General features: G+C 62.0%; 54 protein-coding genes and 8 pseudogenes (2 of these 62 running past the window's edge). 26 read left to right on the top strand and 36 right to left on the bottom strand.

Annotated features, from left to right (window positions below):
- The 9 genes and pseudogenes from AC0L7P_RS10820 to yajC all read right to left on the bottom strand — a co-directional run.
- A protein-coding gene (locus AC0L7P_RS10820) for a DsbE family thiol:disulfide interchange protein (protein ID WP_473432803.1) crosses the window boundary here: on the bottom strand, positions 1 to 394 show its 5' portion. It extends 149 nt beyond the left edge of the window; the window shows 394 of its 543 coding nt (coding positions 1–394); it begins with the start codon at positions 392 to 394; its stop codon lies beyond the left edge, outside the window.
- Positions 387 to 539: a heme exporter protein CcmD gene (gene ccmD, locus AC0L7P_RS10815; protein ID WP_473435440.1), complete on the bottom strand. Its 153-nt coding sequence runs from the start codon at positions 537 to 539 to the stop codon at positions 387 to 389. The genes AC0L7P_RS10820 and ccmD overlap by 8 nt, the downstream gene beginning before the upstream one ends.
- Positions 539 to 1,268, bottom strand: a pseudogene (locus AC0L7P_RS10810) (heme ABC transporter permease). The gene ccmD and the pseudogene AC0L7P_RS10810 overlap by 1 nt, the downstream one beginning before the upstream one ends.
- Positions 1,269 to 1,400: 132 nt before the next feature.
- Positions 1,401 to 2,057, bottom strand: coding sequence for a heme exporter protein CcmB (gene ccmB / locus AC0L7P_RS10805; RefSeq protein WP_473432802.1), 657 nt, complete (start codon positions 2,055 to 2,057; stop codon positions 1,401 to 1,403).
- Positions 2,054 to 2,662 (bottom strand): heme ABC exporter ATP-binding protein CcmA, encoded by a 609-nt coding sequence (ccmA, locus tag AC0L7P_RS10800; protein ID WP_473435439.1) that lies wholly within the window; start codon positions 2,660 to 2,662, stop codon positions 2,054 to 2,056. Before ccmA ends, ccmB begins: the two co-directional genes overlap by 4 nt.
- 7 nt (positions 2,663 to 2,669) lie before the next feature.
- Positions 2,670 to 3,023, bottom strand: coding sequence for an Mth938-like domain-containing protein (locus tag AC0L7P_RS10795; protein ID WP_473432801.1), 354 nt, complete (start codon positions 3,021 to 3,023; stop codon positions 2,670 to 2,672).
- Positions 3,024 to 3,049: 26 nt separating this feature from the next.
- A complete protein-coding gene (secF, locus tag AC0L7P_RS10790; protein ID WP_473432800.1) occupies positions 3,050 to 4,012 on the bottom strand; it encodes a protein translocase subunit SecF in 963 nt (320 codons plus the stop codon).
- Position 4,013: 1 nt separating this feature from the next.
- Positions 4,014 to 5,675, bottom strand: a complete 1,662-nt coding sequence (gene secD / locus AC0L7P_RS10785; RefSeq protein ID WP_473432799.1) for a protein translocase subunit SecD — start codon at positions 5,673 to 5,675, stop codon at positions 4,014 to 4,016.
- A 23-nt stretch (positions 5,676 to 5,698) separates the two neighbouring features.
- Positions 5,699 to 6,022, bottom strand: a complete 324-nt coding sequence (gene yajC / locus AC0L7P_RS10780; RefSeq protein ID WP_473432798.1) for a preprotein translocase subunit YajC — start codon at positions 6,020 to 6,022, stop codon at positions 5,699 to 5,701.
- Between the two features lie 195 nt (positions 6,023 to 6,217).
- Between yajC and serS the strand changes: the two genes are divergently transcribed.
- Entirely contained in the window at positions 6,218 to 7,504 is a 1,287-nt protein-coding gene (serS, locus tag AC0L7P_RS10775) for a serine--tRNA ligase (protein WP_473432797.1), read from the top strand.
- Between the two features lie 111 nt (positions 7,505 to 7,615).
- The gene (gene uvrB, locus AC0L7P_RS10770; RefSeq protein WP_473432796.1) at positions 7,616 to 9,796 is read left to right on the top strand and encodes an excinuclease ABC subunit UvrB; all 2,181 of its coding nucleotides are present in this window, start codon (positions 7,616 to 7,618) and stop codon (positions 9,794 to 9,796) included.
- 4 nt (positions 9,797 to 9,800) lie between these two features.
- On the opposite strand, the gene AC0L7P_RS10765 is transcribed toward uvrB, so the two are convergent.
- The 7 genes and pseudogenes from AC0L7P_RS10765 to AC0L7P_RS10735 form a co-directional block, all read right to left on the bottom strand.
- A complete protein-coding gene (locus AC0L7P_RS10765) occupies positions 9,801 to 10,799 on the bottom strand; it encodes a LacI family DNA-binding transcriptional regulator (protein WP_473432795.1) in 999 nt (332 codons plus the stop codon).
- A 41-nt stretch (positions 10,800 to 10,840) separates the two neighbouring features.
- On the bottom strand, positions 10,841 to 10,966 hold the full coding sequence (locus AC0L7P_RS10760) for a hypothetical protein (RefSeq protein ID WP_473432794.1): 126 nt from the start codon (positions 10,964 to 10,966) through the stop codon (positions 10,841 to 10,843).
- Complete coding sequence (locus AC0L7P_RS10755; RefSeq protein ID WP_473432793.1) at positions 10,941 to 11,339, bottom strand: gluconokinase; 399 nt, start codon at positions 11,337 to 11,339, stop codon at positions 10,941 to 10,943. The genes AC0L7P_RS10760 and AC0L7P_RS10755 overlap by 26 nt, the downstream gene beginning before the upstream one ends.
- Before the next feature lie 64 nt (positions 11,340 to 11,403).
- A pseudogene (locus AC0L7P_RS10750) lies at positions 11,404 to 12,205 on the bottom strand (metal ABC transporter permease).
- A pseudogene (locus AC0L7P_RS10745) lies at positions 12,205 to 12,947 on the bottom strand (ATP-binding cassette domain-containing protein). Before AC0L7P_RS10745 ends, AC0L7P_RS10750 begins: the two co-directional pseudogenes overlap by 1 nt.
- Positions 12,898 to 13,152 (bottom strand): hypothetical protein, encoded by a 255-nt coding sequence (locus tag AC0L7P_RS10740; protein ID WP_473432792.1) that lies wholly within the window; start codon positions 13,150 to 13,152, stop codon positions 12,898 to 12,900. The pseudogene AC0L7P_RS10745 and the gene AC0L7P_RS10740 overlap by 50 nt, the downstream one beginning before the upstream one ends.
- Positions 13,149 to 13,421: a hypothetical protein gene (locus tag AC0L7P_RS10735; protein WP_473432791.1), complete on the bottom strand. Its 273-nt coding sequence runs from the start codon at positions 13,419 to 13,421 to the stop codon at positions 13,149 to 13,151. Before AC0L7P_RS10735 ends, AC0L7P_RS10740 begins: the two co-directional genes overlap by 4 nt.
- 85 nt (positions 13,422 to 13,506) lie before the next feature.
- Between AC0L7P_RS10735 and AC0L7P_RS10730 the strand changes: the two genes are divergently transcribed.
- Positions 13,507 to 14,427, top strand: coding sequence for a zinc ABC transporter substrate-binding protein (locus AC0L7P_RS10730; protein ID WP_473432790.1), 921 nt, complete (start codon positions 13,507 to 13,509; stop codon positions 14,425 to 14,427).
- Positions 14,428 to 14,447: 20 nt separating this feature from the next.
- Here the strand turns inward: AC0L7P_RS10730 and denD are convergent, their stop codons facing one another.
- Positions 14,448 to 15,449 (bottom strand): D-erythronate dehydrogenase, encoded by a 1,002-nt coding sequence (gene denD, locus AC0L7P_RS10725; RefSeq protein ID WP_473432789.1) that lies wholly within the window; start codon positions 15,447 to 15,449, stop codon positions 14,448 to 14,450.
- A 56-nt stretch (positions 15,450 to 15,505) separates the two neighbouring features.
- The gene (locus AC0L7P_RS10720; protein WP_473432788.1) at positions 15,506 to 16,345 is read right to left on the bottom strand and encodes a tryptophan 2,3-dioxygenase; all 840 of its coding nucleotides are present in this window, start codon (positions 16,343 to 16,345) and stop codon (positions 15,506 to 15,508) included.
- A 169-nt stretch (positions 16,346 to 16,514) separates the two neighbouring features.
- Here AC0L7P_RS10720 and AC0L7P_RS10715 point away from each other — a divergent pair, with 169 nt between their 5' ends.
- Positions 16,515 to 17,186, top strand: coding sequence for a hypothetical protein (locus tag AC0L7P_RS10715; protein WP_473432787.1), 672 nt, complete (start codon positions 16,515 to 16,517; stop codon positions 17,184 to 17,186).
- A 42-nt stretch (positions 17,187 to 17,228) separates the two neighbouring features.
- Here the strand turns inward: AC0L7P_RS10715 and AC0L7P_RS10710 are convergent, their stop codons facing one another.
- The 3 genes from AC0L7P_RS10710 to AC0L7P_RS10700 form a co-directional block, all read right to left on the bottom strand.
- Positions 17,229 to 19,520, bottom strand: a complete 2,292-nt coding sequence (locus tag AC0L7P_RS10710) for a glycosyl hydrolase family 28-related protein (RefSeq protein ID WP_473432786.1) — start codon at positions 19,518 to 19,520, stop codon at positions 17,229 to 17,231.
- 161 nt (positions 19,521 to 19,681) lie between these two features.
- A complete protein-coding gene (locus tag AC0L7P_RS10705) occupies positions 19,682 to 20,101 on the bottom strand; it encodes a DUF4864 domain-containing protein (RefSeq protein ID WP_473432785.1) in 420 nt (139 codons plus the stop codon).
- Between the two features lie 104 nt (positions 20,102 to 20,205).
- Positions 20,206 to 21,786: a lysine--tRNA ligase gene (locus AC0L7P_RS10700; protein ID WP_473432784.1), complete on the bottom strand. Its 1,581-nt coding sequence runs from the start codon at positions 21,784 to 21,786 to the stop codon at positions 20,206 to 20,208.
- Positions 21,787 to 21,943: 157 nt separating this feature from the next.
- On the opposite strand from AC0L7P_RS10700, the gene AC0L7P_RS10695 reads away from it, so the two are divergent.
- Positions 21,944 to 22,315 (top strand): tellurite resistance TerB family protein, encoded by a 372-nt coding sequence (locus AC0L7P_RS10695; RefSeq protein ID WP_473435438.1) that lies wholly within the window; start codon positions 21,944 to 21,946, stop codon positions 22,313 to 22,315.
- 101 nt (positions 22,316 to 22,416) lie between these two features.
- Here AC0L7P_RS10695 and dacB read toward each other — a convergent pair.
- From dacB to mgrA, 3 genes and pseudogenes are all read right to left on the bottom strand, one after another.
- A pseudogene (gene dacB / locus AC0L7P_RS10690) lies at positions 22,417 to 23,873 on the bottom strand (D-alanyl-D-alanine carboxypeptidase/D-alanyl-D-alanine endopeptidase).
- A 104-nt stretch (positions 23,874 to 23,977) separates the two neighbouring features.
- Entirely contained in the window at positions 23,978 to 24,580 is a 603-nt protein-coding gene (locus AC0L7P_RS10685; RefSeq protein ID WP_473432783.1) for a nicotinate-nucleotide adenylyltransferase, read from the bottom strand.
- 24 nt (positions 24,581 to 24,604) lie between these two features.
- Complete coding sequence (gene mgrA, locus AC0L7P_RS10680) at positions 24,605 to 25,636, bottom strand: L-glyceraldehyde 3-phosphate reductase (protein ID WP_473432782.1); 1,032 nt, start codon at positions 25,634 to 25,636, stop codon at positions 24,605 to 24,607.
- 105 nt (positions 25,637 to 25,741) lie between these two features.
- Between mgrA and ggt the strand changes: the two genes are divergently transcribed.
- The 3 genes and pseudogenes from ggt to AC0L7P_RS10665 all read left to right on the top strand — a co-directional run bounded on the left by ggt (position 25,742) and on the right by AC0L7P_RS10665 (position 29,573).
- Entirely contained in the window at positions 25,742 to 27,535 is a 1,794-nt protein-coding gene (gene ggt / locus AC0L7P_RS10675; protein WP_473432781.1) for a gamma-glutamyltransferase, read from the top strand.
- Between the two features lie 99 nt (positions 27,536 to 27,634).
- Complete coding sequence (gene rimK, locus AC0L7P_RS10670) at positions 27,635 to 28,540, top strand: 30S ribosomal protein S6--L-glutamate ligase (protein ID WP_473432780.1); 906 nt, start codon at positions 27,635 to 27,637, stop codon at positions 28,538 to 28,540.
- Positions 28,537 to 29,573: pseudogene (locus tag AC0L7P_RS10665) on the top strand (succinylglutamate desuccinylase/aspartoacylase family protein). Before rimK ends, AC0L7P_RS10665 begins: the two are co-directional and overlap by 4 nt.
- On the opposite strand, the pseudogene cueR reads toward AC0L7P_RS10665, so the two are convergent.
- Together cueR and AC0L7P_RS10655 are read right to left on the bottom strand one after the other, a co-directional pair.
- Positions 29,568 to 29,962, bottom strand: a pseudogene (gene cueR / locus AC0L7P_RS10660) (Cu(I)-responsive transcriptional regulator). The pseudogenes AC0L7P_RS10665 and cueR overlap by 6 nt on opposite strands.
- A 14-nt stretch (positions 29,963 to 29,976) precedes the next feature.
- Positions 29,977 to 32,469, bottom strand: coding sequence for a heavy metal translocating P-type ATPase (locus AC0L7P_RS10655; RefSeq protein ID WP_473432779.1), 2,493 nt, complete (start codon positions 32,467 to 32,469; stop codon positions 29,977 to 29,979).
- A 129-nt stretch (positions 32,470 to 32,598) separates the two neighbouring features.
- On the opposite strand from AC0L7P_RS10655, the gene AC0L7P_RS10650 reads away from it, so the two are divergent.
- From AC0L7P_RS10650 to AC0L7P_RS10575, 16 genes are all read left to right on the top strand, one after another.
- On the top strand, positions 32,599 to 33,459 hold the full coding sequence (locus tag AC0L7P_RS10650; RefSeq protein WP_473432778.1) for a branched-chain amino acid aminotransferase: 861 nt from the start codon (positions 32,599 to 32,601) through the stop codon (positions 33,457 to 33,459).
- A gap of 138 nt (positions 33,460 to 33,597) precedes the next feature.
- Positions 33,598 to 34,434 (top strand): hypothetical protein, encoded by an 837-nt coding sequence (locus AC0L7P_RS10645; protein ID WP_473432777.1) that lies wholly within the window; start codon positions 33,598 to 33,600, stop codon positions 34,432 to 34,434.
- A 146-nt stretch (positions 34,435 to 34,580) separates the two neighbouring features.
- The gene (locus AC0L7P_RS10640) at positions 34,581 to 35,036 is read left to right on the top strand and encodes a universal stress protein (protein WP_473432776.1); all 456 of its coding nucleotides are present in this window, start codon (positions 34,581 to 34,583) and stop codon (positions 35,034 to 35,036) included.
- Entirely contained in the window at positions 35,033 to 35,887 is an 855-nt protein-coding gene (locus AC0L7P_RS10635; RefSeq protein WP_473432775.1) for a hypothetical protein, read from the top strand. Before AC0L7P_RS10640 ends, AC0L7P_RS10635 begins: the two co-directional genes overlap by 4 nt.
- Positions 35,830 to 36,471: a S1C family serine protease gene (locus AC0L7P_RS10630; RefSeq protein WP_473432774.1), complete on the top strand. Its 642-nt coding sequence runs from the start codon at positions 35,830 to 35,832 to the stop codon at positions 36,469 to 36,471. Before AC0L7P_RS10635 ends, AC0L7P_RS10630 begins: the two co-directional genes overlap by 58 nt.
- Positions 36,472 to 36,552: 81 nt before the next feature.
- A complete protein-coding gene (locus AC0L7P_RS10625) occupies positions 36,553 to 37,116 on the top strand; it encodes a NifU family protein (RefSeq protein ID WP_473432773.1) in 564 nt (187 codons plus the stop codon).
- A 14-nt stretch (positions 37,117 to 37,130) separates the two neighbouring features.
- The gene (gene tsaB / locus AC0L7P_RS10620) at positions 37,131 to 37,772 is read left to right on the top strand and encodes a tRNA (adenosine(37)-N6)-threonylcarbamoyltransferase complex dimerization subunit type 1 TsaB (protein ID WP_473432772.1); all 642 of its coding nucleotides are present in this window, start codon (positions 37,131 to 37,133) and stop codon (positions 37,770 to 37,772) included.
- Positions 37,769 to 38,200, top strand: coding sequence for a GNAT family N-acetyltransferase (locus AC0L7P_RS10615; RefSeq protein ID WP_473432771.1), 432 nt, complete (start codon positions 37,769 to 37,771; stop codon positions 38,198 to 38,200). Before tsaB ends, AC0L7P_RS10615 begins: the two co-directional genes overlap by 4 nt.
- 160 nt (positions 38,201 to 38,360) lie before the next feature.
- A complete protein-coding gene (locus AC0L7P_RS10610) occupies positions 38,361 to 39,353 on the top strand; it encodes a BMP family lipoprotein (protein WP_473432770.1) in 993 nt (330 codons plus the stop codon).
- Between the two features lie 5 nt (positions 39,354 to 39,358).
- The gene (locus AC0L7P_RS10605; RefSeq protein ID WP_473432769.1) at positions 39,359 to 39,709 is read left to right on the top strand and encodes a hypothetical protein; all 351 of its coding nucleotides are present in this window, start codon (positions 39,359 to 39,361) and stop codon (positions 39,707 to 39,709) included.
- A gap of 1 nt (position 39,710) precedes the next feature.
- Positions 39,711 to 41,309: an ABC transporter ATP-binding protein gene (locus AC0L7P_RS10600; RefSeq protein WP_473432768.1), complete on the top strand. Its 1,599-nt coding sequence runs from the start codon at positions 39,711 to 39,713 to the stop codon at positions 41,307 to 41,309.
- The gene (locus AC0L7P_RS10595) at positions 41,306 to 42,412 is read left to right on the top strand and encodes an ABC transporter permease (RefSeq protein WP_473432767.1); all 1,107 of its coding nucleotides are present in this window, start codon (positions 41,306 to 41,308) and stop codon (positions 42,410 to 42,412) included. Before AC0L7P_RS10600 ends, AC0L7P_RS10595 begins: the two co-directional genes overlap by 4 nt.
- Before the next feature lie 2 nt (positions 42,413 to 42,414).
- Positions 42,415 to 43,380, top strand: coding sequence for an ABC transporter permease (locus AC0L7P_RS10590; protein WP_473432766.1), 966 nt, complete (start codon positions 42,415 to 42,417; stop codon positions 43,378 to 43,380).
- Positions 43,364 to 44,170 (top strand): purine-nucleoside phosphorylase, encoded by an 807-nt coding sequence (locus AC0L7P_RS10585; protein WP_473432765.1) that lies wholly within the window; start codon positions 43,364 to 43,366, stop codon positions 44,168 to 44,170. Before AC0L7P_RS10590 ends, AC0L7P_RS10585 begins: the two co-directional genes overlap by 17 nt.
- Before the next feature lie 87 nt (positions 44,171 to 44,257).
- Positions 44,258 to 45,169, top strand: a complete 912-nt coding sequence (locus AC0L7P_RS10580; protein ID WP_473432764.1) for a sulfite exporter TauE/SafE family protein — start codon at positions 44,258 to 44,260, stop codon at positions 45,167 to 45,169.
- Positions 45,166 to 45,924, top strand: coding sequence for a TIGR02186 family protein (locus AC0L7P_RS10575; protein ID WP_473432763.1), 759 nt, complete (start codon positions 45,166 to 45,168; stop codon positions 45,922 to 45,924). Before AC0L7P_RS10580 ends, AC0L7P_RS10575 begins: the two co-directional genes overlap by 4 nt.
- Here AC0L7P_RS10575 and AC0L7P_RS10570 read toward each other — a convergent pair.
- The 7 genes and pseudogenes from AC0L7P_RS10570 to AC0L7P_RS10540 all read right to left on the bottom strand — a co-directional run bounded on the left by AC0L7P_RS10570 (position 45,921) and on the right by AC0L7P_RS10540 (position 52,065).
- Entirely contained in the window at positions 45,921 to 47,465 is a 1,545-nt protein-coding gene (locus AC0L7P_RS10570; RefSeq protein ID WP_473432762.1) for an ATP-dependent DNA helicase, read from the bottom strand. The genes AC0L7P_RS10575 and AC0L7P_RS10570 overlap by 4 nt on opposite strands.
- 42 nt (positions 47,466 to 47,507) lie before the next feature.
- On the bottom strand, positions 47,508 to 48,137 hold the full coding sequence (locus AC0L7P_RS10565) for an acyl-homoserine-lactone synthase (protein ID WP_473432761.1): 630 nt from the start codon (positions 48,135 to 48,137) through the stop codon (positions 47,508 to 47,510).
- Positions 48,138 to 48,235: 98 nt separating this feature from the next.
- Complete coding sequence (locus AC0L7P_RS10560) at positions 48,236 to 48,382, bottom strand: LuxR C-terminal-related transcriptional regulator (protein ID WP_473435437.1); 147 nt, start codon at positions 48,380 to 48,382, stop codon at positions 48,236 to 48,238.
- A 17-nt stretch (positions 48,383 to 48,399) separates the two neighbouring features.
- Positions 48,400 to 48,948, bottom strand: a complete 549-nt coding sequence (locus AC0L7P_RS10555) for an autoinducer binding domain-containing protein (protein WP_473432760.1) — start codon at positions 48,946 to 48,948, stop codon at positions 48,400 to 48,402.
- Positions 48,893 to 49,108: a hypothetical protein gene (locus tag AC0L7P_RS10550; protein WP_473432759.1), complete on the bottom strand. Its 216-nt coding sequence runs from the start codon at positions 49,106 to 49,108 to the stop codon at positions 48,893 to 48,895. Before AC0L7P_RS10550 ends, AC0L7P_RS10555 begins: the two co-directional genes overlap by 56 nt.
- A 209-nt stretch (positions 49,109 to 49,317) precedes the next feature.
- Positions 49,318 to 50,609 (bottom strand): annotated as a pseudogene (ccrA, locus tag AC0L7P_RS10545) (crotonyl-CoA carboxylase/reductase).
- A gap of 112 nt (positions 50,610 to 50,721) precedes the next feature.
- Positions 50,722 to 52,065, bottom strand: a complete 1,344-nt coding sequence (locus tag AC0L7P_RS10540) for a 1-acyl-sn-glycerol-3-phosphate acyltransferase (RefSeq protein WP_473432758.1) — start codon at positions 52,063 to 52,065, stop codon at positions 50,722 to 50,724.
- Positions 52,066 to 52,272: 207 nt separating this feature from the next.
- Here AC0L7P_RS10540 and AC0L7P_RS10535 point away from each other — a divergent pair.
- Both AC0L7P_RS10535 and AC0L7P_RS10530 read left to right on the top strand, forming a co-directional pair.
- A pseudogene (locus AC0L7P_RS10535) lies at positions 52,273 to 54,244 on the top strand (methylmalonyl-CoA mutase family protein).
- A gap of 124 nt (positions 54,245 to 54,368) precedes the next feature.
- The gene (locus AC0L7P_RS10530) at positions 54,369 to 54,686 is read left to right on the top strand and encodes an H-NS histone family protein (RefSeq protein WP_473432757.1); all 318 of its coding nucleotides are present in this window, start codon (positions 54,369 to 54,371) and stop codon (positions 54,684 to 54,686) included.
- Between the two features lie 374 nt (positions 54,687 to 55,060).
- Here the strand turns inward: AC0L7P_RS10530 and AC0L7P_RS10525 are convergent, their stop codons facing one another.
- The 3 genes in view from AC0L7P_RS10525 to AC0L7P_RS10515 are tightly spaced (at most 10 nt apart) and all read right to left on the bottom strand, a layout consistent with a single transcriptional unit that may run on beyond the window.
- Positions 55,061 to 55,840 carry a succinate dehydrogenase iron-sulfur subunit gene (locus AC0L7P_RS10525; RefSeq protein WP_473432756.1) on the bottom strand — a complete coding sequence of 260 codons (780 nt, stop codon included), beginning with the start codon at positions 55,838 to 55,840 and terminating at the stop codon, positions 55,061 to 55,063.
- Positions 55,841 to 55,850: 10 nt separating this feature from the next.
- Positions 55,851 to 56,162: a hypothetical protein gene (locus tag AC0L7P_RS10520; RefSeq protein WP_473432755.1), complete on the bottom strand. Its 312-nt coding sequence runs from the start codon at positions 56,160 to 56,162 to the stop codon at positions 55,851 to 55,853.
- Positions 56,162 to 56,272, bottom strand: partial view of a hypothetical protein gene (locus AC0L7P_RS10515; protein WP_473432754.1) — the 3' portion only. Its footprint extends 168 nt past the window's final position; 111 of the gene's 279 nt are visible here — the last part of the coding sequence; its start codon lies off the right edge, out of view — the gene reads right to left on this strand; the stop codon is at positions 56,162 to 56,164. Before AC0L7P_RS10515 ends, AC0L7P_RS10520 begins: the two co-directional genes overlap by 1 nt.

Below are 56,272 nucleotides of genomic sequence, written 5' to 3'. Positions count from 1 at the left end.
CCGTGCGCCCCTTGGTGTCAGCGCCCAGCGTGGCGTATGGGTTACCCAGTTCCGCCAGAAATGCCTGTGCCTTTTCAGGATCATCCTTATAGTTGATCCCGTGTATCACGATACCCTCATCGGCCAATTGGTCAAGGTTGGGGTGTTCCACCCGGCAGGGCGCGCACCAACTGGCCCAGAAATTCACCAGCTTGACGCCCGGCTGGCGCAGAACATCTGCCGTCACCAGCGGTGTATCGCCCAAGGCATCAACCTGCAAAGGTGGCGCCTGCTGCCCCTCGCGGGCCGACGGCAGGCTGTCAGGGTCGCTGCGCATCATCCCGAACATGAACACCAGCGCCAGACCGGCAAAAACCAGCGGCGGTGCGACCATCAGAGGTGAAACCCTAGCCATCCCGCATCTCCTGTTCCGCCTCGTCCAACTGCCGTTTCACCCGCGCCCCGCGCCACAGGCTGATCAGGATCAACCCGCCCACCAGCAAGATCGACGCGCCATAAGCCGCCAGAACCGCGACCGCATATTTCCCCAGATCCGGCATCATCCCATCCGCCCCCGCATCCGCAAGGCATGCAGCCGCCGGGCGCGAGATCTCGGTCCGGGTGCGCAGCAAAACCAGCGCCAGAAACATCAGAACAAACCCGGCAATACACACCACCAGCGGCAGCCAGAACACATCCGACACGTTCTCTTTCTTGTCCAACGACAGGGACGCCCCCTGATGCAACCCCTGATTCCAGAAATTCACCGCATAACGTGACAGGATCGCAAAAACCGACCCGACCAGACACAGTACGCTGGTCAGATCGGCGGCGGTGTCCGGGTCTTCGATCGCAGCCCAGAGGGCGATATAACCGAGATAGAACAAAAACAGGATCAGAAACGAGGTCAGCCGCGGATCCCAGGCCCACCAGGTGCCCCACATGGGTTGCCCCCAGATGGCGCCCGTGGCCAGCGCGATCATCGTCATCACCATCCCCACCGGCGCCGCCGCCCGCGCGGCCAGCGCGCTGACGTGGTGACGACGGATCAACCAGATCAACGACGCCACCAGCATCATCGCCCAGGCGTTGATCGCCATCATCGCCGATGGCACATGCAGATAGATGATCTTGACCGTCGATCCCTGCCGGAAATCATCGGGGGTAAAGAAAAACCCCCAGATCAGCCCGACCAGAAGGCACAGCGCCGACAGCCCCGCAACCACGGGCAGCGCCCGCGCGCTCAGGGCCATGAACCGGGCCGGATTGGAATATTTCCACAATGACATGCCTTGCTCTACCCCGCGCACACCCGGCCCTCAAGCCAACTTGTTCCTGTTTGATCTATCGCCACCGAAAGCACTGAAAAGCCACCTTATCTATTGAATTCAATGCACTGCACCCCATTGCTCATCTAACTTTCACCGCAAGTTGATGCGCAGGGCCGCCGCTGCGGCAAAGGGCAGCAGGGCGATCGCCCCTGCCGTAACCCCGGCCAGCAACAAAAGCGGCCCCTGCACCGCCATGCCTTCGGCGCCGCGCCGCGCCACCTCGGCCCCGAAAATCAGGGTCGGCACATAAAGCGGCAGTACCAGCAGCGACAGCAAAAGCCCGCCGCGCCGCAACCCCACGGTCAGCGCCGCGCCAAAGGCGCCGATCACGCTCAGCGCCGGGGTGCCAAGGGCAAGCGAGGCGACCAGCCAGCCAAACCCCGGCGCCGGCAGGTTCAACACCAACCCCAACAGCGGCGCCGCAAGGGTCAGCGGCAACCCGGTGGTCAGCCAATGGGCCAGCGCCTTGGCCGCCGCGACGCCCTCCAGCGGGACGGGGGCACAAGCCAGCAGATCAAGAGTGCCATCCTCAAAATCCAGTGCAAAAATCCGGTCGAGGGACAGCAGGCAGGCCAAAAGCGCACCCAGCCACAGCACCCCGGGCGCAATCACCGTCAGGCGCGCGGTGTCCGGCCCCACGGCGAAAGGCACCAGAACCACGACAATCAGGAAAAACGCCAGCGCCAGGCCAAACCCGCCCCCTGCCCGCACGGCCAGCGCCAGATCGCGCAGCACCAGCCGGATCACAGAAAGGCCTCGTCAAAATCGGATGTGGGGGCGGCAACCGCGCGAAACCCCGACACATCCACCACCCGCGCCGCAAAGCCCAGATCAATATGGGTCGCGATTATCGCAGCGCCACCATCGGCCAGATGATCGCGCAGCACGGCGGCAAACAATCCCACGCTGCCAGAATCCAGTGACACTGTGGGTTCGTCCAGCGCCCAGACCGCGCGCCCCGTCACCAACAACCGCGCCAGCCCCAGCCGCCGCTTTTGCCCCGCCGACAAATGCTGTGCCGCCCGGCCCCGCAATGCCCAGAGATCAAAGGCGCGCAGGGCGGAATCTATGGTGCGTGTGCCAAACATATCGGCCCAGAACCGCAGGTTTTCCGCCACGCTCAGGGCGGTCTTGATACCATCGGCGTGGCCCGCATAGGCGATGTCATCCACCGCGCCGCGCACATCGCCGGCCAAGGGCGGTTGCAACCCGGCGATGGTGCGCAACAGCGTTGTCTTGCCCGATCCGTTCGGCCCGCGCAGGACCACCGCCTCACCTTTTGCCAGGGTGAAATTCACCCCCGACAGCACCGGCACCCCGCCCCGTGTGCAGGCCAGATCGACCAGCGACAGAAGCGGCTCAGACGGCAATCAGGGCCACGCCCACCCGGCGCCCCTCGCTTAGCAAAACGTTGTAGGTGCGGCAGGCGGCGGCGGTGGCCATGCTTTCAACGCCCAATCCCGTCTGTTCCAGCACGTCGCGAAAGGCGGCCGGCAGATGCGCCACCTCGGCGCCGGTGCCGACAAACAGGACATCCAGATCATCGCGCGCCGCGATCAGGGTTTGCGTGTCCGCATACCCGCCCCAGGGCAAAACCCCGCTGGGCAGAACACAGACATCGCCCTGCACCACCTCACCGGCGATGCGGAAAAACCCCGGCCCATATCCGTCAATAGGCCGGGAATCGTTGAAGGTGATCTCGTTCAGTCGCATCCCGATCCCTCCGTTACGGCTTTGCCTCAGGCGTCGATATTGGCAAACTGGTTGCCCTTGTCGTTTGGCTTGTCCTCGCGGTTGACGCCAAGAAACAGCACCACGTTCTTGGCCACATAGACCGAAGAATAGGTGCCGACGATCACGCCCCAGGTGATTGCAAAGACGAACCCGCGAATAACATCACCCCCCAGCACCAACAGCGCAATCAACGCCAACAGGGTGGTGCCCGACGTCATCAACGTGCGGGACAGGGTTTCGTTCACCGACAGGTTCATCACCTCGCGCAGATCGCGTTTGCGGTATTTGATCAGGTTCTCGCGCAATCGGTCGAAAATGACCACGGTGTCGTTGATCGAATACCCGATGATCGTCAGCAGGGCCGCGATGGTGGCCAGATCGAACCGGATCTGAAGCACCGAAAAGATGCCGACGGTCACGATCACATCGTGAAACAGCGCCGCCACGGCGCCGACGGAAAACTGCCACTCAAACCGCAGCCAGATATAAAACAGGATCGCCACCAAAGAGGCCCCAACGGCGAGAAACGCCGTCTGGATCAATTCGCCCGACACTTTGGGCCCCACGCTTTCAACCGAGGGAAAGGTGATTGACGGATCAACGCCCTGAAGCGCGGTTTCCACCTTTGCAACCGTATCGCCGGTCACGCTTTCCTGCCCGTCCTGGGCCTGGATGCGAACCATCGACACGTTCTTTTCCGGGCCGAAGCTGGGGTCGAACACTTCGGTAATCGTGACATCGCCAAGGTTCAGCGGGTCGATCGCGGCGCGGTAAGCGCCCACATCAACCGTCTGCACACTTTCGGTGCGGATCGTCGTGCCGCCGCGAAAATCGATACCAAAGTTCAACCCGAGCATGGCCCAGGCAATCAATGACAGGATCACGGCGAAAACCGAGGCCCCGAACGTATATTTGGCATAGCCGAAGAAATCGAAATTCGTCGTTTCGGGAACCAGTCTCAGACGCATATCAAACCTCGATCGTCTTGGGGCGGCGGCGCTCGAACCATGTGACGATGATCAGCCGCGTAACGAAGATCGCCGTGAATACCGAAGTCAGAATGCCCAACCCCAGCGTGATGGAAAAGCCGCGCACCGGCCCGGACCCGAGAACGAACAGGATGACCGAGATGATGAATGTGGTGATATTGGCATCCACGATCGCGCTCAGCGCCTTTTCATAGCCCAGCTCGATGGCCCGTGCAGGCCCGCGTGCGGTTTTCAGTTCTTCGCGAATCCGCTCGAAAATCAACACGTTGGCATCCACCGCCATCCCGATTGTCAGAACGATCCCGGCGATCCCCGGCAATGTCAGGGTGGCCCCGATGATGCTGAGCAGGCCAAACAACAGACCCACGTTCAACAGCAGCGCGATATTGGCAAACAGCCCGAACAACCCATAGCTGAGCACCATGAACACCAGCACCGCGCCAAAGGCGACAAGGCAGGCGATCCGCCCTGCATCAATGCTGTCCTGGCCCAGTTCCGGGCCGATGGTGCGTTCCTCAAGAAAGGTCATGCCAGCCGGCAAGGCACCGGCGCGCAGCAGGATGGCCAGATTGGTGCTTTCCTCAAGGCTGAAATTGCCGGTGATGATGCCGCTGCCACCGGGAATGTGGCTTTGGATCACCGGGGCGCTGATCACTTCGCTGTCCAGAACAATGGCAAAGGGCGATCCGATGTTTTCGGCGGTATAATCGCCAAACTTGCGCGCACCGCTGGGGTTGAACCGGAACGAAACCGCAGGCCGCCCGTTCTGATCGAAGCTTGGCTGCGCATCGACCAGTTCCTCACCGGTGACAACCGGGGTCTGTTCGATCACGTAATAGACGCCCTCTTCGTCCGCTGCGGGCAGAATTTCCTGGCGCGGCCCCGGCTTTTGGGTGTTGTCCGTGGTGCGCCCCACGACGGGGTTGAAGGTAAGCTGTGCGGTGGTGCCGATCAGCGCCTTCAGTTCGCTGGCGCTGCCGATACCCGGCACCTGAATCAAGATCCGGTCGGCGCCCTGCCGCTGGATCGTCGGTTCGCGGGTGCCCACCTCATCCACCCGGCGGCGGATGATCTCGACCGATTGCTGCATGGTGCGGTCATCGGTCGCGGATTGTTCTTCGGGGGTCAGGCTCAGGGTGATGGTGTCACCGTCGCCCGCAACCGCGATATCGCTGGCGCCCACACCGGTCAGGCTGACCACCGGAGAGGCCAGCCCCCGCACGGTTTCAAGCGCGCGCGCCATGCCTTCGGGCTTGGAAATCCGCAGCTTGAGCGTGCCCGGATCACCCTCGATCCGGCGGATGGTGCCCACCTGATCGCGCACGTCGCGCAGGGCGTCGCGCACTTCGGGCCACATGCCATTCATCCGGTCGGCGTAAACCTCGCTGACGTTGACTTCGGCCAGCAGGTGGGCGCCGCCCCGCAGATCCAGCCCCAGATTGACAAGGGTCGTCGGGAGCCAGTCAGGCCAAGCCGCCGCCGCCTCTGTCCGCTCGGGCGTGGCGCCCTGCGCTTCGATGGCGGCCACGGCATCATTGTGCCCCTCGACCCGGGTGTAAAACGCGTTCGGAACCGCAAAGGCCAATCCGATGACAATAAGCCCCCAGATGACGATCCGCTTCCACAATGGGATATGCAGCATGGTGCGCCCTTAAATTCAGTGACTTACGAGGCGGCAGGCTCGGTCTTGTTCAACACCTGGCTTATGGTCGAACGCACGACGCGCACTTTCACGCCTTCGCTCAGTTCCACCTCGACCTCGCCGTCTTCCTTCACCTTGCTGACCTTGCCGATCAACCCACCGGCGGTGACCACCTGATCGCCCCGGCGCAGGGCAGCGACCATTTTCTGGTGTTCCTTGACCTTCTTTTGCTGCGGCCGGATCAACAGGAAATACATGATCGCAAAGATCAGGATCAGCGGGACAAAGCTGGTAAGGGCGCTTGCAGCACCCCCGGCCGCTTGCGCATAGGCAGGCGTGACAAACATATATGGTTCCTCGGTCTAACATGCAGGGCGCCCTTGGCCCTCATTTCGGATCGTCGCGCACCCTATCTGTGGTCCCAAAGGATGGCAAGCAAGGGGGCGGCCGATGATTGCGCCCCTTTGCCATGGCATTGAGCGATTTTCAACGCCTCAGTTGTTGTATAAGGAACCACCACCCACCGATTGAGGACCAAACCCATGCACGACATCCGCACGATCCGCGACGCCCCTGAAACCTTCGACGGCGAAATGCAGCGCCGGGGGCTGTCGGGTGTGTCGTCCCGGGTGCTGGATCTCGACAATGCGCGCCGCGCCGCGATCCACGCCGCCGAAACCGCCAAGGCCGACCAGAACGCCGCCAGCAAACAAGTGGGCGCCGCCAAGGCCGGTGGTAACGATGCACTGTTTGAGGAGTTGCGCGCCACCGTTGCCGCCAAAAAGGCCGAAGTGGCCGAGATGGAGGCACAGGCAAAGGCGCTGGATCAACAGCTTACCGATTTGTTGCTGACCCTGCCCAACGTGATGGATGGCGATGTGCCCGCCGGTAAGGACGACACCGACAACCTTGAAATTGCCCGCTGGGGCACGCCGCGCAGCTTTGATTTCAAACCGGCTGAGCATTATGATCTTGCCGCCGCAAAGGGCCTTGATTTCAACACCGCCGGCAAACTTTCGGGCAGCCGGTTCGTGGTGTTGCGCGGCGCCATGGCCCGCCTGCACCGGGCGCTGGCGCAATTCATGCTCGACATGCACACCAATGAACACGGGCTGGAAGAAACCAACGCCCCGGTTCTGGTGCGCGAAGATGCCATGTATGGCACCAACCAACTGCCGAAATTCGCCGAGGACAGTTACCAAACCACCAACGGCTGGTGGCTGATTCCCACCTCCGAGGTGACGCTCACCAATTCGGTGCGCGAAACCACTCTTGAGGGCGCGCAACTGCCGATCCGCCTTGCCGCCCATTCCCTGTGCTTTCGCAGCGAGGCGGGCAGCGCGGGCAAGGATACGGCGGGGATGTTGCGCCAGCACCAATTCGAAAAGGTCGAAATGGTGTCGATCACCCACCCCGACGAAAGCCGCGCCGAACATGACCGCATGACCCGCAACGCCCAAAACGTGCTTGAACGCCTGAACCTGCCCTATCGCGTGATGTTGCTGTGCGAGGGCGACACCGGGTTCGGGGCGCAGCGCACCCACGATCTTGAGGTGTGGTTGCCCGGGCAGGACATGTATCGCGAGATCAGTTCCGTTTCCAACACCGGCGCGTTTCAGGCCCGGCGCATGAATGCCCGGTTCAAACCGACCGAGGGCAAACCCGCCTTTGTTCACACGTTGAACGGTTCGGGCCTTGCCGTGGGGCGCTGCCTGATTGCGGTGCTGGAAAACGGGCAGGAATCCGATGGTTCGGTCACCCTGCCCGAGGCGCTGCATTCCTATATGGGGGGCAAAACCCGCATCACCGCCGAGGGGCAGTTGGCCTGATCAATATCCCGTGATCGGGCGCGCAATGGCAGTATTGCGCGCCTTGCGCCGGACCAATGGTTGAAGTCGCGGCACAACAACTCACTTATGGGGTATCCAAAGGAATCGCCCATGCCCGAAAAGATGCCGCTTCTCGAAGATGTGACGCCCCACCGCCGCCCCAAACTGGAAGGTGGGCGGCGTTTGCGCATGAACACCGAATTTCAGCCCGCCGGTGATCAGCCGACAGCAATCAGAGAGTTGTCAGCAGGCGTGCTGAGCGGCGAGCGCGATCAGGTGCTGTTGGGGGCCACCGGCACCGGCAAGACCTATACCATGGCCAAGGTGATCGAGGAAACCCAGCGCCCGGCGATCATTCTGGCCCCGAACAAAACCCTCGCGGCGCAGCTTTATGGCGAATTCAAAGGCTTTTTCCCCGACAACGCCGTTGAGTATTTCGTAAGCTTTTACGACTACTATCAACCCGAGGCTTATGTGGCGCGGTCCGACACCTATATCGAAAAGGAAAGCCAGATCAACGAACAGATCGACCGGATGCGCCACTCGGCCACCCGGGCGTTGCTGGAGCGTGACGATGTAATTATCGTCGCCTCGGTGTCGTGCATCTATGGCATCGGGTCGGTTGAAACCTATGGCGCGATGACACTCGATCTGGTCGCGGGGCAGGAATATGACCAGCGGCAGGTGATGGCCGATCTGGTGGCGCAGCAATACAAACGCAACGATCAGGCGTTCTCGCGTGGGTGTTTCCGGGTGCGCGGTGACAGTCTTGAAATCTTTCCCGCCCACCTTGATGACCGGGCGTGGCGTTTGTCGTTCTTTGGCAATGAACTTGAGGGGATAACCGAATTTGACCCGCTGACCGGGCATAAAACCGATACGTTCGATCAGATCCGCGTTTACGCCAATTCCCACTATGTGACGCCGAAACCGACGATGAAACAGGCCATTGTTTCGATTAAAAAAGAACTGCGCCAGCGGCTTGACCAACTGACCAACGACGGAAAATTGCTTGAGGCACAGCGCCTGGAGCAGCGCACCAATTTCGATCTTGAGATGCTTGAGGCGACCGGCGTGTGCAACGGCATCGAAAACTATTCCCGCTATCTGACCGGGCGCGCACCGGGCGAACCGCCCCCCACCCTGTTTGAATTCATCCCCGACAATGCCATCGTGTTTGCCGATGAATCCCACGTGTCAGTGCCGCAGATCGGTGGCATGTACAAAGGCGACTATCGGCGCAAATTCACCCTGGCCGAACACGGGTTCCGCCTGCCCTCCTGCATGGACAACCGCCCCCTGAAGTTCGAGGAATGGGACGCCATGCGCCCGCAATCGGTGTTCGTGTCCGCCACCCCGGCAAAGTGGGAAATCGAACAGACCGGCGGTGTGTTCACCGAACAGGTGATCCGCCCCACCGGCCTGCTTGACCCCATGGTCGAAATCCGGCCTGTCGGGATGCAGGTCGATGATTTGCTTGATGAAATCCGCAAGGTCACACAGGATGGGTTCCGCACGCTGGTGACGACCCTTACCAAACGCATGGCCGAGGATCTGACCGAATATCTGCACGAACAGGGGATCAAGGTGCGCTATATGCACAGTGACATCGACACTTTGGAACGCATTGAAATCCTGCGGGATTTGCGCCTTGGGGCCTTTGATGTGCTGATCGGTATCAACCTGTTGCGCGAGGGGCTGGATATTCCCGAATGTGGGTTGGTGGCGATTCTGGATGCCGACAAGGAAGGGTTCCTGCGCAGCGAAACCAGCCTTGTGCAAACCATCGGGCGCGCGGCGCGCAACGCCGAGGGGCGCGTCATCATGTACGCCGACCGCATCACCGGCAGCATGGAGCGTGCCCTGGGCGAAACCGATCGGCGCCGGGAAAAACAGATCGCCTATAACGAAAAGCACGGCATCACCCCCGCGACGGTGAAAAAGAACGTCGAGGATGTTCTGGCCGGGCTGTACAAGGGCGATGTGGACATGAACCGCGTCACCGCCAAGATCGACAAGGGCCTGTCCGGCAGCAATCTTCAGGCGGTTCTGGATGGGTTGCGCACCGACATGCGCAAAGCGGCCGAGAACCTCGAATTCGAAGAGGCCGCCCGCCTGCGCGATGAGGTGAAACGCCTTGAGGCCGTCGATCTGGCGGTGTCAGACGACCCGCTGGCGCGCCAATCCGCCATCGAAGCGGCCAGCGCCGAATCCGCCCGCAAAACCGGCCGCTCGACCGCCGGGCGCCCGGGCCAGCGCGGCGGAAACGTGCAGCGGCGCAAAAAACACTAGGCGCCTACCCCTCGCCGGTGGATTGCGCCAGCCGCAGAACCGGGGTGAGTTCCACCGTTTGCGGCCCCGGCACACCTGTGCCGTCACGCAGGCCCAGCAAAAGGGCGGCAGCGCGTGCGCCGATCCGGGCCGGAAACGGGTCGATCGTGGTCAGGGTCGGCACGCAGATCGACGCGATCTCAAACGCGCCGAACCCGGCAATCGCCATCTCGCCCGGCACATTGATGCCGCGCCGGGTGCATTCGGTCAGCGCGCCAAAAGCGGCCTGATCGGCCACGCAGACCACCGCCTCGGTGTCCGGGTGATCGCGCAATATCCGCGCCATGGCATCGGCGCCACGCTGCATCGACGCTGCCGGTGTTCCAACCCCGGCGATCCGTCCGGCGTTCAACCCGTGACGCCCCATGGCGGTGATAAACCCGCGCTTGCGATCCGCGCCGCGGGTATCATAGGCCGGATCACCGCCGATAAACGCGATTCTGCGATGCCCCAACGCAACCAGATGATCGACCATCCCTTCAATGCAGCGGGCATTGGAAAACCCCACCACATGGCCAATGGGATCGGCAGGCAGATCCCAGATTTCAACCACGGGAATGGCGGCATTGCGCAACATCCGCCGGGTGCGCGGGGTGTGGGTGCCGCCCGTGACCACAATCGCCTCGGGGCGGCGGCGCAGAAGTTGCGCGATCAACCGTTCTTCTTCGTCAACGTCGTAATTATCATAGCCCAACAACACCTGAAGCCCGGCATCGGCCAACCCACGCGACAGGGCATCAACAGTGTCGGCGAAATTCGCGTTGTTCAGCGACGGGATCGTCACCGCGACGAATTCGGATTTCTGCGCCCGCAATCCCGCCGCCATGGCATCAAACACATAGCCCATTTCCTCGGCTGCCTGCTGCACCTGGCGCCGGGTTTCCTCGTTCACCGAGGTATCGGCCTTGAACGCACGGCTGACGGTCATCACCGAAACGCCAACGGCGCGGGCCACATCTTTCATGGTTGGCGGTCGGGAGGGGGCGAACCTGTCACAGGATCACCCTAGGCCGGCCCGGCTATGCGGGCCAACAAATCGGCGACGATCACCTCGGGCGGGGGGCCGATATCAACGGTGATGGCCGCCTCGTCGGGGCCGGGCACCTCAAGGGCGGCGAACTGACTGTCCAACAGCGCGAGCCGGCATGAAGTGATCCTTTCGCGCCGCCATCCGCGCGGCGATCAGGGCGCGGGTGCCTGCAAGATGCAGGAACGCAACAGGCCGCCCCGCCGCCCCGCCGATCCGTTCGCGATAGCTGCGCTTGAGGGCGGAACAGCCAATGATAACAGGGCCATCCCCCGCACCAAGCGCCGCACCGACCCGATCAAGCCAAGGCCAGCGGTCGGCGTCGCCCAAGGGGATGCCGGCCGCCATCTTGGCCACATTCTCAGGGGGATGCAGATCATCGCCATCAATAAACCGGGCGCCCATGGCCCGGGCCAATCCTTCACCAACCGAGGTTTTGCCGCACCCCGACACCCCCATGACCACAAATCTGTCCATCTGCCCGCCTTTTTCATCCGCGCCGTTTGCCCGTCGCGACCCTATCCTGTCAAGCGACGCGCGCCTATCCCTGCCCGCCACCGCGCAACCCGCCGATCATCGCACTGACGGTAAAGCACACAGCAGCCACGCAAACGATGGTTGGCCCGGTCGGTGTGTCGAACCGGAACGCGGCCCACAATCCGCCAAGCGCCGACACCGCCCCGATCGCCGCCGCAATCGCCGCCATCGCCTCTGGGGTGCGGGCCATGGAGCGCGCGGCAGCGGCAGGCACCACCAACATGGCCCCGATCAACAGCGCGCCCACCACCTTGATCGCGACGGCCACCACCACCGCCAGCGCGATGGTCAGGATCACCTGTTCCCGGCGCGGATCAATCCCCGCCGCCCGGGCCAGATCGGCGTTCAGGGTCGCGGTCAGCAGCGCCGACCAACGCCAGCTCAGCAGCGCCAGAACAAGGGCCGCGCCGCCCCAGATCACCATCACATCGCCCTGTGATACGGCCAGAATATCACCGAAAAGATAAGCCATCAGATCAATCCGAACCCCGGTCAGAAATGACGCGGCCACCAGCCCGACCGCCAGCGCCGAATGGGCCAGCACGCCCAACAGCGTGTCCATCGCCAGCCCCCGGTCGGCCAGCACCGACACCAGCCCCGCCATCAACAAGGCCACCGTCAGCGAGCCGACAAAGACCGACATCGAAAACCCAAGGCTGAGCGCGACCCCGAGAATGGCGGCATGGGCCGTGGCATCGCCGAAATAGGCCATGCGCCGCCAGACCACGAAACACCCCAGAGGCGCCGCCGCCAGCGCCACCCCCACGCCAGCCAGCGCCGCGCGAGATCAAGAACCCGTCAAACATCATTTCGCCGCCCCGTGGGTGTGTCCGCAGCCCTGATCATGCGAATGGTTGTGATCATGGCGATAAAGCGCCAGAGCGCCCCCGTGCCGGTGCCAAACAGCGCGCGATATTCCGGCGCATCGGCCACCACCTCGGGTTTGCCTTCGCAACAGATATGCCCGTTTACACAGATCACCCTGTCCGACGCGCTCATCACCACATGCAATTCATGGCTGACCATCACCACACCACAGCCAAGGCTCTGTCGCACCTCCTCGACCTGCCGGTAAAACGCGGCCGAGCCGGGTTGATCGAGGCCCCGTGTCGCCTCGTCCAGCAGCAACAGATCGGGCTTTTCCAGCAGGGCGCGCGCCAACAGAACCCGCTGAAACTGTCCCCCCGACAGGCGCGCCATCTGTCGCGCGGCAAGGTCCGCCGCCCCCGCCTGTTGCAAGGCCGCTTCAATCTGCGGGCCTGTGCGCCGCACGGGCAGCGACAGAAACCGCGCCACGGTGATCGGCAGGGTCGCGTCGATATGCAGGGTTTGGGGCACATAGCCGATGCGCAAGTCCGGGGCGCGCACCACCCGCCCCACCCGTGGCGCAACCGCGCCGATCATGGCGCGCAGCAAGGTGGATTTTCCCGATCCGTTCGGCCCGACGATGGTGACAATTTCGCCCCGCGCAAACGTCAGATCGACATCGCGCAGCACATCAGCCCCGCCCAGACGCACGCTGACGCCCTCCAGCGACAACAGGATCATGGCGCATCGACCCCGGCACAATTGGGGCAAAGCCCTCGGCCTCCACCACGGTTTGCTCGATCGTAAACCCCTGATCCGCCGCTGCCCGGCCAAGGGCGCGCCCCGGTCCCACCTCGGCCTCGGCCACCGAACTGCACGACCGGCAAATCAGAAAGGCAGGCGAATGATCCTGCCCCGGATGAACACAGGCGATAAAGGCGCTCAACCGCTCGATCCGGTGGGCAAAGCCGTGTTTGACCAGAAAATCCAGCGCGCGGTAAGCAACAGGCGGCTGCGCCCCCGGCCCTCGGCGCGCAATTCTTCAAGAATATCATAGGCCCCCATGGCGCGATGATCGGCCAGAAGAATTTCCAGAACCCGGCGCCGCACCTCGGTGAACTGTAACCCCTGTTGCGCACAGGTCGTGGCGGCGGTGGCCACAGCCGTGTCGATGCAGGCGGCATGATCGTGGCGTCGAAAGGCAGGGGCAGGCATGGGCGCGCTTTCACGTTCGGGTATTGATATGTTATATCATCCCGGTTACAGGGTGATATGTTATAAAATTACATGGATAAGATAAATGTTCAAGCGCTACTGCCTTGCCCTGTGCACTTTGGCCGCCCCTGCCATGGCCGAGGTGCCCAATGTTGTCACCGATATTGCCCCGGTGCAGGGGCTGGCCGCGCGGGTGATGAAAGGGCTGGGCACCCCCGATCTGATCGTGACACAAGGTGCCTCGCCCCATGATTACGCGCTGCGCCCCTCCAATGCCCGGGCGCTGTTTGCGGCGGATATGGTGTTCTGGGTCGGGCCGGACCTGACCCCGGGGTTGGAAAAATCGCTCCGGACTCTGGCCGAAAAGGCGACGCAGATTGAACTGCTCGACGCGGATGTCACCCAGCGGCGCATGTGGCGCGAAACCTTTCACAGCGATGAGGGACACGGGCTCGAAGAGCACGCGACCGAAGAGCATCACTCCCACGATCACGACGCCGCCGATCCCCACGCCTGGCTTGACCCGGAAAATGGCAAGGCCTGGCTCACCCTGATGGCCGAAGCCCTGGCAACCCGCGACCCGGAAAATGCCGCAACCTACCGCGCCAATGCCGCCGAAGGCCGCGCCGAAATTGACGGCGCAACAGCCGAAATCACGGCGCGGCTCGCACCCCTGTCCGACCACCCCTATGTGGTGTTCCACGACGCCTATCAATACTTTGAAAACCGCTTTGGCCTGCATCCGATCGGCGCAATCTCGCTTGGCGATGCCGCCGATCCCAGCCCCGCGCGCATTGCCGCCCTGCGCGAAACCCTGCGCGATTCAGGCGCCACCTGCGTGTTTTCAGAGCCGGAGTTCAACGCAGGCCTGGTGGCAACCGTGTTTGAGGGCAGCAATGCCCGCACCGCAGTGATTGACCCGCTGGGCACCACCCTTGAACCGGGTCCGGGCTTTTACCCCGCGCTCCTGCGGCAGTTGGCGCAAGCCATGGCCGCCTGCCTGTGACCGGCGGGCGGCAGGCTCATTCAGCCCGCTTTGCCATCGGGCAGGTTGCCGCCCAATTCATCCGCGATATGCACCTGAATGATTTCGTCGAACGATGCCTCTGCCCGAAAGCCCAGATCGATCGCCCGCTGGGGGTCAAAATCCTCGGGCCAGCCTGCAACTATGTTGGCAATCGTTTCATCGGGTTCGCGACGGATCAGGGCCACCGCATCATTGCCCGCCACCCGGCGCAGCGCCTCGATCTGTTCGGCGACACTGGCGCACAACCCCGGCATCGACAGGTTGCGCAACTGGCCCAGGGGCGCCGTGTCCAACGTGGCGGCGTGGGTCAGAAACCCCACCGCCGCACGCGGGCTGGCATGCCAGTGGCGCACCGTATCGGCCACCGGCAACACAGCGGGCTGCCCGATCAGCGGTTCGCGCAGGATGTTGGAAAAGAACCCCGACGCCGCCTTGTTCGGCGCGCCGGGGCGCACACAGATCGTCGGCAGGCGGATGCCGATCCCGTCGAAAATTCCACGCCGCGAATAATCCGCCAGCAACAATTCGCCAATCGCCTTTTGGGTGCCATAGCTGGTCTGGGGGGTGCGGTGAAACGTATCGCCGATCCGCTCGGGGAACGGCGCGCCGAATACCGCGATGGACGAGGTAAAGACCACCCGTGGCACATAATCCGCCCCCTGCCCTTCGGCGCGGATTGCCTCGAACAGATACCGGGTGCCATCAAGGTTGATGCGATACCCCTTGTCAAAATCCGCCTCTGCCTCGCCGGACACGATCGCCGCAAGATGGAAAATCACATCGGGGCGCGTGGCCACCAACACCCCGGCCACGCCGGGGGCGGAAATATCTGCCGCTTTTCGCGTGACATGGCCCGCAAATCCCACGGGGGCGGCCGGTTCGATCACGTCAATCAACGACAACCGGTCCAGCGCCACGCCGCCCAAAGCGCCATCGGCCGCCAACTGCGCGGTCAGCTTGCGCCCGACCATCCCGGCGGCCCCGATTATCATGACGTGCATCGCGTATTCCTTTTCACTGTCCCGTGGTTTTCAAAACGGCCTTGCACCGATCGGGGTTAAAGATCGCCCCGGACATGCCAAAGCTCGGGGAACAGCTCAACCTCCAGCATCCGGCGCAGATAGGCAACGCCCGCCGTGCCACCCGTGCCGCGTTTAAACCCGATGATCCGTTCCACCGTGGTCACATGGTTGAACCGCCAGCGGCGAAAATAATCCTCAAGATCCACCAGCTTTTCCGCCAGTTCATAAAGCTGCCAATGGGCGGCGGTATCGCGGTAAACCTCGGCCCACAGGCCGCGCACATCATCATTGGCCCTGTGGGGCGCATCCATCGACATGATGCCTTCGGGCACATCGGTGCCGCGCAAGTTCTGAAACAGCATGGTCAATGCCACATGATAAAGGCTGGGTTGGGCCAGTTCATCGGCCAATACCCCATGCCAGTCGGGGCGATGTTCATGAACCTTCAGCATCGCGGGCTGTCGGTTTCCCAGCATGAATTCGATCTGGCGGTACTGGTGGCTCTGAAATCCGCTTGAGGCGGCCAGATCGCCGCGAAAGGCGGTGTATTCGCTGGGGGTCATGGTGCGCAGCACATCCCAGGCGTTGTTCAACTGTTCAAATATCCGCGCCACCCGCGACAGCACCTTGAACGCCTGTCCCATCTGCGCGTCCTGCAAGGCCTTGCGCGCCGCCGAAAGTTCGAAAACCGCCAGTCGCATCCACAGCTCGCCCGTCTGGTGCTGGATGATGAACAGCATTTCATCATGGGCCTGTGACAGCGGATGCTGCGCGGTCAAAAGCGCCGAAAGCGACAGATAATCACCATAGGACATCTCGTCCTTGAACGACAGTCGCGCGCCTTCCTGCGCCGGATCAAAGGGTGGTGTGGTCATGGCGTGGTCATCCTGTTGCACCGGTCACAAAGCGGTGAACACCGCCCTGTCGTCAGGCATAGCCGCCCTCGGCCGGGCAGGCAACGCCAGCCGGCTGCACGCGGTAATTCGGCGCAGGTTAACCTACAATTAACCAATAAGGCCGCACCCTGCCCCAAAGGAGCCACCCTTGCGCATCACCCTGATCCTGGCGGTCCTGCTCCTGCTGCCCTGCTCTTTTGTGAATGCCGGAGCATGGCCACGGGAAAAGGGCAAAACGTTTCTGTCGTTCAACCAGAACATCAGCCACGATGGCACAGGCCATCCTGACGGCTATCGCTCACTCTATCTTGAATATGGGATGACGCCGAAACTCACCTTTGGCGCCAAACTGTGGCAACGGGCAGATCGCGGCCATGGCGACATTCTGGTTTTTGCAAGGTATCCGATTGGTGACCCCGACAGCGCGCATAAATTCGCCCTCGGCTTTGCTCTGGGCATGCGCACCTATTCCGACGGAGTCTCCCGCGCCGTGGTCCAATCCGAGGCGGCCTGGGGCAAAGGGTTTCAATCCCCCTTCGGCGATGGCTGGATGTCACTGGATGCGGTCGTGGGGCAAACCATCGGGCGCAACGATACCTGGCTAAAGCTTGATTTCACCTTCGGACTCAAACCCGATAACAAGACACATCTCATCATGCAACTGCGCGGCGTTGATGGCGCCACCGGACGTGCGGCCACCCTTGCCCCCACATATGTGCGACAGATAAATCAGCGAATGAAACTCGAACTCGGGCTCACCTATCGGCTTACAGGCAACAATCGTCTGGGGGCGCTTATCGGGTCGTGGATCGAATTCTAGGCAGAAACGCCCGGGGCGAATCACCACCCCGGGCTGCACCATTCAGAACGGTTTGTCGCAGCGCACCGTCAATTGCACCCTGCCGCGCGTCGGCACCGACCATCCCAGGCGCACGCGGTTCTGCCCCGCCCCATCCAGCGGCGTGACCGACGGCATATCATAAACCACCGCCGCGCCAGAGGTTTTCAGCTCGCCCTCGGGCACCACCGCCGTCACTGTCCGGGCATAGCCCTCAAACGGCAGGAAGCCGCCAACCGCAAGGGTCCACACACTGGCGTTGTCGTTCTGGCTGAATTCCAGGGTGACGGGATTGATCGTCGACTGTCCGATCCCGTTAAAGGTATTGCCGGTAAAGTTGATCAACCGCGCCAAACTGTGGTCCAGCCCGGCAATGGAATCATCCACACGGTCCACACGCTCAATCTGGCCGTTGATGGATTTGAACGTATTGCCAGCCACGTTCAGCCCCTGAATGAAATGCCCCGGTCCGAACGGTTTGATCACGATCCAACTGAACCAGGGCGCCACATCGTTGGCGGTAAAGATACAGCCCGTCACCGAAAGCCCGCCGAACGAAAACTCATTGCTGAACGACGGTTCGGCATCGTGTTCGTTGGTCCATTCAATGAACGAATTATCCAGATAGCACCCCGTGATCACCGTCTTTACGTTCGTTTCGGTCAACACCACACCGGCGGTGCGCGGCCCGTTGTTCACGTTGTCACCCTGAAACCAGTGATTGCCAACCAACAGATGGCCATTGCCGAACAAAACCATCGTCGTGCCCAACCGCTGAAACCGGCTGTCGCGGATCTTGCTGTCGTTGGCGTTGACGTTAAAGCCCACCGAAATCCGCTGGGTCGCGGCCAGCGATTGTTCGGCTGAAATGAAACTGCACCGGTCAATCTGAAGATCCTGACACCCTTTGCCAATACTGGTCACACCGCGATGTTTGGGCTTGGTGATAAAGCAATCCTTCAAATGAAACGTTTCGCCTTCAGGGGCCAGCATGATCCCGCTGGCCAGCCCGTCCAACTGAAATTCAATATCCGTCAGATTGAATTTGCTCAGCCGGGTAAAGCCGCCAAAATCCAGCGCATAGCGGAACCGGCGGAAGGTATAGTTCTGACTGCCCACCGCATCATACAAAGGTTGGCTCAGGGTCACGGTGCGCTGGCCGATATTCTTGTCGCGCACATACACCTCGCGGCCCACGCCATTACCGGTGATCAGGGATCCAACCTCGATATTGGCCACATTCACCACGTCCGTCAGGGTCTTGGGATTATTGGTATTATAGCGCGCGGTCGAGCTGACACTGGGGGTATTCCAGGCCGTGCCGGGCACACAGTTGAACTGGCCATTGCGAATGACCCGGCGGATTTCATAGGTGGTCAGATTGCCCACCGCCGCCGCCATATCGATCGGGCCATTCAGCTCGATCCGCCGCCCGCCCATGTCCAGGCTTTCGTGATCCGTGTTGTTCAGCAGCGCCTGAAACGCCTTCCTGAACGCCTCCACCTCATCGCCAAAGGCATCGATATAAGTGGGCAGATCGTAATTCTTGCGCAGGATCAGGCGGCGCTCGGCAGGCATCGAAAGGGTGCCGACAAACCGTGTCGTGTTGGCCATGGTGATGTCCGTGTTCAGCCGGAAAACCCCTTCGGGCACCAACACGCTGCGCCCATCGGCGGCGGCATCGGCGGCACTGAATGCCGCGCTGTCATCGGTTGTGCCATCGCCCACCGCGCCGTAATCGCGCACATCAACCCAATCCATCAGATCGCGCAGAAACGCGCCGGTGATGTCCTCGATCACAATATCATCGATCCGCACCACACCGCCGTTCGGCCCGGTCAGATCCAACCCGAAATGCCCATAAAGCGCGCCGCGTCCCCAGGCCATATCAACGCCATTGCGTGCCCCAACGCCGACAATCGCGCTGATCTCGACCACCGAACCATAACTGCTCAGTTGCACCGAAGGGCCAAAGCCTGCAACGCCGCCCACCGGATTGCCCCCCGCGCCCGCCGCAAAGCCCGCGATCCGCACCGCTGGCAGGTTCCCGGCGATGGCCTTGACCCGCGCCGTGATCCGCAGATAACACCCCGGCAAAATCGGCGTTTCCCCGGTATAGCGCAACTTTTGCGTGCCTTGGGTTTTCACCAATTCCAGCGCCACGCCAAAATCCTGATCCGCAGGCACCACGGCGGCATTCCCGGCCCCCGCATAGGTGGCCGATCCCGGCGTTCCGTTCTCGCTGGACCAGACGTTCAGACCGCCCCCGAACGACGGTGGCATAAACACCAACCCGTCTGTGATCGCTTTGTTCATCGCTGTCCCTTTCCATGCACCAGAACCGCCACACACCCCACAACGCAAAAAACCCGAAGGGCCTGCCGGCCATCGGGAAACTCGCAATTTGAAATGTCGTGATCTCTGGGCGAAAGAGGTATCACCCGGCGATTAACCCGGCGCTACCCCAGCGTACGCTGTCAGGCGCCCGCCTGTGCGGCCTTCAACAGATGCACCGCGTTGATCTGCCAACCGGACTCAGCCGGGATCATCTCGTAATCCAGCACGTGATAGGCGCCCTTGGCATCACGTACCAATACCTTTTGCCAAAGCTGCCCGCCGATGTTGCGCAATTCCAGAAACCGCACATCACGGGGGCGATACACCATGGGATAGCCCTGTTTTACCATCGCCCCGAACCGGTCAGCCTCACCAAACATCCCTTTGATCATGGGCGAGGCGAACCCAAAAGCGGCGTCGAAATCATCAGCAATAAAAGCGTCGATCTGGCTTTGGATCACGCCTTCAATGGCGGGATCTGGCATCACTTCGCTGGTCTGCGCGCGGGCCACCCCGGTAAGGCCCAGAACGATGGCCAAGGTCAAAAACAAGTGTTTCATCGCGGCGGCTCCCTGTTTGATTATGGGAACCACGTAGCGCAAAGCGGCAAAGTTTCACGGGCCGGGGCAAAATCAACTGGCCCCAGCCACACTTGACCGGGCATTCAGACCGCCAGATCGCCGCGCAATCCCGCTTCGATCAGGGCAACGGATTCATCCACACCATAAAGCGCGATAAACCCACCAAAGCGCGGCCCCTGCGAGGCGCCCAGCAACACCTCATAAAGCGCCTTGAACCAATCGCGCAGCGGCTCGAACCCATGCTCCTTGCCGACGGCAAACACCATGGTCTGCAACCCTTCGGCGTCCAGCCCGCCGTCCCATACCTTCAACCGCGCAACCAGATCTTCCAGCGCTGCGCGTTCCTTTTCGTCAGGCAGGCGGAACACTTTTTCGGGCTTCACGAAATCGTTGTAATACCGCACCGCGAACCCGGCAGCAGCGTCCAGATCGCCGTGGGTTTCCGGCGTTGCCTCGGGGGCATAGCGTTGGATAAAGCCCCACAGCGCATCCTTTTCCTCGGCCGCCGAAACGCTGGCCAGGTTCAGCAACATCGCAAAGGGCACCACCATGGTGGATTCGGGAACATCCGCGCCATGGATATGAAACACCGGGTTGTTCACCCGCGCCGCATCATCTTGCGTTGCATAGGCGCGCAATTGCTGGTGGTATTCATCCACCGCCTTGGGGATCACATCAAAATACATCCGCTTGGCGGTTTTCGGTTTTTGATACATGAAATACGACAGGGATTCCGTGCTGGCATAGGTCAGCCATTCATCAATGCTCAACCCGTTGCCCGATGATTTCGAAATCTTCCCGCCCTTGTCATCAAGGAACAGCTCATAGGTGAAATGGTTCGGCTTGCGCCCGCCCAGAATTTCGCAAATCCGGTCATAGATCGGCGTGTTGGTGCTGTGATCCTTGCCGTACATTTCAAAGTCCACGTCCAGCGCGGCCCAGCGGGCGCCGAAATCAGGCTTCCACTGCAATTTCACGTTGCCACCCGTCACCGGCAGCGTCCATTCGCGCCCGTCCTCGTCGTCAAAGGTGATCGTGCCCTCGGCGCCGTTCACCTCTTTCATCGGAACATACAGAATCCGGCCCGTTTCCGGGTGGATCGGCAGAAAACAGGAATAGCTTTGCTGACGTTCCTCGCGCAGGGATTTCAGCATCACTTTCATGATGTCGTCATACCGCTGGGCCGCGCGCAACAGCACCTCGTCAAACTGCCCCGATCCATAAAATTCGGTGGCCGAGATGAACTCATACTCAAACCCGAAGGTATCAAGGAACCGGCGCAGCATGGCGTTGTTGTGGGCGCCAAAACTGTCATGGGTGCCAAAGGGATCGGGCACCGAGGTCAGTGGCTTTTGCAAATGTTCTTTCAGCGCCTCGGGGTCGGGAACATTCCCCGGCACCTTGCGCATACCGTCCAGATCGTCGGAAAAACAGATCAGGCGCGTGGGGATGTCAGAAATCACCTCAAACGCCCGACGGATCATCGTCGTGCGCGCGACTTCGCCAAAGGTGCCGATATGGGGCAGACCCGAAGGGCCATAGCCCGTCTCGAACAACACATATCCCTTTTCCGGCGGTGCCTTTTCATACCGTTTAAGCAGCGCGCGGGCCTCTTCGAAAGGCCAGGCCTTTGATTTCATCGCCGCATCGCGCAGATTAGACATCACAAACACTCCTTGCGCCGCCCCCGCGGCGGCCAAGGCCAATCCCTATTGCCCCAGGCCCGTCGCGTCAATATTCTGCACCGCAACATAACCGACAGGACATTCCGTGACAGACATCCCCCATTCCTTTACCGCGCCTGACTGCCTTGTGGCAGTGATGATCGCCATCAGCGCGTCAGACGAAGCCATCCACACCGCCGAATTGTTGACGATCGAGCGAATCGTGAACCACCTGCCGGTTTTTGCCGATTACGATCAGGATCGTATCGCCAAGGTCTCCGAAATCGTGTTCGATCTGTTCAGCGAAGAAGAGGGTCTTGATGCCTTGCTCGGGCTGATCCGCGACAACCTGCCGGAAAAGCTCTATGAAACGGCCTATGCCATGGCCTGCGATGTGGCCGCCGCCGAGGGTCATATCGCCGAAGGCGAACTGCGCCTGCTCGAGGAAATCAGGTACGAACTGAACCTCGACCGCCTGCACGCCGCCGCCATCGAACGGGCCGCACGGGCGCGCCACCTGACCCTTTAGGCGCGGTTTGATCCAACGGCGCGCCTTGCGGCGCACACGACATTCGCGGCCCTGACGGGCCGGTTGGTGCCACCGCGCGACCTGGGCGCAATGACGCGCAGTCAGGCGTCATAGACGGTGGACCAGCGATCAATCAGCGCCCATTGCAATGCCCGCGCCCGGCGCACCCAGGCAAGGCCGCCTGGCGGACGTTCCATTTCCGCCTCACTCAGAGCGGCGCGGCGCGGCGCATCGGCACAGAAGATCGCAAAGACCAGATCGGGATGCCCCGGCGCGGCGATATACCCGGTCAGGGCCGAAACAAAATTCAGCGTTCCGGTCTTGGCCTGCACGACAACCTCGGGGCGGTCCTTGACGGAATAGGTTTTCATCACCTCGCGCAGTGCCGCCTCGGCCCCGTCTGACCCCAACGCGCGCACCATGGCGCTGGCGCTGATCCGCGAGGCGCCGCCCAGACCGGAATGATCCACCATCTGCGCCCCGCCCGCATGGTCGGCCAGCCAATCATCCATTGTCCCGGCGCTTTCCTTCAGGGATGTCGCGGCATTGCCCCGGGCCGCGCTGGCCGCCAGCCCGACAAGTTCAGCCGTTACATTGGTTGAATATTTCAGCATCTCGCGCAGAATATCCGGCAAGGGCGCGCTGTCGTGGGTCACCAGCGTGGTGCCCGCCGACGACGTTGCGCGCAACACCTTGCCGCCAAGCTGAATTCCGTGGGCGCGCGCAAGGGTCTGAAACACCTCGCCGGCATAAAGCGCGGGATGGCGCACCGGCAACCAGCGCGCCCCACCCGTGCCAAGGGCCGACCGGGCCACTGTCCAACTGTCCTGAACATCGGTTTCCGCAAAGGTGTACACCGGCGCGGCGCGGTCGATCACCTTCATTTGGGCCACCGTCACATCCGGGCGATATTTCGACGACCGGGCATCCATGGTCACGGCATATTGTCCGGCGTTGCGCTTCCACTCGAAATGCACCCGGTTGAAATTAAGGTTCAGCCCCCCCAGCGCCGGATTATACCCCACATGGGGCGGCTGTTCGGGATCAATGTCATGCAGGCGCGGCAAGGCCCCGTCCCAGACCCGGAAATGGCCTGCAACCTCGCGCAAGCCCAACTTTTTCAGATCCGACGCCATGTCGCCCAATGCATCGGTATCAAGGGTCGGATCCCCCCGCCGACCAGCACAAGATCGCCTTCGATGCGGCCATTGCTGATTGGCCCGGTCGCCACCAGCCGGGTCTGGAACCGGTGATCGCGGCCAAGGGTGTTCAGCGCGTAAAGGGTGGTCAAGGTTTTGGCCGTGCTGGCGGGGGGCTGTGGCAGAACCGGCGCGCGGCTTTCCAAAATCTTGCCCGTCCGTGCATCGGCCACCACAAAGCTGACCTTGCCGCCCAACGCCGCCCGGGCCACCAGATCATCGGCAGAATCGACCGCAACCTTGAAAAAATCATGGGCACGGGGCGCGGGGCGGATGGAATGGGCCGGCGCTTCGGCGGCCAGCGGGCTGGCGGCGCTGGCAAACAGGCCGCCCAAAACCGTTCGTCGTGTCAGGCGCACTGTTAATTCCCCCGCGCGTCAGTGGCATGGCGGCCCTGTGGCATGGGGCGCCGTCACACCGATTTAACGGCTTTGGCGCGGCGGCTGCAACCCCTGCCCAAACCCTACCATGTGCCGCCGGCACGGATCGCGCTGGACGACATGGTGTTCATGGGAATGTTGACGAAACACCAGACCGGGGTGGCGTGACGGCCCAGAAGCTGCGCCTCGCGCCCGCGCAGGCGGAACCGCGCGAACCGGGCGGCGGCCACCGAGGTGCGCGCCGAAATGCGTTGGCCGGGGCGCGCCAGAACGCCAACCGGCACATGGTTCAGAATCCATCTCCAGCGATCCCAGCGGTGAAAATCGGCCAGGCTGTCGGCCCCCATGAGCCAGACAAACCGCACGCCGGGATAAAGCACCATCAAATGTTGCAGGGTTTCGGCGGTATAGCGGGTGCCGATCCGCGCCTCGATGTCGGTGATTGTGACGCGCGGGTGCTGCATCACCTGCCGTGCCACGGCAACCCGGCGCGCCATCGGGGCCGGGCCGCGTGACTTGAGCGGGTTTCCCGGACTGACCAGCCACCACACCTGATCCAGCCCAAAGCGTTTCAACGCTTCGCGGGTGATATGGGCATGGCCCCCATGGGCCGGATCAAACGATCCGCCCAACAGCCCCACGATCTGCCCGGGGCGGGCGCGGGGAAAACCCGCGCCAGCGATCATTGCAGGGCAACCGCCATCATGGCGTCACTCACCGGCACTGGATCTCGCCCAGAGGTTGATGTCTTCTTCCTGTGACACCGCATCAATCTGTGCCAGTTCCTCGGCCGTGAATTCCAGATTACCGACGGCACCGGCGCAATCCACCACCTGCGACGGTTTGCTTGCCCCGATCAGCGCGGTGGTGATCCCGCCGCCCCGCAACACCCATGCAATCGCCATCTGAGCAAGGGTCTGCCCCCGGCCTTCGGCGATCGCGTTCAGTTTGCGGATGCTCTCAACGGCGCTGTCGGTGATCTTTTCCCGCGCCAGGGATTTGCCCTGTGTGGCGCGGCTGCCTTCGGGAATGCCGCCCAGATACTTTTTGGTCAGCATCCCCTGCGCCAGCGGCGTAAACGCGATCGACCCGATACCAAGTTCCTGCAACGTGTCCTTCAACCCGTCATGTTCAACCCACCGGTTCAGGATGTTATAGCTCGGCTGGTGGATGATGCAGGGCGTGCCAAGATCCTTGAGAATGGCCGCCGCCTTGCGGGTGCATTCGGAATTATACGACGAAATCCCCACATAGAGCGCCCGGCCACTGCGCACGATATGATCCAGCGCGCCCATGGTTTCCTCAAGCGGTGTGTCTGGATCAAAGCGGTGCGAATAAAAGATATCGACATAATCCACCCCCAGCCGTTTCAGCGACTGGTCACAGGACGCGATCAGATACTTGCGCGATCCCCATTCGCCGTAAGGGCCATCCCACATGGGATATCCGGCCTTGGACGAGATAATCAATTCATCGCGATATCCGGCAAAATCACTGCGCAGGATTTCACCGAACGCGGATTCCGCCGCTCCGGGGCGGGGGCCATAATTGTTGGCCAGATCAAAATGGGTGATGCCGTGGTCAAAGGCGGTCTGGCAGATGTCGCGCTTTGTCTGGTGCGGCGTGTCTTCGCCAAAGTTGTGCCAAAGCCCCAGCGACACCGCAGGCAGCTTTAGCCCCGTGGCGCCGCAACGGCGATAGGTCATACGGTCATAACGGGCGGGATCAGGGCGATAGGTCATTCGGCATCCTCTTGCTGTATGTCCCCTTTTCAGGCCAAGGGCATTGCGTGTCAAACGGGTTGCCCCATACTCGCCCCAAGGATGTACCCAACCGAGGATCACGCCATGACACGTCTTGCCCTTCCCCTTGCCCTGCTGGCCAGCTTTGCCGCGGCCCCGGGATTTGCCCAGCAATCCACCGATGCCATCGCCCCCGAAAAAACCAGCGAGAACACCGTCACCTCGGAAAATCCCGCCGTTCAGGCGGCCCTGGATGCCAAGGCCGCAGGCCAACCTGTCGCCGCCAAACACTGGATGATTGCCGCCGCCAATCCGGTGGCTGTTGCCGCTGGCGCCAAGGTGCTGGAACAGGGCGGCAGCGCGGCTGACGCCATGATCACCGTGCAAACCGTTCTGGGACTGGTCGAACCACAGTCGTCGGGGCTGGGCGGTGGGGCCTTTCTGGTGTGGTATGATGCGGCAACGGGCGCGTTAACCACGCTGGACGCCCGCGAAACCGCGCCCCTTGCCGCAACCCCGACGCTGTTTCAGGATGAAAACGGCGAAACGCTGAAATTTTACGATGCCGTGGTTGGCGGCTTGTCGGTTGGCACCCCCGGCACACCGATGCTTTTGGCCGAGGCCCACCGCCGTTGGGGACACAGCAATTGGGCCGGTCTGCTTGCCCCGGCCATTGACCTTGCCGAAGATGGCTTTGTGGTGTCGCCCCGTCTGGCGGGCCTTGTGGCGGACGATGCCGAACGGTTGGGCCGCTTTCCCACCACCGCCGCCTATTTTCTGCCCGGCGGCACCCCCATCACCGAAGGGACACTGCTGAAAAATCCTGCCTATGCCGCGACCCTGACCGCCATCGCCCAAGGCGGGGCCGATGCGTTTTATACCGGTCCCATCGCGCGCAATATCGTGGCCACCGTGCAGGGCGCCAAGGGCAACCCCGGCGTGCTGAGCGAAACCGACCTTGCGCTGTACCGGGTCATCGAACGCCCCGCCGTCTGCGCGCCCTATGCCGCGCACGAGGTCTGTGGCATGGGTCCGCCCAGCTCGGGCGCCCTGACCCTGGGACAGATCCTCGGGGTGCTTGATGGTTTCGATCTGGCCGCAATGGGTGCCGACAGCGCCGAAGCGTGGCAGTTGATCGGCGATGCCTCGCGGCTCGCCTTTGCCGACCGGGGCCGCTATATGGCCGACAGCGATTATGTACCGGTGCCCGTCAAGGGCCTGTTGTCGCAAGATTATCTGACAACGCGCGCCGAATTGTTGCACCCCGGAACCGCCCTGTCCGAGGTGGCCCCCGGTCAGCCGGAATTCGACCACGCCCTGAATTGGGCTGATGATCAAAGCATCGAATTTCCCTCCACCTCGCATATTTCCATTGTCGATGCGGCGGGCAACGCCCTGTCGATGACCACCACCATTGAAAACGGATTTGGCAGCCGGTTGATGTCGGGCGGGTTTCTTTTGAACAACGAACTGACTGATTTCTCGTTTGCCACCAATGCCGATGGCCGCCCCATCGCCAATGCCATCGCGCCGGGCAAACGCCCGCGCAGTTCCATGGCACCCACCATCGTGATGCAGAACGGCGCACCAACCATGGTCATCGGCAGCCCGGGCGGATCGCGGATCATCGGTTACGTCGCCAAGGCGATCATTGCCAACCTCGACTGGGGCATGGATGTGCAACAGGCCATCGCCCTGCCCAACATGGTCAACCGGTTCGGCACCTTCGACATCGAAAAAGGCAGTGACCTGACCACGCTGGAAACGCCGCTGACCGACATGGGGTTCAAAACCTCGGTGGGTGATCTGAACTCGGGCCTGCACGGCATTTCGATCACCAAAGACGGCCTGCTGGGCGGCGCAGATCCCCGCCGCGAAGGCATCGCGTTGGGAGAGTGAGACAAAGGGGGTGGCGTATCGCGCGCTGCCCCTTCAATGTGGGGGCCTTCGGTCTGCCTGTCCGGGCCGTTCACATTTGCCGCGAGATTGGAAAGCCCCATGAAAATTGCAATGATGGCCCAAAACGCCAACCTGTATTCTCACCAACGCCTGAAAGACGTGGCCGAGGCGCGGGGGCATGAATTTACCATCATCAAGACCCTGGGCTGTTACATGAACATCGCCGCGCGGCGGCCTGAAATCTATTATAACGGCAACAAACTGCCCAAATATGACGCCGTGATCCCGCGCATCGGCGCTTCGGTCACGTTTTATGGTCTGGCCGTGCTGCGCCAGTTTGAAATGCAGGGGGTGTTTCCCCTGAACGAATCCGTCGCCATCGGCCGCTCGCGTGACAAGCTGCGCTCGATGCAGCTTATGGCGCGCGATGGCATCGGCATGCCGGTCACTACATTCGCCCACGACCCCAAACAGACCGAAGAGGTGCTGAAACTGGCCGGAGGGGCGCCATTGGTGATCAAGTTGCTGGAAGGCACACAGGGGTTGGGCGTTGTGCTGGCCGATACCGACCGCAGCGCGAAATCGGTGATCGAGGCATTTCGCGCCACCAACACCAACATCCTGATCCAGGAATTCATAAAAGAGGCCGGCGGCACAGACATCCGCGCACTGGTGATTGGCGGCAAGGTCGTCGCGGCGATGAAACGGACAGGTGCCGAGGGCGAGTTCCGATCAAACCTTCACCGGGGCGGATCGGCACAACTGATCAAACTGTCCCCCGAAGAACGCGCAACAGCGGTACGCGCCGCAAAATCCATGGGGCTGAACGTCTGCGGTGTCGATATGTTGCGCGCCAATCACGGGCCGGTGGTGATGGAGGTAAATTCTTCGCCCGGTCTGGAAGGCGTTGAAAAAGCAACCGGAATCGACATAGCGGGCAAGATCATCGACTTTATCGAAAAGAACGCCAAGCCGGGTAAAACGAAAACGGTCGGCAAGGGGTGATGGCACGCAGCGGGTTTGAAATCGGCGGCACTGTATTGGCCCCGGGCGAGAGGCGCACGATCGAACTGCCGGTTTCGGTACTGTCCGATCACACGCCCGTTACCATGTCGGTGCAGGTGATCCACGGCAAACGGCCCGGGCCGGTGTTGTTCGTTTCCGCCGCTGTGCATGGTGACGAGGTGATCGGCGTCGAGGTGGCGCGCCGGGTGTTGCGCGCCCCGCAACTTGACCGGCTGGCGGGCACGCTGATGGTGGTGCCCATCGTCAACACCTTTGGTTTTTTGAACAATTCCCGCTATATGCCCGACCGGCGCGATCTGAACCGGGTGTTTCCCGGCACGCCCAGCGGTTCGCTTGCCGGGCGTTTGGCGCATCTGTTCATGAGCGAAATCGTCGCCCGGGCTGATTTTGGCATTGATCTGCATTCCGCCGCGATCCACCGCACCAACATGCCCCAGATTCGGGTATCTGCCAGCAACGAGGAAACCCTGGAGCGGGCCGAAGCGTTCGGCGCCCCGGTGATCGTGCGCGCCAAACTGCGCGACGGATCATTGCGCGCCGCCGCCCGCAACATCGGATGCGACATCCTGCTGTACGAGGCGGGCGAGGCGCTGCGCTATGATGAACTTTCGGCGCGGGTGGGGTCGTCGGGGGTGTTACGGGTGATGCACCAGATGGGCATGATCGGCGCCAAGGGCCTGCCCAAACGCCGCGCCGCGCCGATTCAGGCCACGTCATCCAGTTGGGTCCGCGCCCCCGCCGGGGGCTTTTGCGCAGCTTCAAGGAAGTGGGCGAAGGGGTGGAAACCGGCACGCTTCTGGCCATTGTCACCGATCCGTTTGGCGAAAGCGAACAGGAAATCACCGCCCCCGCCCCCGGCATCATTCTGGGCCGCGCCATGATGCCGGTCATCAACGAAGGCGACGCCTGTTACCACATCGCGGCAACCGCCATTGATCCGCTGCACCGGATGGAGCGTCTTGCCGCCGATCTTGAGGCCGACCCGATGTTTGACGAGGATGAAATCCTATAGGGGCTGCGCCGACCCAAGGGTTTGCAGGATCGGGCAATCCGGGCGCTGATCGCCGGCACAGGCATCAACCAGCGTCGAAAGCGTGTCCTGCATCGCCCGCAAATCGGCGATCTTGCGCTCGATCTGCTCCAGATGGTGGGTGGCGATCTCTTTCACCTCGGCGCTGGCGCGGCTTTCATCCTCGTAGAGATGCAACAGATTGCGGCAATCCTCGATGCTGAACCCCAGGGCGCGGGCGCGGCCCAGAAACGCCAGTTTGTGCAGATCGGTTTCGCGAAAGCTGCGATAGCCGTTGGCGCTGCGCAGGGGGAAATCAGGCCGATGTCCTCGTAATAGCGAATGGTTTTCGCCGGAAGGCCCGAACGGGCGGCGACATCTCCGATATTCATGGCATGGCTCCTTTTTATTCTGCCGGGGCCGGGGTGGTGGCGCCGGTCTGTGCCGCATCTGCGCTCAGCGCCGGGGCAATCCGGCGCAGGCGCAGGGCATTGCCCAGCACAAACACCGACGACAGCGCCATCGCCCCCGCCGCCAGCATGGGTGACAGCAAGGTGCCAAAGGCCGGATAAAGCACCCCCGCCGCCACCGGGATCAGCAGCGTGTTATACCCGAAGGCCCAGAACAGATTTTGCCGGATATTGGCCATGGTGGCGCGCGACACTTCAAGCGCGTTGACGACCCCGCGCAGATCGCCCGACATCAACACCACATCCGCCGTTTCGATCGCCACATCCGTGCCGGTGCCGATGGCGATGCCCGTATCTGCATGCGCCAGTGCGGGCGCATCGTTGATCCCGTCGCCCACAAAGGCCACCGGGCCATTGGCGCGCAGGGTGTCGATGGCATCAACCTTGCCTTCGGGGCGGACCTCGGCCACCACATCGTCGATGTTCAGTTCGGCGGCGATGGCATTGGCCGTGGCGCGGTTGTCGCCGGTGATCATCGCCACCCGCAGGCCCATGGCATGCAGGGCGGCGATGGCCTCGGGCGTGCCGGGTTTGATCGGATCTGACACCCCGATGGCGGCAACCGCCTGCCCGTCGATGGCGGCGTAAAGCGGGGTTTGCCCCCGGGCACCAAACCCGGCGCCCGCCTCGGCCAATGCGCCCAGCGCGATGCCTTCGCCGGTCAGAAAACGGTCGGCACCGATCAGCACCTGTTGGCCGTGCACCACCGCGCGCACGCCCATGCCGGTGATGGATTGAAACTGCTCGACCGCCGGCAGATCCCGCCCCGCCGCAGCACGGGCGATGGCGGCGGCAATGGGGTGTTCGGACTGCGCCTCAACCGCCGCCAGCAGGGGCAACAGGCGCTCTTCGCTCTGGCCTTCGGCCACGCTCATCGCTGTGAGGGTCGGCTGGCCGCGGGTCAGGGTTCCGGTCTTGTCGAGCGCGATCACTTTGGCGTTTTGCAAGCCCTGAAGCGCGTCCCCCTTGCGAAACAGCACCCCCAGGTCAGCGGCCCGCCCGGTGCCGACCATGATCGACGTGGGCGTGGCCAGCCCCATGGCACAGGGGCAGGCCACGATCAGCACCGACACCCCCGCCACCAGGGCCAAACTGAGCGCGGGATCGGGACCGAAGATCAGCCAGACCAGCACCGTCAGCGCCGCCAGCCCCATGACCACCGGCACAAACACCCCGGTGATCCGATCCACCAACGCCTGCACCGGCAATTTCGCGCCCTGTGCATCCTCGACCATGCGGATGATCCGGGCCAGTGTCGTGTCGCCCCCCACCGCCGTGGCCTGCACCACCAGCGCACCGGTGCCGTTCACCGTACCGCCCACCACCGGCGCGCCTTCGGATTTGGCCACTGGTGCCGGTTCGCCGGTGATCATGCTTTCATCGACATAGGATTCGCCCGTTGTCACCGTGCCATCCACGGCGATCCGCTCACCAGGGCGGACATGAATCCTGTCGCCGGTGGCGATTTCAGCAATGGCGATCTCGGTGATCTGGCCATTGCGTTCCACCCGCGCCGTTTCGGGGCGCAGGGCGACCAGCCGCTGGATTGCCGCACCGGTGCGCCCCTTGGCGCGGGCCTCCAGATACCGGCCCAGCAGGATCAGCGTGGCAATCACCGCTGCCGCTTCGAAATACACCGCGCGGGTGCCTTCGGGGAACAGCCCCGGCGCAAACAGCGCCAGCACCGAATATCCCCATGCCGCCGATGCGCCCAGCGCCACCAGCGAATTCATCTCGGGTGCGCCGCGCAACAGGGCAGGCACGCCTTTGGTAAAGAAGATGCGCCCCGGACCGGCCAGCACGGCAGTGGTCAGCAGGAATTGAATGGTCCAGCTTGCCGTTTGTCCAAGGGTCGCCATGACAAACCCATGCATGCCGGGGATGAAATGCGACCCCATTTCGAGCACGAACACCGGCAGCGTCAACAGCGCCGCCAGCACCAGCGAGCGGCGCAGGCTTGCCGCCTCATCCTCGTGGCGCGCGCCGGAATCCTCGGGGCTGTCCCCATCGGCAATGCGCGCAGTATATCCGGTTTCACCCACCGCCGCGACAAGCGCCGCAGGGGTTACAGCGCCGCTGAGCACCTGCACATGGGCGCTGTCGGTGGCCAGATTGACACTGGCCGATACCACGCCGGGCACCGCCAACAGCGCCTTTTCCACCCGCCCCACACATGAGGCACAGCTCATCCCGTCGATCTGCAACCGGATGTCAGACTGCCGCGCGGGATAGCCTGCCTTTTCCAACGCCCCCGCCACAGCGCCCAGCGCGCCGGGCTGTGACAGTTCGACCCGCGCCGTGTGGCTGGCCAGATTGACCGAGACATCCCGCACCCCGTCAACGCCCTGAATCGCCTTTTCGGCCCGCCCCACGCACGAGGCGCAGGACAGCCCCTCAAGGGAAAATTTCACCGTGTGCGTCATTGTCATGCCTTCCGATTCCATGGGTCAGGCCCTTCACATAGGGCTTCCAGTCACCGGAAGGTCAAGGGATGATCTGCGCTGGACCCGCCCCCGCGCCGGTGGTTAACTGCGCCCAGCAGCAGGCAGGAGGCACAGATGGCGACAGGCACCAACATCCGCACCTATTTTGAGGGCCGCTGGCACAATGGCGACGTGCCGGTAATGAAAGCCGCCGATCACGGCGCATGGCTGGGCAGTGGCGTGTTTGACGGCGCGCGGTATTTCGAGGGGGTCGCCCCCGATCTGGAGGCCCATTGCGCAAGGGTCAACCGATCTGCCGAGGCGCTGATGGTGCCGCCCTGTGTTTCGGCAGAGGACATGGTGCAGATCGTGCAAGAAGGACTGTCGGCCTATCCGCGCGACGCCGCCGTTTACATCCGCCCCATGTATTGGGCCACCCAGGGTGGATTTGGCGCCATTGTGCCAGGGGCCGAGGGCACCGGGTTCTGCATCTGCCTTGAACAGATCCCCATGGCCGATGCCAACGCAACCACAACCCTGTGCCACACTCAATTCCGCCGTCCGGTTCTGGAAAGTTCGGTGGTCAACGCCAAGGCGGGCTGTCTTTACCCCAACAACGCCCGGATGCTGGCCGAGGCCCAGCGGCGCGGGTTTGGCAACGCCTTGGTGGCCGATGCCCTTGGCAATGTGGCCGAAAGCGCGACGGCAAATGTGTTCATGGTGCGCGATGGCGTGGTGTTCACCCCCGTGGCCAATGGCACCTTTCTGGCCGGTATCACCCGCGCGCGACACCTGAAAAACCTGCGCGCCGAGGGGGTTGAGGTGCATGAAACCGTTTTGTCCTTTGATGATTTTGCCGCAGCGGATGAGGTGTTCCTGACCGGCAACATGTCAAAAATCACCCCCGTCACCGCCTTTGAGGACCGCCAGTATCAGCACGGCCCCGTCACCCGCCGCCTGCGCGAGATGTACTGGGACTGGGCGCTGTCGGCGTGATGCCATGGGCCTGCGGCGGCTGCTTTACCGGGCGCTGACGCTCTGCACTTTGGCCACGGGGGCGCCACGCTTTGGGCGCTGTCCCAGCACCCGTTTGCGGCGCCCCTGGTTGAACGCTCGCTTGCCGATGCGAAACAGGTGCTGGCGCGCAACATGGCGCGCCGCGCCACACCCGAACGCCTGATTCAAGAGGTGGAACAGGCGCTGGTTGACGATGACATGGACCGTCTGCTGATCGCGCTGGATACGGCGACCGCCCAAGGCATCACCCTGCCCCGCCCGTTGATGGAACGCGCCATGGTGCAGGCAAAAGCCGCCGAAAGCACCACCCACCGCCTGACCGATTGCGCCGCCTGCGCCTGGGATATCACCAGTTGCAAGACGGTGATGGCCATCGCCACCTGCGCCCTGCCCTTGGAAATCACGCCCCTGGGCGATGTGAATGCCCTGCGCCGGGCCGCTGTCGATTACGGGGCGGGCGATCCGGTGGACCGGCTCGAGGTCGGGTTGGCGCTGGCCGGGTTGGCGGCCACGGGCGCGATCGTGCTGAGCGCCGGCAGCAGCGCGACCGTCAAGGCAGGCGCCACCGCCCTGCGGCTTGCGCGCCGCTCCCGCGCTCTGACCCCGGGGCTGACCCGGGTGTTGGTACGCAACGCCGATGTGCTGCGCGATGCCACTGCGGTGCCTGCCTATCTGGCCGGTCGCGTGCCGTTGGAACAGGTGGCAGACACCGCCAAACTGACCCGGCTGTCACGCATTGCCGAGGATCTGGGCACCGTCGCGCGCGAAACCTCGCCCGCCGAAGCCATCGTTCTGTTGCGCCATGTGGACAGCGCCGAAGATGCCAGCCGTCTGGCCCGCCTGACCCGCGCCGAAGGGGGCAAAGCCGCGCCACCCTGCATATTCTGGGCAAATCCCGCGCCTTTCGTGCGCTGGTGCGGATCAGCAATCTGGCGCTGGCCACCCTTGGCCTGATCGCCGCCTTTGCCGCGCAACTGGCCACGCTTTTGTTGGCCGGGCTGCGCCGTGCCCTGCGCCCTTGACCCCGGCGTGACACGGGAATGGTTGCCAGCGCGCGCGTGGCAAGGCATCATCACCCCCTGTCCCAAAGGAATGGACCCATGCGCAAGTTTCTCGTGATCCTCGACGATACCCGCGAATGCCTGAACGCCATGCGCTTTGCTGCCATGCGCGCGGCAAAGACCGGCGGCGGCGTCGAGATTTTGGCGGTGATCCCGCCCGAAGAATTCAACCACTGGATCGGCGTCGGCGACATCATGCGCCAAGAGGCGCGCGAGCGGATCGAAGTCCACTATGAGGTGTTCGCCAAGTGGATGCGCGACCGGCAGGGCGTCAGCCCCGAACTGGTGATTCGCGAAGGCGAGATCGTGCCCGAAATCATTGCCCAGCTTCAGGAAAACCCCGAGGTGGGTGTTCTGGTTCTGGGTGCGGGCGATGACAAAAGCGGCCCCGGCCCCCTTGTCAGCCAACTCAGCCGGGCGGCGGGCGCCCTGCCCGTTCCGGTCACCATCGTGCCCGGCAGCCTGAGCAAGGAGCGTCTGGAGGCCATTACATGAACGGGCTGAACCAGCACATGAAACGGGCCGCCGCCCCTGCGCGGTGCCTTTTTGTGCTGGTGTTGGCCGTCTGGCTTGTCTGGCCTCGCATTGCCACCGCGCAGGCGCGGTTCGATCCCCGGGATTATGGCAGGCAGGATCTGATCTATCTTCAGGCCGCACTGGCGTTTCAGGGGCAATATACCGGCCTTCTGGATGGCGACTGGGGGCGGCGCAGCCAATCGGCACTGGACGATTTCACCACGACAACGGGCGATCTGGCCCGGCTTGTGCGACAATTCGAAACCGAACGCCGTGCCTCGGGCTGGGCGCGGATCAACAACGATTCTGCCGGAGTTTCCATTGCCCTGCCCATAGCGCTGTTGGCTGAAACCGGCGAAGACGACCGATACCTGACCTATGCCACGCCATCGCGCGATCTGCTGGTGCGCTGGATTGCAGACAACCGCGATGGCACATTCGACATGCACAATTGGGCGCGCCAAAGCCACGTTGGCGCACAGCCCGCATATTCCAGCGACACGGGCGAACGGATCATTACCGCGGCCACCCTGGAATCGGGGCGGCGGGTTTATCTGCGGTCGTGGCGGCTGGGGCGGGCCTATATCACCCTGCTGATCCAATCCATGCCCGCCCAATACAACCGCGCCGCCCTGATCGCCGCAAGCCTGACCCTGGAACCGCGCCCGATCTGGCCCCCGCCCCAGGTGGGCGGCTGGCGGCATTGTTGGGCACGGCGCGCCCCGACAATAATAACATCGCCCGCGCCCCCGATCATGCGGCCCCCCTGCCGGTGGCGCGCCCATCGCCGTCGCAACAAGTGCAGGCGACCGGCACCGGGTTTTTCGTAAATGCCACCGATGTTGTCACCGCCGCCCATGTGATCGCCGATTGCAGCGCGCTTACCCTGGCTGACGGCACCCCGCTCAGCCTGTTGTCCAAGGCGGCAGACAGCGATCTGGCGGTGCTTCAGGCGACAAGGCGCAGCGCCCATTGGTTGCCCCTGCGCAGCGATCCCGATCTGCGTCTGGGTCAGGGGGTGGCCGCTGTCGGTTATCCGTTCATGTCGTTCAACGGCGGCGCGCTGAACCTGACCATGGGCAATGTCAGCGCGCTCAGCGTCGGGGGTGCCCACCCCGATTGGGTGGCGATTTCGGCGCCGGTACAGCCGGGCAACAGCGGCGGGCCGCTTTTGTCCGACATGGGCGAGGTGGTGGGCGTGGTCGTTGCCCGCGCGAATGACGATTTTTACCTGCGCGAAACCGGCACCCTGCCCCAGAACATCAACTTTGCCGTGCGTCTGGCCCGCCTGCGCCGGTTCCTGCACGACGCGGCCATCCCCCTGCCCAGCGACAAGGGCGACGCGGCGGCGCCCCTGTCCGATGGGTTGGCATCTGGCAAACAGGCCGCGATTCAGCCGATCCTGTGCTATTGAGTACAGTTTAGAATGATTCCAACTCGTTGACATTGCCCCGCCCCGGGCGCATATTCAGGGGGACAACGAAAAGGTGCCGTCATGTTCATCCAGACAGAATCCACGCCGAACCCGGCAACCCTGAAATTCCTTCCCGGCCAAAGCGTTCTGGAAACCGGCACCGCCGATTTCCCGACCCCCGAATCCGGGGCCACATCGCCGTTGGCCAAACGGATCTTTGCGGTCGATGGCACTGCGGGGGTGTTTCTGGGCAACGATTTCGTGACCGTCACCAAAAATGACGGCGTGGAATGGGATCATGTGAAACCCGCCATTCTGGGCGCCATCATGGAACATTTCCAATCCGGCGCCCCGGCAATGGAGGGCGAGGCCAAAACCGGCGGCGGCCATGCGGCCCATGACGGCCCCGACACCGCCATCGTCGAGCAGATCAAGGAGTTGCTTGATACCCGGGTGCGGCCCGCCGTGGCGCAGGATGGGGGCGACATCACCTTTCACGGGTTTGACCGTGGCATCGTCTATCTGCACATGCAGGGCGCCTGTGCCGGCTGTCCCTCATCGACGCTGACCCTGAAAATGGGCATCGAAAACCTGCTGCGTCACTATATCCCCGAGGTGGTCGAAGTGCGGCCGGTTGCCGCTTGACGGCATCCCGAAACATGCCGCCTGACCTTACCGTTCTGGCCTTTGATACATCGGCCGCGCATTGCGCGGCCGCTTTGCTTTCGGGCGGGCGGATCATTGCCGATGTGCATGAGGATATGGCCAAGGGGCAGGCCGAACGGTTGATGCCCCTGCTTGCGGAATTGCTGGCCAGTGCCGGACTTGGCTGGGGTGATCTGACCCGCATCGCCTGTGGCATCGGGCCGGGCAATTTCACCGGGGTTCGCATGTCGGTGTCGGCGGCGCGGGGGCTGGCCCTGTCGCTGGGGGTGCCTGCAGTCGGGGTTTCGGCGCTGGCGGCGCAGGCCTTTGGCACTGCGGGGGCGGTTGTCTCAACCCTCGACGCGCGGCGCGAATCCCTTTATCTGCAAGGGTTTGCGCCCGAAACGCCGCCGGTGATGTGCGCCATCAACACCCTGCCCGACCTCGCCCTGATGCGCCCCACCTGCATCGGCCACGCCAGCGATGCCGTCGCAGTAACGCTTGACGGCACAGTTGCGCCGCCCACCCACCCGCTGGCCCATGCCATCGCCCATTTGGGCGCCATTGCCCCGACCGGCAAACGCCCTGCGCCGCTGTATTTGCGCGCACCTGATGCGGCACCGCCGCGCGATCCGGCACCGGTGATCGTGGCGTGACCCCGGCGCAAATGGCACAGCTTCACGCCGTTGCCATGACCACGCCGCGCCCCTGGAGCGGCGATGAATTCGCCGCCCTGCTGGCCCTGCCCGGCACCTTTGTGATCGGCGCCACACATGCCTTTGCCCTTGGCCGGGTGATTCTGGACGAGGCGGAATTGCTGACCCTTGCGACCCACCCCGCCCACCGTCGGCAGGGATTGGCGCGCACCTGTCTGGGCAGGTTTCACGCCCGCGCCCATACCATGGGTGCGCGGCAGGCGTTTCTTGAGGTCGCCGCCGACAATGCCCCGGCCCGGGCGCTGTATCTGGCCATGAATTACCGCGAAAGCGGGTTGCGCCGTGGATATTATCGCCCCGCGGATGGCCCGCCTGTTGATGCCGTGGTCATGGCCCGCACCCTGACGGAGGGTAACCTGTCGAATTAGCAGGCAATCACGCAATCGGGTGAGCCAGAACCACAAAAAGCTATTGACCACAAAGGCCCCTGCGGCTTTGTTTGACCATGAGATAAAATCTGCGATCAAAGACCACGGGCCGACGCCAATGCGCTCTGGCCCCAACACGTAAAAAACCTGGGAGACACCAATGACCCTCATGCATAAATTTCTCGGCGCCACTGCGGCCCTCGCGCTCAGCACCGGCGCAGCCCTGGCCGAACCCGGCCTGATCATTGATCTGGGCGGCAAGTTTGACAAATCCTTTAACGAATCCGCTTATAACGGCGCGCAGAAGTGGGTCGAAGACACCGGCGGCGAATATCTTGAAACCGAACTGCAATCCGAGGCACAGCGCGAACAGACCATGCGCCGCATGGCCGAAAAGGGCGCCAACCCCATTGTTGTTCTGGGCTTTGCCAATGCCTCGACCCTTGAAAAGGTCGCGCCCGATTACCCCGATGTGAAATTCGCCATCGTCGATATGGTGGTGGATCAGCCAAACGTTGAATCCATCGTGTTTTCCGAACATGAGGGCAGCTTCCTTGTGGGCATGCTGGCCGCCATGGCCAGCAAGACCGGCACGGTTTCGTTTGTCGGGGGCATGGATGTGCCGCTGATCCGCAAATTCGCCTGTGGCTATGCCCAGGGGGCCGAAGCGGCCAACCCCGACATCAAGGTGATTCAGAACATGACCGGCACCACCCCCGCCGCATGGAATGACCCGGTGAAGGGCGCCGAACTGACCAAGGCGCAGATTGCCCAGGGGTCGGATGTGGTGTTTGCCGCGGCTGGCGGCACTGGCGTTGGCGTGTTGCAGGCCGCCAAGGACGAAGGCATCCTGTCGGTCGGCGTGGACAGCAACCAGAACTATCTGCACCCCGGTTCGGTTCTGACCTCGATGACCAAGCGCGTGGACAACGCCGTTTATGCCGTGTTCGAAGACGGCACCGAGGGGTTCAAGCCCGGGATCAACGTGTTGTCACTGGTCAACGATGGCGTCGGCTATGCCATGGACGACAACAACAAGGATCTGGTCACCCCTGACATGGTCGAAGCCGTGGAAGCGGCCAAGGCCAAGATCATCGCGGGCGATCTCAAGGTCCACGATTACACCAGCGATGACAGCTGCCCGGCCGGCTGAGCCGCATGTCCAGCGATACCCAACAGGGGCGGCCCACAGCGGCCGCCCCCGCATATGCCTTTGCTGCGGCAATTGCCCTTGGTGCAGCCGCCGCATTTGCGCCAGCGCCCCTTACCGCCGAAACCCTGACGTTCGAGGCTGACAGCGCGGTCAGGATCGTGCGCACCTACGACCAATATGGAACGGCAGTGATCGAATTTATCGGTGCGGCGGGGGCCATATACCAGTGTGTGATATTGAATGCTGCGGGTGATCCGGTGGCAACAGCCTCGGCGGTGTCCGATATGGGGCGGATATTGGTCGAGGGCATTCCGGCCAGCACCATCGCATCCGTCGCTTGCCGAAAGGTAATGTAATATGGCCTCGTCCAATACACACCCCGCCATTGAGTTGAAGGGCATCTCCAAGGCCTTCGGCCCGGTGCAGGCGAACAAGGATATTTCAATCCGCGTCATGCCCGGCACGATCCATGGGATCATCGGTGAAAACGGCGCGGGAAAATCAACGCTGATGTCGATCCTTTACGGGTTCTACAAGGCCGACGCCGGCGAGATTTTCATCTCGGGACAGAAAACCCCCATCCCCGACAGTCAGGCCGCCATCGCGGCAGGCATCGGCATGGTGTTTCAGCATTTCAAGCTGGTTGAAAATTTCTCGGTACTGGAAAACGTGGTTCTGGGCGCCGAAGATGGCGCGCGCCTGACCCCAAGCCTGAGCAAGGCGCGCAAACTGTTGACCGAACTGGCGGCGGAATATGAACTGCACGTCGATCCCGATGCGTTGATTCAGGATCTGGGCGTGGGGATGCAACAGCGGGTAGAGATCCTCAAGGCGCTGTATCGTCAGGCGGATATTCTGATCCTTGATGAACCCACCGGCGTGCTGACCCCCGCCGAGGCCGACCATCTGTTCCGCATTCTCGAAGGGCTGCGCCGCGAGGGCAAGACGATCATCCTGATCACCCACAAACTGCGCGAAATCATGGAGGTAACGGACACCGTTTCCGTCATGCGGCGCGGTGAAATGACCGCGACGGTGAAAACCGCCGATACCTCGCCCGAAAAGTTGGCCGAGCTGATGGTGGGGCGCAAGGTGTTGTTGCAGGTCGACAAGGTGCCTGCGACGCCAAAAGACACGGTTCTGTCAGTGGAAAACCTGCATGTCGTCGATGAAAAGGGCGTTGAGCGGGTAAAAGGCATATCCCTGAACGTGCGCGCCGGTGAAATTCTCGGCATTGCCGGGGTGGCCGGGAATGGCCAGTCCGAACTGCTTGAGGTTTTGGGCGGCATCCGCAACGGCACCGGTACAATCACCCTGAACGGGGAACAGATTGATCTGACCGGCCAAAATTCCGACGCGCGCACCCGCCGCGAACGGGGCATCGCCCATGTGCCCGAAGACCGGCATCGTCAGGGGTTGATCCTTGATTTCCATGCCTGGGAAAATGTCGGATTTGGCTATCATCATGATCCGAAATACAATTCCGGCCTGTTTATGGATAACGATGCATTGCGCCGCGATACCGAAGCGAAAATCGCCAAATTCGACATCCGCCCGCCGAACTGCTGGCAGACGGCAGAAAATTTCAGCGGCGGCAACCAGCAGAAAATCGTCATCGCCCGCGAATTGGAGCGAAACCCCGATCTGTTGCTGGTCGGCCAACCCACCCGGGGCGTCGATATCGGCGCCATCGAATTCATCCATCAACAGATTGTGGCCCTGCGCGACGCGGGCAAGGCGGTGCTGCTGGTTTCGGTCGAACTCGATGAAATCATGTCGCTTTCTGATCGGATCGCGGTGATGTTCGATGGTCAGATCATGGGCGAGCGTCTGCCCTCAGAGACCAACGAACAGGAACTCGGCCTGCTCATGGCGGGCATCACCGACACCACGCGCAACGTACCGGTCGAGGAAATCGAGGCCAATCTGGCGAAAAGAGACGGGGCGACTCCATGACCCTTCCCAAGTGGGCCGATGTGGTCCTTATTCCGCTGATCAACCTGCTTTTGGCGCTGTTTGTGTCCGGGCTGGTGGTGCTTTTGATCGGCGAAGATCCGATCAACGCCATGAAAATCATGGTGAATGGCGCCGTGGGCAGCACCTATGGCTGGGGCTATACCCTGTTTTACGCCACCAATTTCATCTTTACCGGCCTCGCGGTGGCGGTGGCGTTTCACGCGCGCCTGTTCAACATCGGCGGCGAAGGTCAGGCGCAACTGGGCGCGCTGGGGGTGGCTTTGGTGTGCCTTGCGGTGCCATGGCCCCACTGGATTGTGGCCCTGCCCTTTACGATCATCGGCGGTGCGGTGTTCGGGGCCGCATGGGCGGCGATTCCCGCCTATCTGCAAGCGCGGCGTGGGTCGCACATCGTTATCACCACGATCATGTTCAATTTCATCGCCTCGGCACTGCTGGTCTATCTTCTGGTCAGCACCCTCAAGGCGCCGGGAATGGCCCCGGAAAGCGTGCGTTTCCCCGAAGGATCATTCCTGCCCAATGCCCGCGATGTCTTCGCAACGATTGGCATCAAATTTGCCCGCTCGCCCCTGAATGTATCGTTCATCGTCGGGCTGATCGCGTGTTTTCTGGTCTGGCTGCTGCTGTGGCGCACCAAGCTGGGTTATGAAATCCGCGCCTATGGGCACAGCGAACCGGCGGCGATCTATGCCGGAATTTCACCGTTCAAGATCACCATGATCACCATGCTGATTTCGGGCGCCCTTGCCGGGCTGATGGCGGTAAACGCCGTGCAGGGCGAGGCGCAGCGCCTGTTGCAGGACAACGTGCTGGGCGCCGGGTTCGTCGGCATCGCCGTGGCACTGATGGGGCGCAGCCATCCGGTGGGCGTGCTGATTGCCGCGATCCTGTTCGGCGCCCTTTATCAGGGTGGCGCCGAGTTGGAGTTCGAAACCAGCGTACCGCGTGAAATGATTCTGGTTATTCAGGCACTGGTCATCCTGTTCACCGGCGCCCTTGATAACATGGTGCGCGGGCCGGTAACCGGCGCATTCCTGCGGTTCGGGCGGCGCCCCGGGCCAACGACAAAGGCGGCGGAATAAACATGGATCTCAATACCATCATCCAGATTCTGGATTCCACCATCCGCCTTGCCACGCCTTTGCTGCTGGCCTGTCTTGCGGGGCTGTTTTCGGAACGTGCCGGGGTGTTTGACATCGGGCTTGAGGCAAAGATGCTGGTTGCGGCGTTCTTTTCCGCCGCTGTGGCCGCGACCACCGGATCGGTCTGGCTGGGCCTTTTGGCCGGGATTGCCGCCAGTATGGTGTTTGCGCTGATCCATGCCATCGCCTCGATCACGTTTCGGGGGGATCAGCTCATCTCGGGGGTGGCGCTGAATTTTCTGGCGTCGGGGATGACCGTTCTGATCGCCCGTGACTGGTTCAATCAAGGCGGGCGCACCCCGGCCCTGATGGATGGCGGGCGGTTTCAACCCATCGACCTGCCCTTTGCCGAGTCAATTTCCGGTTTCCCCGTCCTTGGCCCGGTCTATTCCGAGCTGATCTCGGGGCATACGATATTGGTGTACCTGGCGTTCCTCATGGTGCCCCTGACATGGTACACGCTTTATCGCACCCGGTTTGGGCTGCGTCTGCGGGCCGTGGGGGAAAACCCCGGTGCGGTGGATACGGCGGGCATCTCGGTGGTGCGGCTGCGCTACTCCGCTGTCTTGATCGCCGGCGTGCTGTGTGGGATCGCCGGGTCGTATCTGGCCACGGGTCTGGCCGCCGGGTTTGTCAAGGATATGACGGCGGGGCGCGGCTTTATCGCGCTGGCCGCGCTGATCTTTGCCAAATGGCGGCCCTGGTATGCCCTTGGCGCCTGCCTGTTGTTCGGGCTGCTGGATGCCATCGGCAACCGGTTTCAATCCATCGAACTTTTGGGCGTCGCCGTGCCGGGGCAGTTCATGCAGGCCCTGCCCTATATCCTGACCGTGGTGATCCTGGCCGGGTTCGTGGGCAAGGCAATTCCACCGCGCGCAGGAGGCGAGGCATATGTCAAGGAACGCTGAGGATCTGGTTCGGTTCATTCAGGACCGCGCGGGCGATACGCCGGTGCGCTTTGGGCTGATCCTTGGATCGGGGCTGGGCCATCTGGCCGATGCGGTCGAAGGTGTGGCGATCGATTATACCCAGTTGACCGGCTTTCCCCATGCCGGGGTGTCTGGCCACAATCCCAAGCTGGTGATCGGCACGTTGGAAGGCGTGCGCGTGGCCGTTTTTGGCGGGCGGGCGCATTATTACGAATCCGGGCGCGGCGATGCCATGCGCCTGCCGCTTGAGGTGCTGAAAGGTCTGGGTGCCGAAGGATTGATCGCCACCAACGCCGCCGGGTCCATGCGCCACGACATGCCCACGGGCAGCCTGATGATGCTGAACGACCACATCAATTTTTCAGGCCTGAATCCGCTGATCGGCGAACCCTCTGACGCACGGTTTGTGCCGATGAAAGACGCCTATGATCCGGCCATGCGCGCCGCCCTGCAAAGCGCGGCCAAGGCCGAAGATGTGGACATGGATCAGGGGGTTTATGCCTGGTACAGCGGCCCGTCGTTTGAAACCCCCGCTGAAATCCGCGCCATTGCCATGCTGGGCGCCGATGCCGTGGGCATGTCAACGGTGCCCGAAGTCATTCTGGCGCGGTTTCTGGGCCTCAAGGCGGCCGCGATTTCGACCATCACCAACATGGCCGCCGGGATGAGCGACGAATCAATCAGCCACGAACACACCAAAACCATGGCCCCTATCGGCGCGGCCAAGCTGGACCGGGTGCTGCGGCGGTTCCTGCGCGAACAAATCTGACACAGAGTTGCACTGCACGGCATATTTCCGGCATCTGAGCCGCCGCAGCCCGTTGCGCATTTTCGCTAGGGCGCGCTAAGAGGTGCCATGCAAATTTACCTTCCCATTGCCGAGGTTGCCGTCAACGCTTTTCTGCTTCTCGGAGTGGGTGGGCTTGTCGGGGTGCTGTCGGGCATGTTTGGCGTTGGTGGCGGGTTTCTGATCACGCCACTGTTGTTTTTCATCGGCATCCCCCCTGCCGTTGCCGTGGCCACCTCGGCAAATCAGATCGTTGCCGCATCGTTTTCGGCCCTGCTGGCGCATCTGAAACGCAAGACGGTTGATATGCGCATGGGGTCGGTCCTTATGGGGGGCGGTCTGGTCGGGTCACTGCTTGGGGTGCAGGTGTTCAACCTTTTGCGCTCGCTTGGGCAGGTCGATCTGTTGGTCAGCCTGTGTTATGTGGTTTTTCTGGGCATCATCGGGGTGTTGATGTTCGTGGAATCCCTGAACGCGATCCGCAAATCGCGCAAAGGCACCATCACCCGGCGCAAACACAATTGGGTGCATAACCTGCCCCTGAAGATCAAATTCCGCAAATCCGGTCTTTATATTTCGGTGATCCCGCCGGTTCTGGTGGGGCTGGCGGTTGGGGTTCTGTCGGCCATCATGGGGGTTGGCGGCGGGTTTATCATGGTTCCGGCGATGATTTACCTTTTGGGAATGCCCACCAAGGTGGTGATCGGCACATCCCTGTTCCAGATCATTTTCGTAACCGCCTTTACCACCGTGCTGCACGCCACCACAAACCACACCGTCGACATCGTTCTGGCGGTGCTGTTGCTGGTGGGCGGGGTGATCGGGGCGCAGATCGGCACGCGGATCGGGGTCAAGCTCAAGGCCGAACAATTGCGCATTCTGCTGGCGCTTCTGGTTATTCTGGTCTGTGGCAAACTGGCCTATGATCTGTTGGCACAGCCAAGCGAACTTTTCTCGATCGCGGGGGCAAAAGAGGCATGATGTTGCGTCTGTTCCTTCTCATTCTTGCCCTCGCCACCCCCGCCCAAAGCGAAGAGGTGGTTGCCGGGCTGAGCCAGAACCAGATTTCGATCAGCACCAATTTCGACGGCTCGGAAATTTTGATTTTCGGCGCGGTCAAACGGCAAGAACAGATCGACACCTCCAGCGAACTGGGCGTGATCATCACCGTGTCCGGCCCGCCCCAGGCCCTGACCGTGCGCCGCAAGGAAAAGCTTGCCGCGATCTGGGTCAACCGTGATGCGGTGAACATCCGCAGCGCGCCGTCCTTCTATGCCGTGGCAACAACCGCGCCGCTGCATGACATGCTGTCGGATCAGGCGGACCAGATCTATCTGGTGTCGGTTCCCCGGGCAATTTACGCTGGCGTCGCCTCGGAAGGGGTTGAAAACAAGGCGTCATTTACCGATGCACTGATCCGTATCCGTCGGGGTGATGACCTGTATCAACTGAACGAGAACGCGGTTTCTCTGGTCGGGGATACGCTGTTCAACACGTCCATCGTCCTGCCCGCCAATCTGGTTGAGGGCAATTACAACGTCCGTTTTTTGCTGACCCGCAATCAACAGGTGGTCAGCCAGTATGAAACGGTGATCTTTGTGAAAAAGGTCGGGATGGAGCGGTTCCTTTACAACCTCGCCTATGAGCAACCGCTGATCTATGCGCTGTTGTCGCTGGCCATTGCCATCGCCGCCGGTTGGGGTGCTGCCGCCGTGTTCCGCTATATCCGCACCTAGATTTCTTCGGTCGCGTCCAGCGTAAGGGGCGCGGCGGGCCCTGCCAGATCGGCCACGCCCAATGGCTCCGTGGGGCGCGCCAGGCGGTTGTTCACCACCCAGAACAGCCGTTCTTCGGCGCGGGTGATCGCGACATAGGCCAGCCGTTTCCACAGTTGCAGCCCCGCTTCGGTGCGGTTGGCCCATGCGGCGGCGGAAATATCGGGGGCGAACACCTGAACATCGCGCCACTGGCTGCCTTGGGCCTTGTGGATTGTCACCGCCGCACCGTGCAGAAACGTGGCCCCCATGCGCGCGGCAAAGGGGATAAAGGGTTCTTCCTCATCAGGCATTTCGATTTTCACGATGCTGGCGGCACTTACCTGCGGTTCCGGGGCGCCCACCACATGCAGGCGCGAAAACCCCGGCTTGCGCCCGTCGCCCAGAAAAATCACCTGTGCGCCCTTGATCAGACCCCGCGCCTCAAGATCAATGCGTTTCTTGCGGTGCTTCAGGGGCAGTTCGATCCCGTCGCAAATCAGCGGCTCACCGGGCAGCAGGGCATCGGGCGGGGCGGCGTAAGCGGCGCGAAAGGCATGGATCAGGCGGATGCGCGTCTTGTTGCGCCAGACCAGAACCGGTGATCGCGCCATTTTTTCCGCCTCGACCCGACCGGCAATCACGACACGCGGGTCATTCTCGGCGGCCTCATGCACCATGCGGTTGAACTGATCATAGGTCAGCGCCGGGTCACCCAGAGCATGGGCCAGATCAAGGATCGGGTTGCCCAGATCCTGCCGGTGAATGCGGTTCAGGGTCAGCTTGCGATCGCCCTCAAGGGTGTCAAACACCATGGCGCCCGATTGGTTCACCGGGGCAAGCTGTGCGGGATCGCCAAACAACAGCAGGGTTGGAAAAATCTCTTGCAGGTCATCAAACTGCCGGGTGTCGAGCATACTGCTCTCATCCACCAGCCCGATATCCAGCGGCTCTTCCCGGCGTTTCCAGCCGGTGATGAAATCGCTGCCACGCAGGCCCGCCGTGGCCAGAGCGCCGGGAATGGATTTGTTGGTCTGGTAAAACGCCAGCGCGCGGTCCAGCGCGATGTCGGTCAGCCCTTCAACCGTGGGCCGTTCGCCGTTTCCGGCCAGCCATTCGGCCACCTTTTCATATTCCGGGTCATAGACCGGGGTATAAAGGATACGGTGAATGGTTGTGGCCGGCACGCCGCGATTGCGCAGCACGCTGGCCGCCTTGTTGGTGGGGGCGAGAATCGCCAATGTGCGGCGATCCTTGCGCTTGCGCCCCTCGTAATCGCCTGAAACGATGTCGACACCCGCTTCGGCCATCGCCTCGTAAAGGCGGGCCAGCAGCATGGTTTTGCCAGATCCTGCCTTGCCCACCACGGCCAGCACCGCTGATTTACCCTCGGACATGGGGCGCAGTGCCTCATTTTCCAGATCAACCCCGGCGGCGCGCAGGATTTCGGAAACGCGATCAAAGGCCTCGGCCTGATCCTCGGAAAAGGTGAGCGCGTTGGAGGTGTTGGCGGGCAATGACATAGGCGCGACCATAGGGATACGGGCCGCCAATGCCCAGACAGATCACGCCGCCAAAACCAATTTCCCGTCACCAAAGGCGCGCCGATACCACAGGGCCGAAATTTCCGCTGACAGCCCCGCCTTGCGCAACAACCCCGGGCGCAGATCGGCGGTAAACGCCCATTTTCCGGCACAGATGGCATGGCGCCCCTGCCCCTCTTGCCCCAGCACGACAGGGGGCCAGCCCAGCCGCCCGTACACCCGCAGCATCCGCGCATCGAACACACCCACGGCATGGGACAGCCCCAAATTCAGCCCCACCTCAAGCCCGCCGAGCATCAGCGCGGCTGAAATGTTGCCCCCCGCCCCCGGCGCCAGACAGAACCGGGTGCATTCCCACATATCAGGGTGGCAGATCGCCGTGCCAGCGGCCAGATGGGCGAAATGTTCGGCAATCATCGTGCGCCCCGTGGTGGGCATATAGCGCAGCGATCCGCCATGGGTGCCGTCGGGGCGTTGCCAGATCACATAAAGCGGATTCAACGGGTCGTATTGATCCCGCTCCTGCCCGCTGGCATCCACCGGAATGTCCCATTTCAACCGGGTGTGAAACTGTGCCGCACGGTCCGCGAACATGCTGTCGCGCAGATCGGGATAACGATGCAGGGCGTTGCCGAACAAATACCGGATCATCATTCTTTCCTTCGCAATAGATACGAGGAAAGGGATGGACGGGTTCAGGTTAAGGCCGGGTGCGCGGGGCGCGCGGTGGGTAAGGAACAGGTAAGGGTTCAGACCACCAGCAGGCCACAGGACAGGGCACGCGCAACGGCATGGGTGGTGTTCGTTGCGCCCAGTTTGAAGCGCGCACTTTCGATATAAACCCGCAGGGTGTGTTCCGATATCGCCAGTGTATCGGCAGCCTGCGCCCGGTTCAGCCCCGTGGCCAGCAGGGTCAGTGCATCGACTTCGCGGGGGAAAGTTTCTGCACCGGTTTCTGGTCACTGCCCCGCTCGATCTCAAGCGCCTTGAGATTGATGAAATGCGCCATCAGGATCAGATCGGCCAGATGGGCATCACGATAGGTTTTCCATTGCTCATCTGTCGCCCGGTGATTGACGGTGAACAGGGCAAATTGGCCACTGGGGCCGCGCACGGGAACGGAATAGCCCTGATTGCCCACCCCGTTTTCGCCGGCCTCGCCCAGAAACTGGCGGGTGGCCTTTGGTGTCCAATCGAGCCGTTTCCAATCCACCGGGTGAAACCGGCGATAACACCCCTGCACCACCGGATCGAGCCGGGCGTAATCCTGTTTGATGTAATGATCCACCCATGGCTGATCATAGGTCAGGGCAGCATATTGTTCGCCGGTCGAATTGACCGAGTGATAGACCAGATGTTCGACTTCGAACCTGTTGCGCAGGTCGAAAATCGCCGTGTTCAGATCGTCAAGCGTCGTCACCGATTGCAATCGTTCGATGAACCATTCGCGTTTGGGCCGCATTCACACCAATCAGGGCCGAAGCCCGCAGTTCGTTCGACGCGATCTCTTGGGCGGCAACAGCCGCCGTTTGGTCAAGCTGGCCCGCAAGAGCCGTAAGATCATTTCTGGCGGCAAACAGTTTAAGGTCTGCCAGCACGTCGAGTATCCAGTCGTTTGCCATCTCAGACTCTCCTGCCCAATTATTAACCAATCGTTAATACAACCCTAGCATGTACCAGTCGGCAGTGAATATTCACGAAATTCAACTCCCCAGAAATGGCGAGGCCGTGAATTACAGACCCCTGAAAACAAAAGGCCCCCGATGGGGGCCTTGTGATTCGTGTGAACAGAAGCGTCGGGACGGCGCCACTGTTTTTGATATGGAAACAATCACCCTGTGGTTGCGGCCTCGACCGTATCTTCGAATGTGCGCAGCCCGGTGCGGGGCGCCTGCACCAGAACCGCCATATTGCCCGGCTTATGTTCGTTGCGGCGCATTTTTACATGGGCCGCCGGAATCTGGCTCCAGGTAAACACCTCGGACATGCAAGGATCGAGCCGCCGTTCAATCATCAGCTTGTTGGCCGAGGCCGCCTGTTTCAGATGGGCAAAATGGCTCCCCTGCACCCGTTTCTGGTGCATCCACAGATAGCGTGCATCCAGCGTCAGATTATACCCGGTCGTGCCGGCACAGATCACCACCATGCCGCCCTTTTTGCACACGAAGGTGGACACCGGGAACGTCGCCTCGCCCGGATGTTCGAACACCATATCGACATTCACCCCCTTGCCGGTAATGTCCCAGATCGCCTTGCCGAACTTGCGCACCCCGGCAAACCATTTCTGATAGTCATCGGTGTTCACCGTGGGCATCTGCCCCCAACAATCGAAATCCTTGCGGTTGATCACGCCCTTGGCCCCCAGGGACATGACGAAATCGCGCTTGTCCTCATCCGAAATCACCCCGATGGCATTGGCCCCGGCGGTGTTGATCAACTGAATCGCATATGACCCAAGCCCCCCGACGCGCCCCAGACCAGCACGTTCTGCCCCGGTTTCAATTCATGGGGATGATGGCCAAACAACATCCGGTAAGCGGTGGCCAGGGTCAGGGTATAGCAGGCCGATTCCTCCCACGTCAGGTGGCGCGGGCGCGGCATCAGTTGTTGCGCCTGCACCGTGGTGAACTGGGCAAAGCTGCCATCGGGGGTTTCATAGCCCCAGATCCGCTGACTGGGCGAAAACATCGGATCACCGCCGTTGCATTCCTCGTCTTCGCCATCGTCCTGATTGCAATGGATGACCACCTCGTCGCCCACCTTCCAGCGGGTCACCTTGTCGCCCACCGCCCAGACGATGCCCGCCGCGTCGGACCCGGCGATGTGATAATCGGCCCTGTGAACATCAAACGGTGAAATCGGAATGCCCAGTCCGGCCCAGACACCGTTATAATTCACCCCGGCCGCCATCACCATCACGCAGACTTCCTGGCTGTCGGGTCTTTTCACATCGACCACTTCCAACTGAAACGCCTGATCCGGCTCGCCGTGGCGGTCACGGCGAATGGCCCAGGCGTGCATCTGTTCGGGCAGATGGCCCATGGGGGGCATTTCGCCCATGGCGTAAAGATCCTTGATCTCGGACTCATAGGTCAGGGGCGCGGTATTCGTATCCAGTGCCATCACGGGCCACCTCCGGGTTGTGCACGCCGCAGCGCAGAATCAAACAATCGGTAAAGGTGGAATACAGATGGCCGCGCAATTTTGCAATCCACATGGATGCATTTTTGTAATTTTATGTCTCGCTAGTTACCGGCGCACCCTGCCCTCCGGTCAGATGCTGGGCGATGGAATTGGCGTAAAACCCCACCAATGCAACGGCATCTGGCGCAATCGACACCCCATCTGGCCCGTCCACGACCATACCCCGCAGCCGCAGCATGGCCAGGGGCGCGGTTTCACCCTCGGGCGGGCACATCACTCCCTTGGCGGTCAGATGTTGGCGCAGCGCGGCGACCTGTGCCGTCAACTCGGCCTCGGGCATGGGGCGCCCCGCCGCGCGCAGGACGTGGCAATACAGCGGCACCGGCACCACCGGGACGGCACCGCACAAACGCGCCATCAGGATGTCGGCCACCGCCCCCACCCGCCCGGCGCCCGGGGCCCCCGGCACCTCGGACAGGGTAAGCGGCGCACCAAAGGCCACCGCCGCCATACCAAAACGCCGCGTCCTGCCAGTGACCCGCCCCAGTGCCCAACGCAATGCCACCAATATATTGCGAACCACCGAGCCGCGAAACCGCCCTTCGCCTTTGGGCTGGGATGCGGCCTTCAGCAAAATCCGATCCTCCAGCACCTGATCGTAATTCAGCGCCACCGGCACAAAGACAACATCGCGCCCCGTCGCCTGCCCCTCGATGATATATGACAATAACCCCATGCGCGCCGCGCCCACCGCTCCGGTCAGGGACAGGCCGCCTTCGGGGAACATCGCCTGCGTCACCCCTGCCTCGGTTGCCATCTGAACATAACGCGCCAACACCCGACGATAGAGCGCATTGCGCGATCTGCGCCGGATAAAATAGGCCCCCATGGCCCGGATCAACGCCGACAGCGGCCACACCCGCGCCCATTCCCCCACCGCATAGGACAGGGCCGACCGCCCCCCGGCCAGCCATGTCACCAGCACATAATCCATATTGCTGCGGTGATTCATCACAAACACGATGGTCGCCTCGGGGTCGATGCCGCGCAACAGATCCTCGCGCCCCGCCTGCACCCGCACCCGGAACAATCCGGTCGACAGCCACCGCGCCACCCGGATCGCAAACCCGAAATAGGCCGAGGCGCTGAACGATGGTACGATTTCGCGCGCATATTTCTGCGCCAGCGCAAAGGCTGCATCTTCCCGCAACCCGGTTTCATGCGCATGCTCCACCACGGCGCGGGTCACGTCCGGGTCATAGCTCAGGCGCAGGATGGTATCGTGACGGCGGGCCAATTTGAACGGCTGGATCGGCACCTGAAGCCGGGTATTCAGCCGCGCCACCGCCCGCTCCATCCGACCCCGAAAGAACCAGCGCACCGTGGGGCTGATGAAATGGGTTGCAAATGTGACCGCCGCGAACAACAGGATCAACAGCAATAACCACAAGGGAAGTTCGACAGGCCTGAACATAACGGCAAAACTGGCAGGTTCGCATCGCGCGGTAAATCACAATCCCGCTTGCCTTGCACGATTGCACCCACAGGGTAATTCTGTGATTGCCGCAACGCAGCGATTGACAACGCCACAATATTGCACATACGAATGTCGAAACGTAATTTTGTTACGCAAGAGGCCTCAATGACCGACACCCCCCACCGTGACGCCCCCTGGCTGTTTCGCACCTATGCCGGTCACTCCACCGCTGCCGCCTCCAACGCGCTTTATCGGGGCAATCTGGCCAAGGGGCAAACCGGCCTGTCTGTTGCCTTCGATCTGCCCACCCAAACGGGATATGACAGCGATCACCCCCTCGCCCGCGGCGAAGTGGGCAAAGTCGGCGTGCCCGTGGCCCATCTGGGCGATATGCGGGCGCTGTTCAACGACATTCCGCTGGACCAGATGAACACGTCAATGACGATCAACGCCACCGCCCCGTGGCTTTTGGCGCTGTATATTGCCGTGGCCGAGGAACAGGGCGCCGATCCCCGCGCCCTGCAAGGCACGGTGCAAAACGACATCATCAAGGAATACCTGTCGCGCGGTACCTATATCACGGCGCCCGTGCCATCGCTGCGGATGATTACGGATGTCGCTGCCTATACCCGTGAACATCTGCCCAAATGGAACCCGATGAATGTCTGTTCCTATCACCTGCAAGAGGCGGGCGCGACACCGGAACAGGAACTGGCCTTTGCCCTGGCAACCGCCACCGCCGTTCTGGATGATCTGCGCGGAAAGGTGGACGCGGCGGATTTTCCCGAAATGGTGGGGCGGATTTCATTTTTCGTGAATGCCGGAATCCGCTTTGTCACCGAATTGTGCAAAATGCGTGCCTTTGCCGAATTGTGGGATGAAATATGCCGTGAGCGTTACGGCGTCGAAGATGCCAGATACCGCCGGTTTCGCTATGGGGTGCAGGTGAATTCTCTGGGGCTGACCGAACAACAGCCCGAAAACAACGTCTATCGCATCCTGATCGAAATGCTGGCCGTCACCCTGTCGAAAAATGCCCGCGCCCGTGCCGTGCAGCTCCCGGCATGGAACGAGGCCCTGGGCCTGCCCCGCCCCTGGGATCAGCAATGGTCGCTGCGGATGCAACAGATTCTGGCCTATGAAACCGACCTTCTGGAATATGGCGATCTGTTCGATGGCAACCCGGCGATCACCGCCAAGGTTGAAACGCTGAAATCCGGAGCGCGCGCCGAATTGGCCCTGATTGATGGCATGGGCGGGGCGGTGCAGGCCATCGACTACATGAAATCCCGCCTCGTCGAAAGCAACAGCGCCCGAGATCGCCGCCATCGAAACCGGCGCCACCACCGTCGTTGGCGTCAACCGTTTCACCACCGGCGAACCCTCGCCCCTCGTTTCCGATGACGCCGCCGTGATGATGGCCGACAAGAACGCCGAGGCAGATCAGATTGCCCGCCTCGCCGCCTGGCGGGAAGGGCGCGATGAGAAAGCGGCGCAAGCCGCGCTCGAAGAGCTGCGCGCCGCCGCCGCCTCGGGCGCCAACATCATGCCCCCCAGCATCCGCGCCGCCCGCGCCGGGGCCACCACCGGCGAATGGGGCGATATGATCCGGGCCGCCTTTGGCCAATATCGCGGCCCCACCGGCGTGTCGCGCAATCCGTCCAACCGCACGGAAGGGTTGGAGAAAATCCGCGCCGATGTCGATGCGGTCTCGGCGCGCCTGGGCCGTCGGTTAACGCTGCTGGTCGGCAAGCCGGGTCTTGATGGCCATTCCAACGGGGCCGAACAAATCGCCGCCCGCGCCCGGGATTGCGGGATCGACATTACCTATGATGGGATCCGCATGACCCCTCAGGACATCGCAACCGCCGCGCGCACAACCAGGGCCCATGTGATCGGCCTGTCCATTCTGTCGGGCAGTCACATTCCGCTGGTCGGCGAATTGATTGAATTGCTACGCGCGCAGGATTGCGCCGAAGTGCCTGTCATTGTTGGCGGAATTATCCCCACAGCGGATGCAGATGAATTGCGCGCCATGGGTGTTGCGCAAATTTACACGCCTAAGGATTTCCAACTCAACCGTATTATCGCTGATATCGTTACCATAGTTGAAAGCCCCGCGATCACGGTCAAATAAGAAGATCGGCGATTTGTTTCTTAAATGTTACCGCCCAAAATTTAATCTTGCCAATTTCGTTCAGATGTAAAACAACGCAATCGGAACTGCGCTCAATTTCCGGGTGCTTGGAACGATTGGAAAAATGATGGACCTTGAAAAACTCTCCCGTGCGGAGTTGCTGAAGCTGCGTGTCGAACTCGACAAGGCGATTGAAACACTCGATACCCGCCGCAAGGCCGAAGCCCGCGCCGCCGCCGAGGCGATCGCAAAAGAGCACGGATATTCGCTCGACGAGCTTCTTGCCGCCGAAAAGAAAGGCCGCAAGGCCGGCCAGAAAAGCCCCCCGAAATACCGCAACCCCGCAAACCCCGTCCAGACCTGGACCGGACGTGGCCGCCAACCTGGTTGGATCAAAGAGGCATTGGCCGTCAATAAATCGCTGGATGCATTCGAGATCTGATAATTCGGTATTTCGCTTGCGCGAATTACCGAAACACGAAAACGGGCATTCCGCCACCGGATTACGGTCGGAAACAGGGATGCCCCATTCAATTCACCTCAAAAACGCAGACCGAAACTCTGTTCAGGTATCTCTTGCAGGAACCGAAAGACCAAATGCGTCCGGTGCGTTGAAGTCTTTGATTTCAGGTCGTTTTGTGTGGGTCTGGAATTGGCGTTCTGATCCGCTTGTGACGGCCGGCTGCCCTGTTTGGCGACGCCAGACTACTCTCTCAGATCGCTTCTCGCACGGCGCCGCCGCCCCGTGACCAGCCATAGGCTGCACGGAAGCCGATCTGTCGGCGCCGGTGGAAAAGCTGCGGGCAGCCGCAACCTTCAGACCGTGCGTTCAACCATCATCTTTTTGATCTGGCCGATGGCACGCGCCGGATTCAGCCCCTTGGGGCAGGTCTTGGCGCAGTTCATGATCGTGTGGCAGCGGTACAGCTTGAACGGATCTTCCAGATCGTCCAACCGTTCGCCCGTCGCCTCATCGCGGCTGTCGATGATCCAGCGATAGGCATGCAGCAACGCGGCCGGGCCGAGATAGCGATCACCGTTCCACCAGTACGAGGGACACGACGTAGAACAGCAAGCACACATGACGCATTCATACAGACCGTCGAGTTTCTTGCGGTCTTCAATGCTCTGCTTCCATTCCTTTGCCGGACGCGCGGTGGTGGTTTCCAGCCATGGCATCACGCTTTCGTGCTGGGCATAGAAATGGGTCAGATCGGGGATCAGATCCTTGACCACGGGCATGTGGGGCAACGGGTAAATCTTTACGTCACCCTTGATTTCATCCATGCCATAAATACAGGCCAGCGTGTTGATGCCGTCGATGTTCATCGCGCAGGATCCACAAATGCCCTCGCGGCAGGACCGGCGAAAGGTCAGCGTCGGATCGATCTCGTTCTTGATCTTGATCAGCGCGTCCAGAACCATTGGCCCGCAGGTGTCCATATCGACGAAATAATGATCCACCCGGGGGTTTTCACCGTCATCCGGGCTCCAGCGATAGATGCTGAACTTGCGCGTGTTGGTCGCGCCCTCGGGCTTGGGCCAGGTTTTACCGGTGCGGATACGGCTGTTTTTCGGCAGGGTCAGTTGAACCAAGGCAAGGCTCCTATCTCAGAAGGGCCGGCAGACCTTCGGTCGCCAGGCATTGAATTGTCCCGCTGCGGGACAAAATATCGCTTACGATCTTCACGGTGTTGGCCGTTGGCCCGGTAACCGCATCGGCGGCCAGCGACAGCAATTCGTTCGAATTGGCGTTGTCGATCACACAATCGGTGGCCGGTTCACTGGCAACCCCGGGCAGTTTGTTCGCCATCACCGGGCGCACGGCGGATTTCGCCGCGCTGCGCGTCAGATCATCGCGGGTGGCAGGGGTGCAGGCGGCCAAGGCAACCAGCCCCAGAATGGCAAAGCGCATCATCACAACACCAGAGGCCGGATCGGCCCCTGCCCTGATTTCTCGCGCACACAGCTATCATACACCTGATAGGGGTCGCGGTTTCGGAAATAATCACTGGTCACGCCAATTTT

The sequence above is a fragment of the Oceaniglobus sp. K40-3 genome (assembly GCF_055808395.1).
The sequence above is the reverse complement of the archived record's forward strand: the minus strand, read 5'-3'. Positions and strand labels throughout refer to the sequence as shown.

What these genes read in the sequence shown, in the direction of transcription:
- ccmD (WP_473435440.1), bottom strand. Translation starts at nt 539, where the DNA reads ATGCCGGATCTGGGGAAATATGCGGTCGCGGTTCTGGCGGCTTATGGC.
- AC0L7P_RS10795 (WP_473432801.1), bottom strand. Translation starts at nt 3,023, where the DNA reads ATGCGACTGAACGAGATCACCTTCAACGATTCCCGGCCTATTGACGGA.
- secF (WP_473432800.1), bottom strand. Translation starts at nt 4,012, where the DNA reads ATGCGTCTGAGACTGGTTCCCGAAACGACGAATTTCGATTTCTTCGGC.
- secD (WP_473432799.1), bottom strand. Translation starts at nt 5,675, where the DNA reads ATGCTGCATATCCCATTGTGGAAGCGGATCGTCATCTGGGGGCTTATT.
- yajC (WP_473432798.1), bottom strand. Translation starts at nt 6,022, where the DNA reads ATGTTTGTCACGCCTGCCTATGCGCAAGCGGCCGGGGGTGCTGCAAGC.
- serS (WP_473432797.1), top strand. Translation starts at nt 6,218, where the DNA reads ATGCACGACATCCGCACGATCCGCGACGCCCCTGAAACCTTCGACGGC.
- uvrB (WP_473432796.1), top strand. Translation starts at nt 7,616, where the DNA reads ATGCCCGAAAAGATGCCGCTTCTCGAAGATGTGACGCCCCACCGCCGC.
- AC0L7P_RS10765 (WP_473432795.1), bottom strand. Translation starts at nt 10,799, where the DNA reads ATGAAAGATGTGGCCCGCGCCGTTGGCGTTTCGGTGATGACCGTCAGC.
- AC0L7P_RS10755 (WP_473432793.1), bottom strand. Translation starts at nt 11,339, where the DNA reads ATGGACAGATTTGTGGTCATGGGGGTGTCGGGGTGCGGCAAAACCTCG.
- AC0L7P_RS10735 (WP_473432791.1), bottom strand. Translation starts at nt 13,421, where the DNA reads ATGCCTGCCCCTGCCTTTCGACGCCACGATCATGCCGCCTGCATCGAC.
- AC0L7P_RS10730 (WP_473432790.1), top strand. Translation starts at nt 13,507, where the DNA reads ATGTTCAAGCGCTACTGCCTTGCCCTGTGCACTTTGGCCGCCCCTGCC.
- denD (WP_473432789.1), bottom strand. Translation starts at nt 15,449, where the DNA reads ATGCACGTCATGATAATCGGGGCCGCCGGGATGGTCGGGCGCAAGCTG.
- AC0L7P_RS10720 (WP_473432788.1), bottom strand. Translation starts at nt 16,345, where the DNA reads ATGACCACACCACCCTTTGATCCGGCGCAGGAAGGCGCGCGACTGTCG.
- AC0L7P_RS10710 (WP_473432786.1), bottom strand. Translation starts at nt 19,520, where the DNA reads ATGAACAAAGCGATCACAGACGGGTTGGTGTTTATGCCACCGTCGTTC.
- AC0L7P_RS10705 (WP_473432785.1), bottom strand. Translation starts at nt 20,101, where the DNA reads ATGAAACACTTGTTTTTGACCTTGGCCATCGTTCTGGGCCTTACCGGG.
- AC0L7P_RS10700 (WP_473432784.1), bottom strand. Translation starts at nt 21,786, where the DNA reads ATGTCTAATCTGCGCGATGCGGCGATGAAATCAAAGGCCTGGCCTTTC.
- AC0L7P_RS10695 (WP_473435438.1), top strand. Translation starts at nt 21,944, where the DNA reads ATGATCGCCATCAGCGCGTCAGACGAAGCCATCCACACCGCCGAATTG.
- AC0L7P_RS10685 (WP_473432783.1), bottom strand. Translation starts at nt 24,580, where the DNA reads ATGATCGCTGGCGCGGGTTTTCCCCGCGCCCGCCCCGGGCAGATCGTG.
- mgrA (WP_473432782.1), bottom strand. Translation starts at nt 25,636, where the DNA reads ATGACCTATCGCCCTGATCCCGCCCGTTATGACCGTATGACCTATCGC.
- ggt (WP_473432781.1), top strand. Translation starts at nt 25,742, where the DNA reads ATGACACGTCTTGCCCTTCCCCTTGCCCTGCTGGCCAGCTTTGCCGCG.
- rimK (WP_473432780.1), top strand. Translation starts at nt 27,635, where the DNA reads ATGAAAATTGCAATGATGGCCCAAAACGCCAACCTGTATTCTCACCAA.
- AC0L7P_RS10655 (WP_473432779.1), bottom strand. Translation starts at nt 32,469, where the DNA reads ATGACAATGACGCACACGGTGAAATTTTCCCTTGAGGGGCTGTCCTGC.
- AC0L7P_RS10650 (WP_473432778.1), top strand. Translation starts at nt 32,599, where the DNA reads ATGGCGACAGGCACCAACATCCGCACCTATTTTGAGGGCCGCTGGCAC.
- AC0L7P_RS10640 (WP_473432776.1), top strand. Translation starts at nt 34,581, where the DNA reads ATGCGCAAGTTTCTCGTGATCCTCGACGATACCCGCGAATGCCTGAAC.
- AC0L7P_RS10635 (WP_473432775.1), top strand. Translation starts at nt 35,033, where the DNA reads ATGAACGGGCTGAACCAGCACATGAAACGGGCCGCCGCCCCTGCGCGG.
- AC0L7P_RS10625 (WP_473432773.1), top strand. Translation starts at nt 36,553, where the DNA reads ATGTTCATCCAGACAGAATCCACGCCGAACCCGGCAACCCTGAAATTC.
- tsaB (WP_473432772.1), top strand. Translation starts at nt 37,131, where the DNA reads ATGCCGCCTGACCTTACCGTTCTGGCCTTTGATACATCGGCCGCGCAT.
- AC0L7P_RS10610 (WP_473432770.1), top strand. Translation starts at nt 38,361, where the DNA reads ATGACCCTCATGCATAAATTTCTCGGCGCCACTGCGGCCCTCGCGCTC.
- AC0L7P_RS10605 (WP_473432769.1), top strand. Translation starts at nt 39,359, where the DNA reads ATGTCCAGCGATACCCAACAGGGGCGGCCCACAGCGGCCGCCCCCGCA.
- AC0L7P_RS10600 (WP_473432768.1), top strand. Translation starts at nt 39,711, where the DNA reads ATGGCCTCGTCCAATACACACCCCGCCATTGAGTTGAAGGGCATCTCC.
- AC0L7P_RS10595 (WP_473432767.1), top strand. Translation starts at nt 41,306, where the DNA reads ATGACCCTTCCCAAGTGGGCCGATGTGGTCCTTATTCCGCTGATCAAC.
- AC0L7P_RS10590 (WP_473432766.1), top strand. Translation starts at nt 42,415, where the DNA reads ATGGATCTCAATACCATCATCCAGATTCTGGATTCCACCATCCGCCTT.
- AC0L7P_RS10585 (WP_473432765.1), top strand. Translation starts at nt 43,364, where the DNA reads ATGTCAAGGAACGCTGAGGATCTGGTTCGGTTCATTCAGGACCGCGCG.
- AC0L7P_RS10580 (WP_473432764.1), top strand. Translation starts at nt 44,258, where the DNA reads ATGCAAATTTACCTTCCCATTGCCGAGGTTGCCGTCAACGCTTTTCTG.
- AC0L7P_RS10575 (WP_473432763.1), top strand. Translation starts at nt 45,166, where the DNA reads ATGATGTTGCGTCTGTTCCTTCTCATTCTTGCCCTCGCCACCCCCGCC.
- AC0L7P_RS10570 (WP_473432762.1), bottom strand. Translation starts at nt 47,465, where the DNA reads ATGTCATTGCCCGCCAACACCTCCAACGCGCTCACCTTTTCCGAGGAT.
- AC0L7P_RS10565 (WP_473432761.1), bottom strand. Translation starts at nt 48,137, where the DNA reads ATGATCCGGTATTTGTTCGGCAACGCCCTGCATCGTTATCCCGATCTG.
- AC0L7P_RS10555 (WP_473432760.1), bottom strand. Translation starts at nt 48,948, where the DNA reads ATGCGGCCCAAACGCGAATGGTTCATCGAACGATTGCAATCGGTGACG.
- AC0L7P_RS10550 (WP_473432759.1), bottom strand. Translation starts at nt 49,108, where the DNA reads ATGGCAAACGACTGGATACTCGACGTGCTGGCAGACCTTAAACTGTTT.
- AC0L7P_RS10530 (WP_473432757.1), top strand. Translation starts at nt 54,369, where the DNA reads ATGATGGACCTTGAAAAACTCTCCCGTGCGGAGTTGCTGAAGCTGCGT.
- AC0L7P_RS10520 (WP_473432755.1), bottom strand. Translation starts at nt 56,162, where the DNA reads ATGATGCGCTTTGCCATTCTGGGGCTGGTTGCCTTGGCCGCCTGCACC.